Origin of the sequence: Streptomyces resistomycificus (genome assembly GCF_001514265.1) — a bacterium.
GTDB classification, from domain to species: Bacteria; Actinomycetota; Actinomycetes; order Streptomycetales; family Streptomycetaceae; genus Streptomyces; species Streptomyces resistomycificus.
In genome coordinates, this window is record NZ_KQ949005.1 from 133,368 (window position 1) to 179,053 (window position 45,686).

Sequence of the window (45,686 nt, forward strand, 5' to 3'; positions counted from 1 at the left end):
GAAGTGAACCCCGTCAACTACCTCTATCTCGCGGCCCTGTTGTTCACGATCGGCGCCACCGGCGTGCTGATCAGGCGCAACGCGATCGTGGTCTTCATGTGTGTCGAGCTGATGCTCAACGCCTGCAACCTCGCCTTCGTCGCCTTCTCCCGGATGCACGGCAACCTCGACGGCCAGATCATCGCCTTCTTCACGATGGTCGTCGCCGCCGCGGAGGTCGTGGTCGGGCTCGCGATCATCGTGTCGCTGTTCCGTTCCCGCCACTCGGCCTCGGTCGACGACGCCAGCCTGATGAAGCTGTAAGGGGTCGCTGAACCGTGACTAACGCTGAGAACCTGATTGCGCTGCTGGTGGCGGCGCCTCTGCTCGGAGCGGTCGTACTGCTGTGCGGCGGCCGGCGGCTCGACGCCGTCGGCCACTGGATCGGCACCGCCCTCGCCGCCGTCTCCTTCGTGGTCGGCGTCGTCCTCTTCGCCGACCTGCTCGGCATGGACGCCGAGCACCGGACGCTGACCCAGCACCTGTTCAGCTGGGTGCCGGTGGAGGGCTTCCAGGCCGACGTGGCCTTCCGCGTCGACCAGCTGTCGATGACGTTCGTGCTGCTCATCACCGGCGTCGGCTCGCTGATCCACCTGTACTCCGTCGGGTACATGGAGCACGACGAGCGCCGCCGCCGCTTCTTCGGCTACCTGAACCTGTTCCTCGCGGCGATGCTGCTGCTCGTCCTCGCCGACAACTACCTCCTGCTGTACGTCGGCTGGGAGGGCGTCGGTCTCGCCTCGTACCTGCTGATCGGCTTCTGGCAGCACAAGCCCAGCGCCGCCACCGCCGCGAAGAAGGCCTTCCTGGTCAACCGCGTCGGCGACGTCGGCCTGTCGATCGCGATCATGCTGATGTTCACGACGTTCGGGACCTTCGCCTTCGGCCCGGTGCTCGGCACCCTGGAGGAGCCCGGGCTCGTCGGAGGGGCCAGTGAGGCCACGCTCACCGGCATCGCCCTGATGCTGCTGCTCGCCGCCTGCGGCAAGTCCGCCCAGGTGCCGCTGCAGTCCTGGCTCGGGGACGCGATGGAGGGCCCGACCCCGGTCTCCGCCCTCATCCACGCCGCGACGATGGTGACGGCGGGCGTGTACCTGATCGTCCGCTCCGGGGCCATCTTCAACGCCGCGCCGGACGCGCAGCTGGTCGTCACCATCGTCGGCGCCGTCACGCTCCTGTTCGGTGCGATCGTCGGTTGCGCGAAGGACGACATCAAGAAGGCGCTGGCCGGATCGACCATGTCGCAGATCGGCTACATGGTCCTCGCCGCGGGCCTGGGCCCCATCGGCTACGTCTTCGCGATCATGCACCTGGTGACGCACGGCTTCTTCAAGGCCGGGCTGTTCCTCGGCGCCGGTTCGGTCATGCACGGCATGAACGACGAGGTCGACATGCGCAAGTACGGCGGCCTTCGCACGTACATGCCGGTCACCTTCGTCACCTTCGGCCTCGGCTACCTCGCCATCATCGGCTTCCCGGGCCTGTCCGGCTTCTTCTCCAAGGACAAGATCATCGAGGCGGCGTTCGCCAAGGGCGGCACCGAGGGCTGGATCCTGGGCGGCTGCGCCCTGCTCGGCGCGGCCATCACCGCGTTCTACATGACGCGCGTGATGCTGATGACGTTCTTCGGCGAGAAGCGCTGGCAGCCGGACGCCGAAGGCCACGAGCCGCACCCGCACGAGTCGCCCAGGTCCATGACGATCCCGATGATCGTGCTGGCCTTCGGATCGGTCTTCGGCGGCGCGTTCTTCAGCATCGGCGACCGCTTCCTGCACTGGCTTGAGCCCGTCACCGGCCACGACCACGGGCACGCCCCGGTCAGCGCGCTGACGGTCACCCTCGCCACGATGGTCGTGCTCGTGATCGGCGTCGCCGTGGCGTACCTCCAGTACGGGCGCCGTCCGGTCCCGGTCGTCGCCCCGCGCGGGTCGCTGCTCACCCGGGCAGCCCGGCGCGACCTGCTCCAGGACGACTTCAACCACGTCGTCCTGGTCCGCGGCGGAGAGCACCTCACGCGCTCCCTGGTCTACGTCGACCACACCCTGGTCGACGGTGTCGTCAACGGCACGGCGGCCTCGGTCGGCGGCCTCTCCGGGCGGATGCGCAAGCTGCAGAACGGCTTCGCGCGGTCGTACGCGGTCTCGATGTTCGGCGGTGCGGCGATCCTCGTCGCCGCGACCCTGCTGATGAGGGCGGTCTGATACCGATGTCCTTTCCCCTGCTGACAGCGACGGCGGTGCTCCCGGCCCTCGGGGCCATCGCCACGGCCGCCGTACCGGCCGCGCGTCGCACCGCCGCCAAGTGGCTGGCGCTGCTCGTCTCGCTCGCCACGCTCGTCCTCGCGCTCGTCGTCCTGTTCCGCTTCGACCCGGACGGCGACCGCTACCAGCTCACCGAATCCCACGCCTGGATCGCGGAGTTCGGGGTGCGGTACGAACTGGGCGTGGACGGCATCGGGGTGGCGCTCGTCGCGCTGACCGCGCTGCTGATCCCGTTCATCATCCTGGCGGGCTGGCACGACGCCGACCCGCAGGAGACCGGCGCCGCATCCCTCAGCAGTTTCGCTGCGGGGAGGTGGCGGCCGACACAGGGCTTCTTCGCCCTGATCCTGGCCGTCGAGGCGATGGTGATCATCTCCTTCGAGGCCACCGACGTCTTCCTCTTCTACATCTTCTTCGAAGCCATGCTGATCCCGATGTACTTCCTCATCGGCGGCTTCGGGGACCGGGCCCACGCCGGCTCCGACGAGAACGCTGCGGCCCAACGCTCCTACGCGGCCGTGAAGTTCCTCCTCTACAACCTGGTCGGCGGGCTCATCATGCTGGCCGCGGTGATCGGCCTCTACGTGGTCGCCGGGAACTTCAGCCTCCAGGAGATCGCCGAGGCGCGCGCCAACGGCTCGCTGGACATGGCGACCAACACCGAACGCTGGCTGTTCCTCGGGTTCTTCTTCGCCTTCGCGGTGAAGGCGCCCCTGTGGCCGCTGCACACCTGGCTGCCCAACGCGATGGGGGAGGCCACCGCCCCGGTCGCCGTCCTCATCACGGCGGTCGTCGACAAGGTGGGCACCTTCGCGATGCTCCGCTTCTGCCTCCAGCTGTTCCCGGAGGCGTCGAAGTGGGCGACGCCCGCCATCCTCGTACTGGCGCTGATCAGCATCATCTACGGGGCGCTGCTCGCCGTCGGCCAGCGCGACATCAAGCGGCTGGTGGCGTACGCGTCGATCTCGCACTTCGGGTTCATCATCCTGGGCATCTTCGCGATGACCAGCCAGGGTCAGTCGGGCGCGACGCTGTACATGGTCAACCACGGCATCTCGACGGCCGCCCTGATGCTGGTGGCCGGCTTCCTGATCTCGCGGCGCGGCTCGCGGCTCATCGCCGACTACGGCGGGGTGCAGAAGGTCGCCCCGGTGCTCGCCGGCACGTTCCTGATCGGCGGTCTGGCGACCCTGTCGCTGCCGGGGCTCGCGCCGTTCGTGAGTGAGTTCCTGGTCCTGGTCGGCACGTTCGCGCGCTATCCGGTGATCGGGATCATCGCCACCTTCGGCATCGTGCTCGCCGCGCTGTACGTCCTCGTCCTCTACCAGCGGACGATGACCGGGCCGGTGAAGCCCGAGGTCGCGACGATGCCCGACCTCAGGGTGCGGGAGCTCGTGGTCGTCGCCCCGCTCGTCGTCCTGCTGGTCTTCCTGGGCGTCTACCCGAAGCCCCTCACCGACATCGTGAACCCGGCGGTCAAGCAGACCATGTCCGACGTGGACAAGAAGGACCCCCAGCCCGAGGTGGAGGCGGCCAAGTGAGCGCAGTAGCCGTCCACAGCCTGTGGACAACCGCGACCGATCCGATCGCGAAGATCGACGCGCCGAAGTTCGAGTACGGACAATTGTCGCCCACCTTGATCGTCGTCGGCGCGGCGATCCTCGGGGTGCTGGTCGAGGCGTTCGTCCCGCGCAAGTCCCGGTACTACGCACAGATGTTCGTGTCCGTCGTCGCGCTCGCGGCCGCCTTCGCCGCGGTCGTCGCGCTCGCCGCCGACGGGTACGGCACGACCAAGGCACGGATCGCGGCGATGGGCGCCATCGCCGTCGACGGGCCGGCCCTGTTCCTGCAGGGCACGATCCTGCTGGTGGCCCTGGTCGGCCTGTTCACGTTCGCCGAGCGGCGGCTCGACCCCGAGGCGCACGGCAACCGCGTCGACTCCTTCGCCGCGCAGGCCGCCTCGGTACCGGGCAGCGACAGCGAGAAGGCCGCGGTGAAGGCCGGGTTCACCACCACCGAGGTGTTCCCGCTGCTGCTGTTCGCCGTGGCAGGCATGCTGATCTTCCCGTCGGCCAACGACCTGCTGACGCTGTTCGTGGCCCTGGAGGTCTTCTCGCTCCCGCTGTACCTGCTGTGCGCGCTGGCCCGCCGCAAGCGGCTCATGTCACAGGAGGCAGCGGTCAAGTACTTCCTGCTGGGAGCCTTCGCCTCCGCCTTCACCCTGTTCGGCATCGCGCTGCTGTACGGCTACGCGGGCTCGATGTCGTACGGCACCATCGCGCAGGTCGTCGACGGCCAGGTCCAGACCGTCAACCCGGCGCTCGCGGACACCATGGGCAACGACGCACTGCTGCTCGTCGGCGCCGCGATGCTGGTGATGGGCCTGCTGTTCAAGGTCGGCGCGGTCCCCTTCCACATGTGGACGCCCGACGTCTACCAGGGCGCGCCCACCCCGGTGACCGGCTTCATGGCGGCGGCGACCAAGGTGGCGGCCTTCGGCGCGCTGCTGCGGGTGCTGTACGTCGTCCTGCCCGGGCTGCGCTGGGACTGGCGGCCGGTCATGTGGGGCGTCGCGATCGTCACCATGCTCGGCGGTGCGATCGTCGCGATCACCCAGACCGACATCAAGCGGCTGCTGGCGTACTCGTCCATCGCGCACGCCGGATTCATCCTCGCGGGTGTCATCGCGACCACGCCCGACGGCGTGTCCTCGGTCCTCTTCTACCTGGCCGCGTACTCGTTCGTGACCATCGGGGCGTTCGCGGTGGTGACCCTGGTGCGGGACGCGGGCGGCGAGGCGACCCACCTGTCCAAGTGGGCGGGCCTCGGCAGGCGTTCACCGCTGGTGGCGGCCGTGTTCGCGGTGTTCCTGCTCGCCTTCGCGGGCATCCCGCTCACCTCCGGGTTCACCGGGAAGTTCGCGGTCTTCAAGGCGGCGGCGGAAGGCGGCGCGGCCCCTCTGGTCGTGGTCGGTGTGATCTCGTCCGCGATCGCGGCGTTCTTCTACATCCGCGTCATCGTGCTGATGTTCTTCAGTGAGCCGCGGCCCGAAGGACCGACCGTGGCCGTGCCGTCGCTGCTGACGACGACCGCGATCGGGGTCGGCGTGGCGGTGACGCTGGTGCTCGGTGTGGCGCCCCAGTACTTCCTTGACCTGGCCAACCAGGCGGGAGTCTTCGTGCGCTGAGTACGCCGGCCCGCGGCGTCCGTGCGGGCACTGGGCCCCGGTTTCCCTGGTGGGAGCCGGGGCCCTGGCGTGTGCGGGCGGTGCGGTCGGCCGGCCGAGTGCGGAGCGTCGCGGAAGCGGCCTGTGGATAACTCCGGCGGTGTCAGTCGGGACCCCTATCGTGGAGGCAGTGGTCGAAGGACGACGCACGGGGGGCACGGCAATGGGTGGGACGGGCGGGATCAGCGAGATGCCAGGGACGATCGACAGTGAGGCACTGGCCACACTGCACCGCGTGTTCGGGTACGAGGCCTTCCGCGGCGAGCAGGAAGCGGTCATCGACCACGTGGTGGCCGGCGGTGACGCCGTCGTCCTCATGCCGACCGGCGGCGGCAAGTCGCTGTGCTACCAGATCCCCTCCCTGGTCAGACCCGGCACGGGCATCGTGGTCTCGCCGCTCATCGCCCTCATGCAGGACCAGGTGGACGCGCTCAGGGCGCTCGGCGTGCGTGCCGGGTTCATGAACTCCACCCAGGACTTCGACGAGCGTCGGGTGGTGGAGGCCGAGTACCTGTCGGGCGAGCTGGACCTGCTCTATCTGGCGCCGGAGCGACTGCGGCTCGACTCGACGCTGGACCTCCTCTCGCGGGGGAAGATCTCCGTTTTCGCCATCGACGAGGCGCACTGCGTGTCCCAGTGGGGCCACGACTTCCGCCCCGACTACCTCACCCTGTCGCTGCTGGGCGAGCGCTGGCCGGACGTCCCGAGGATCGCGCTCACCGCGACGGCCACGCACGCGACGCACCAGGAGATCACCCAGCGGCTCAACATGCCGACGGCCCGGCACTTCGTGGCGAGCTTCGACCGGCCCAACATCCAGTACCGGATCGTGCCCAAGGCCGACCCCAAGAAGCAGTTGCTCTCCTTCCTGCGCGAGGAACACGCGGGCGACGCGGGCATCGTGTACTGCCTGTCGCGCAAGTCCGTGGAGGCGACCGCGGAGTTCCTGTCCCGCAACGGCATCGAGGCGGTGCCGTACCACGCGGGTCTGGACGCGGGCACCCGCGCCGCCCACCAGTCCCGCTTCCTGCGGGAGGACGGCCTGATCGTGGTCGCGACCATCGCCTTCGGCATGGGCATCGACAAGCCGGACGTCCGTTTCGTCGCCCACCTCGACCTGCCCAAGTCGGTCGAGGGCTACTACCAGGAGACGGGCCGCGCCGGCCGCGACGGACTGCCGTCCACGGCATGGATGGCCTACGGGCTGAACGACGTCATTCAGCAGCGCAAGATGATCCAGTCGAGCGAGGGCGACGAGGCGTTCCGGCGCCGGGCCGCCGCCCACCTGGACTCGATGCTGGCGCTGTGCGAGACGGCCCAGTGCCGACGCGGTCAGCTCCTGGCCTACTTCGGCCAGGACCCCGACCCGGTGGGCTGCGGCAACTGCGACTCCTGCCTCACGCCGCCGGAGACCTGGGACGGCACGGTCGCGGCCCAGAAGGTGCTGTCGACGGTGGTGCGGCTGCAGAGGGAGCGAGGGCAGAAGTTCGGCGCGGTGCAGATCGTCGACATCCTCTTGGGCAAGCGCACGGCCAAGGTCATCCAGTTCGACCACGACCAGCTGTCCGTGTTCGGAATCGGGGACGACCTCTCCGAGGGCGAATGGCGGGGCGTGGTCCGGCAGTTGCTGGCGCAAGGGCTGCTCGCGGTCGAGGGCGACTACGGCACGCTGGTGCTGACCGAGGCGAGCGGGGCGGTGCTGCGGCAGGAGCGTGAGGTGCCGCTGCGCAAGGAGCCGAAGAAGGCGGCGGCCGCGCGGTCGGCATCCGGTTCCGGGCGGGGCGAGCGCAAGGCCAAGGCCGCGGCGGCCGAGCTGCCCGAGGCCCTGGTGCCGGCCTTCGAGGCGCTGCGGGCCTGGCGTGCCGAACAGGCTCGTGAGCAGGGCGTTCCGGCGTACGTCATCTTCCACGACGCCACGCTCCGGGAGATCGTCACGGTGTGGCCCACCTCCGTGGCGCAGCTCGGCGGGGTCGGCGGGGTCGGCGAGAAGAAGCTGGTGACCTACGGGGAGGGCGTGATCGAGGTGCTCGCCGGTCTGGACGGGGCGCCCGCGGGTGAGGCGCCGAGCCCGGAGCGGGGCGCCGGCCGTGGCGCGGACCGTGCGACGGACCCGGGCGCCGACGACTGGCCCGAGATGCACGCGGAGCCGGAGCCGGAGGACTGGATATAGCGCGGGACAGGGGCCGGAGGATCTGACAGACCGCGGGTCCGGGGCCGACGCTCCGAGAAGCGCTCCGTCGGAGGGTCGCTCATCGGGGCGTCGGCACGCTGATCCGCCGGGGGAGCCGACCGCCCGGAGTCGGGGGGCGGGGGCTCCGGTGGGTCACAGGGCCCTGATCGCGTACGCCCTGACGTCCGCGTCGGAGTCGGTGGTGGCCGTGGCCAGGGCCGCCCGGGCCTCCTCGGTGCCGGTGTGCCGGGTCAGTGCCAGGACCGCCGCCTTGCGGACGTCGGCGTTGGGGTCGGCCAAGGCCTTGGCGAGTGCGGGGACGGCCGTGTCCGCGTCCGCGGCCGACAGAGCGGTGGCGGCGCCGGCCCGGACCTGCCAGACGGGGTCCGCCAGGGCGGCCACGGCATGGGCGGTGAGGAGCGGCGGGCAGCCGGTCGTCCCCAGCGCCCCGTAGGCGGCGGCGCGGACCAGGGCGTCGGGGTCGTCGACGAGGTCGGTGAGGGCCGCGAGGACGGGGCCGGGTGCGGTCTCCGCCGAGGCCGGATCCACCGGCGCGGGCCGTGCTGCCGGGGCCGGGCGGGCCGCCCACACCGTCGCCAGGCCCCTGGCGACGGTGACGCGGACCTCGCGGGAGGGATCGGTGGTCGCCGCGCGGGCGAGTTCCTCCGCCGCGTCCACCGACACCAGCGCACGGACGGCCTCGATGCGGACGGTGATGTCGGAGTCCGTCAGCAAGCCCGCGAACAGCGGGGCGTCTCCCAGCAGCAGGGCGCGCAGGACGTCCAGCGCGGCGGCGCGGACGACCGGGTCGGACACGCCCAGGGCTGCGACCAGGCCGTCGCGCAGGGCCGGCTCGGGCGGCAGCGTCTCGACGAGTTCCCGCAGGGAGGCGGCCGCGGCGGAACGCACGCCGGCGTCGGCGTCGGAGAGCGCGGCGGCCAGCGCGGGACCGGTGCCCGGCGGCACCGTCTCCGTCAGGACGGTGACGGCGGTTCGGCGGACGGCGGGTTCCGGGTCGGCCAAGTAGGGGCCCAGGACCGAGAGTTCGGGTTCCTCGTCGGCCAGGGCGAGGAGTTCCAGCAGGCGGGGCGAGGTCGGGGCGTCCGCCTCCGCAGCGGTGGGGACCTCGGCGGCGTCGGGGAAGCCGGGGGCCTCGGCCGGTGCCGGCACCCGTGCCACCGGCGCCACCTCCCGTGCTCCGGCGGTGGCCACCTGCTCCGGGTGGACCTCGCCGAGGTGGCGGGAGGGGCCGCCGGTCGGGGTGAACTCCTCGACCGGCACCAGATAGGGAGCCACGGGACGAGCCGTGAACTCCATCGCACCAGAGGGGGACTTGTGCAGATCGAGGTGGTGGAACCAGGACGCGTCGTCGCGCCGAGGGTGGTCGAGACGGTCGTGGTAGAGGCCCCAGCGGGACTCCGTGCGGGCCAGGGAGGCACGAGCGGCCATCTCCGCGCAGTCGCGGATGAAGGTGACCTCCGCGCAGCGCATCAGCTCGTGCGCGGTCTGGGCACCCATCTCGGCGATGTCGACGCGCATCCGTTCGAACGCCTCGAGGGCCAGGGAGAGCCGGGCGCCGGACTTCGGCGGGGCCACGTAGTCGTTCACGAAGCGGCGCAGCTTGTACTCGACCTGGGTCTGCGGGGGGCCGTCCGGGTTGCGCAGCGGGCGGTAGATCAGCTCGTGGGCGTCGCGCAGCTGGTCGGCGGGCAGCTCGCCCTCGTAGGGCCGGTACTGCGCCGCGTCCGCTCCCGCGAGGTCGCCGAAGACGAACGCGCCGATCATGTAGTTGTGCGGGACGCAGGCCAGGTCGCCGGCGGCGTACAGGCGGGGGAGGGTCGTGCGGGCGTGGTCGTCGACGCGCACGCCGGAGGCCGAGTGGCCGCCGCACAGGCCGATCTCGGAGATGTGCATCTCGATGTCGTGGGTGCGGTAGTCGTGGCCGCGGCCGGAGTGGAAGGTGCCGCGGGTGGGACGCTCGGTGGTGTGCAGGATCGACTCCAGGGCCGAGACCGACTCCTCCGGGAGGTGGCTCAGCTTCAGGTACACCGGGCCCCGGTCGGAGGCGACCTCGGCCGCGAACTCGGCCATCATCTGGCCCGACCAGTAGTCGGAGTCGACGAACCGTTCGCCGTGCCGGTTGACCTGGTAGCCGCCGAACGGGTTGGCGACGTAGGCGCAGGCCGGGCCGTTGTAGTCCTTGATCAGCGGGTTGATCTGGAAGCACTCGATGCCGGTGAGCTCGGCGCCCGCGTGGTAGGCCATGGCGTAGCCGTCGCCCGCGTTGGTCGGGTTCTCGTAGGTGCCGTAGAGGTAGCCGGAGGCGGGCAGGCCGAGCCGGCCGCAGGGGCCGGTGGCGAGGATGACCGCGCCGGCGCGGACGGTGACGAACTGTCCCGTGCGGGTGTTGAAGCCCACCGCCCCGACGGCCCGCCGGTCCTCGCCCTCGCCGGCCGTCAGCACGCGCACCGGCATCACCCGGTTCTCGATGCGGATCCTCTCCCGCATCTCGCGTCGCCGCAGCTGCCGGTAGAGGACCTTCTTGACGTCCTTGCCCTCCGGCATCGGCAGCACGTAGGAGCCGGAGCGGTGCACCTGACGGACCGCGTACTCGTTGTGCTCGTCCTTCTCGAACTTCACGCCGTACGACTCCAGGCGCTGCACCATGGCGAAGCCACGGGTGGCGGTCTGGCGGACGGTGGACTGGTCGACGATGCCGTCGTTGGCGCGGGTGATCTCGGCGACGTAGTCGTCGGGCTCGGCGCGGCCGGGGACGACCGCGTTGTTGACGCCGTCCATGCCCATCGCGAGGGCGCCGGAGTGGCGGACGTGGGCCTTCTCCAAAAGGATCACGTCGGCGCCGTTCTCGGCGGCGGTCAGGGCCGCCATGGTGCCGGCGGTGCCGCCACCGATGACGAGGACATCGCAGGTCAGCTCTTCGGCGTCGTCGATGGCGGGGATCTCGAGGGGCGTGTTCGCGGGGGTGGTCACCGGAGGGCCTTTCAGGTACCGAGCGAGGTGAGGACTTCGCGCCGCAACGCCACGCGGGCCGGGTCGTCGTGGGCCGAGCGGTCGCGGGGGTGCGGCACGTCGCGTACGGCGGTCAGCCGGCCGGAGCCGAGGAGGGCCACGCGGTCACCGAGGAAGAGGGCCTCGTCCACGTCGTGGGTGACGAAGACGACGGTGGCGCCCGTGCCGTGCAGCACGTCGACCAGCAGGTCCTGCATGCCGGCGCGGGTCTGGGCGTCGAGGGCGCCGAAGGGTTCGTCCATCAGGACCGCGCGCGGGCGGGCGGCGAGGGCGCGGGCCAGCTGTGCGCGCTGGCGCTGGCCGCCGGAGACGCGGTGCGGCAACTGCTGCATCCGGTCGGCGAGTCCGACGTGGTCCAGCCAGGTCTCGGCCTGTGCCCTGCGCTGGGAGCGCGGCAACCCCTGGATGGCGAGCGGGAGTTCGACGTTGGCGCGCAGGGTCCGCCAGGGGAGGAGAGCGTCCTCCTGGAAGACCAGGGCACGGTCGGCGCTCGGGCCGGTCAGGGGGCGCCCGTCCTGGGTCACCTCGCCGGACAGCGGCGGCAGGAGGCCGGCGAGGGTGCGCAGCAGCGTCGACTTGCCGCAGCCGGATGAGCCGACGACGGTGAGGATCTCACCGGGCGCGACATCCAGGTCCACGCCGGACACGACGGGCGAGCTGGGGCGGCCGAGCTCGGCGCCGGCGAGGGTGAGCCGGGTGCCGCGTACCGTCGGCGGCGCCGGTGCCGCACCGGCATTCTCAGTGGGAGGGGCGGTCCGGGTCTCAGACGAGGTGCTCATCGCGTGCCTCCTCGGCCTTGGACGCGGGTGCTTCGCTGACGTGGGCGGGTGGTGCCGGGACCGGAGGCCGGGGGGCGCTGGGGCGTCCCGCGGGGACGTACGAGGTACGCGGCAGCCAGCGGGTCAGACGGCGGCCCAGCAGCTCCACGGCGGTGGAGGTGAGCCAGCCGAGCACGCCGATGGTGACCATGCCGACGAACACGCCCGGGTAGTTGACGACCGTGTAGTCCTGCCAGGTGCGGTAACCGACGCCGTACTGTCCGGAGATCATCTCGGCGGAGATGACACAGATCCACGAGACGCCGATGCCGACGGACAGGCCGCCGAAGATGCCGGGCAGCGCGCCCGGCAGCACGACCGAGCCGAGGATCCGCCACCTGCCGCCGCCCATCGTGAGCACGGCCTCCTCCCACACGGGGGTCAGCGCGCGGACCGCGTGCCGGGTGGAGACCAGGACCGGGAAGTACGCGGCGGTGAAGGTGATGAAGACGATGCCCTGCTCGTTCGAGGGGAAGAGGAGGATCGCGACCGGGACGAGGGCGATGGCCGGGATCGGGCGGATCACTTCCAGTACCGGGCCGAGCAGGTCCTCGGCGAGCCGCGAGCGTGCCACGAGCACGCCCGTCGCCACACCCAGGACCGCGGCGAGCAGGAAGCCGGTGATGATGCGGGTGAGGCTGTCGGTGAGGTCGGTCCAGTAGTCGGGGCCGGACAGCCGGTCGGTGAAGGCGTGGGCCACGTCGGTGACCGTGGGGAACTGCGAGAAACGCAGCCACAGGTCGATGTCCTGGCTGGTCAGCAGCTGCCAGAGACCGAGGGCGGCGGCCAGCGAGATGGCCCTTACGGCGAACCGGCCGGCCCGGCGTGGATACCGGGGCGCTTTCCGCGGATCCCGGGTCACGATGCCCGCTCCAGCGCCTGGGCGTACGTGATGACGCGGGCGCCGCCGTGGTCGGCGAGGTACGCCTGTGCGGTCGCCGGGGCGACGAAGGGGAGGAGCTGGTCGCCGTCGGCCACCCAGACCGCCTTGTCGGCGAACCAGAGGGTGCCGGTGGTGGCGTCGGGGACGTAGGCGGCGCGGAGGTCGCCCTGGTGCCGGGCGGCGTAGTCGAGCAGCCGGGAGGGGGACTTGAAGGAGAGGGTCTTCGTCGCCCCCTTGGGCCAGGCCTCGCTCGCGGCCGGGGCCGGGGTCGAGGCGAGGTGCTTCGCGTAGTCCGCGCCGAGCGCCTTCTTCACGTACCGGTCGTCGACGAAGGAGTCCACGTCCACGTCGCCGGTCAGCTTGGCCGACTTCAGCACCGACACGTCCTCCTTCAGCGCGGAGACGAGCTGGGGCTTGATCGCCGGGTCGAAGGTGGAGATGCCGTGGGCGCCGTTGTACAGGTAGACGACCTCGGCGGGCAGGCCGGTGGCCTTCGCGACCTTCTCGGCGGCGGCCACGGGGTGCTCGTCCAGGTAGTCGGTCGCCTCCGCCTGGGCCTTGAGGAAGGCATCCAGCACAGCCGGACGCTCCTTGGCGAAGTCCTCGCGGGCGGTGACGCCGTGGAAGGTGGGGAGGTTCAGCTGGGCGCCGTCGTACAGGGCCTTGGCCTTGCCCTGGAAGGTGAGCAGACCGGGCCAGGCGACGAACTGCGAGAGGGCGTCCGCGCTGCCCGCGACGAGGGCCGAAGCGCCGACCGCCGGCTGTTGGTTGAGCTTCTCGATGCCCCGGTCGGGGTCGATGCCGGCCCGCTGCAGGGCGCGGACGAGGGTGCCGTCGGCGGCCGAACCGACGCTGGTGGAGACCTTCTTGCCGCTGAGGTCTTCGAGGGAGGTGAGTTTCGAGCCGGGGGAGGTGACGATGGTGTTGAGGCCGCCGCGGAGGTTGTAGCCGGTGACGGAGACCAGGCGGGTGGGCTGGTTGAGCTGCTTGCCGCGGGCCGCGTTGATGAGGAGCGGGAAGTCGCCCATCGAGCCGATGTCGATCTTCCCGGCGGTCATCTGGGCGGTGATCGGGGCGCCGGTGGCGTAGTCCTGCCAGTCCACCTTGTAGGTCTTGCCGTCGCCGAGGGCGTTCAGCTGCTTCTCGAAGTAGCCGAGGGAGCGCAGGAGGGTGCCCGCGGTGACCGTGTTGATCGTCTTCGACTGGTAGCCGACGGTGACGGTGACCGTGGAGCCGTCGCCGGCCGCCGCGTTGCCGCCGCAGGCCGTCAGGGGCAGGAGGAGCAGGGCCGCCGCGGCGAACGCTTTGTGTCTCATGGTAGTTCGGGGCCTCTCACCGGAGCAGATAGGGCATGTTGACCGTGACGGCTCCGGTGGGACAGCGGGCCGCGCACGGGCCGCAGTACCAGCACTCGTCGACGTGCATGTATGCCTTGCCGTTGCTCTCGTCGATGGCGAGGGAGTCCAGCGGGCACATGTCCACGCAGAGGGTGCAGCCGTCGATGCACTTCGACTCGTCGATGGTCACGGGCACGTCGGCCCGCTGGGGCGCCAAGGGCATGGCTGTCTCCGGAAAGGTGCGCGGGAGGGTTTCTTACAGGGACCGGTGCAGCAGGCCGCTCATGGTGATGCGGTCGCCGCGGAAGCGGATGAACTCCAGGTCGACCGGGCGGCCGTCCGCGAGGTGGGTGAGCCGTTCCAGCATGAGGACGGCGGCACCGCGCGGGGCCTCGAGCACGGTGGCGGAGTGGGCGTCCGCGTTCACCGCCTCCAGGGTGATCTCGGCGTGGCCGAGACGCCGGCCGGTGATCGTCTCCAGCAGGCGGAAGACGTCGGTGTTCTCCAGGTCGGCGCCGAGCAGGGCGGTGCCGATGTCGAGGGGGATGTAGGTGAGGTCCAGGGACAGGGGGAGGCCGTTGAGGCGGCGCAGACGTTCGATGTAGAGGACGTCGGTGCCGGGTGGGATCCGGAGGCGTTCCGCCACCGGTACGGGGGCGGGGGCGGGGCCCATGGTGCGGACCTCGTTGGTGACCCGGCCGTGTTCGTGCAGGGTCTCCGCGAGCCCCATCAGGCGGTCGAGGCCGTGGGGGTACTTCTGGCCGACCACGACCGTGCCGACGCCGGGCAGGCGCTCCACCAGGCCTTCGGCGCGCAGCAGGTCCAGGGCTTGGCGGACCGTGTTGCGGGAGGCGCGGTAGTCGGCGGCGAGGGCGGACTCGTGGGGGAGGGTGCCGTCCGGGAAGCCGTCGGTGAGCAGCTGGTGGCGGAGGAGGTCGGCCAGCTGCCTGGCCTGGTCCGCGCGCAGCCGGCGCCGCGCACGGTGGGCGGCGACTGTGGTCGCGCCCTGGCCGGCGTGGTCTCGGATGCGGTCGGAGGCGGGCATGTTTTGAACCATACCGAGCCGGTAGGGAAAGTCGTGTTGCGGAATTGTTGCGCCACTATGAGCTGCGTCGCTTCCGCCGTTGACCTGCGGTTTCCGGAGGGGGTGCGGGAGATCTGCCACTCGGCGGGGCCCACAGGGCCCGCAGGGCGCCCGGCTCGTGCCCGCCTCGCGCTCGGGCGGGGGCGGGGGTAGGGGCGGGGTGAGGCCACTTGAGGCCTGGTCAGGAGAGGACCGCCCGGGACAGGAGAGGACCGCTCGGACAGGAGCCGGGTCAGGAGAGTGCCGCTCGGACAGGAGCCGGGTGCCGGGTCAGGAGAGTGCCGTCAGGCCCGGGGCGAACGTGATCAGCAGGGGGAGCAGTGGCACCAGGGCCGCCACCGTCGTCGTCAGGGCCCGGTGCCGCGGGTGGAGGCGCGGCTGGGGTTCCAGGAGACGGTCCACGCGTTCGCCGAGCAGCCGGTGGGTGGAGGCGCAGGAGAGGACGCCCCGGTGCTGGTTGAGCTCGATCAGGGCGAGGGCCGTGGTCAGGTGGCCGCAGCGCCGGGAGGCGGTGTCGTCGGCGGAGAGCTCGACCAGGCGGTGGGTCTGGTCGCAGAAGTGCGCGAAGAGCGGGACCCGGGGGAAGCCGGTGGCCAGGGCGGTGGAGAGGTGGAGCAGCCAGTCGTGGCGGGCGCGGGCGTGGCCGCGCTCGTGGGTGAGGACCGCGTCCAGTTGGTGGTCGGTGAGCCGGTGCAGGGCGCCGGTCGTGACGATCAGCTGGGGCGGGCTGCCCGGCATCCACCAGGCGTCCGGGTACTCGTCCTCCAGGACGAGCAGCGGACCGCGTGAGGCGGGCAGTCCGGCCGGCAGGTCGGGGGCGCGTTCGCGCAGATGGGCGCGGGCCTGGCCGCGGCGTCGGCGGGCCTCGAAGAGCTCACGGGCGAGCATCGCGGTCGTCCAGCCCGCCCCGCACGCCAGCAGCAGCGTGAGTCCGGCGGCCCAGGGCGACGCGGCGGAGAGGTCGTACGCAGCGGTCACGGCGGGCGGCGCGGGCGCGAAGACGCGGTCGCGGACGGTGTGGAAGACCGCCGCCGTGCCCAGCACCAGGGCCGCCAGACAGCACAGCAGGACGGTCGCGACCAGGCACTGCCACACCCACAGCGCGACCACCGGGTCGCGGTCGGGCCACGCGGCCCGGGTCAGCACGCGGGGAACCGGCACTGCGGCCGCCAGGGCGACGGCGCTCAGCAGGAGCAGGCAGACAGTCATGCCATGGGCTCCGGATCCTGGTCGGGGGACTCGGGTGAGTCGGGACAGTCGGGACAGTCGGGAGAGACGGAAGAACTGCTGGTCCGGGTGTCGTGTCGGTGCGGGACTTGCTACCGGCGTGACGTGCGTGCGGCGCGCCGCACGCGACAGGGCGAGCGGTGCACGGGGCCGGGCGGTGCCGGTGTCGTCCTCACACACCGGCCGCCTGTCGCCAGTATGACGGCGACAGGCGGCCTGCGGCAGGTGTCGGAAGTCGTTCAGTGGGATGCGGGGTGGGCCTGGGACGGCACCACCCGGCCGGTGACGTCTCCCAGACCCACCCGGGTCCCGTCCGGGCCGGGAGCCCAGGCCGACAGGGTCACCACGTCGCCGTCCTCCAGGAACGTCCGCTTGCCGTCGGGGAGTTCGAGGGGATCGCGGCCGTTCCAGGTCAGCTCCAGCAGGGAGCCGCGTTCGCGCTCGGAGGGCCCGCTCACCGTGCCGGAGCCGTAGAGGTCGCCGGTGCGCAGGGACGCGCCGTTGACGGTCATGTGGGCCAGCTGCTGGGCGGCCGTCCAGTACATGGAGGAGAAGGGGGGCTCGGAGACGACGTGGCCGTTGACGGAGACGGAGATACGCAGGTCGTAGCCGCCGGGTTCGTCGTCCGAGTCGTCCAGGTACGGCAGCAGCGGGTGGGTGCGCTCCGGGGGCGCGACCCGGGCCGGCTCCAGGGCGTCGAGCGGGGTGATCCACGCCGACACCGAGGTGGCGAAGGACTTGCCGAGGAACGGGCCGAGCGGGACGTACTCCCAGGCCTGGACGTCACGGGCGGACCAGTCGTTCAGCAGGCACAGTCCGAAGACGTGCTCGCGGAAGTCCCCGAGTGCGACCGGTGAGCCCTGCCGCGAGGGTGTCCCGACCACGAAGCCGACCTCGGCCTCGATGTCCAGGCGGACGGACGGGCCGAAGACGGGGGCGGGGTCGGAGGGGGCCTTGCGCTGTCCCGACGGGCGTACGACGTCCGTGCCCGACACCACCACCGTGCCGGAGCGGCCGTGGTAACCGATGGGCAGGTGCTTCCAGTTGGGGGTGAGGGAGTCCTCGGCGTCCGGGCGGAAGATCCGGCCGACGTTCCGGGCGTGGTTCTCGGAGGCGTAGAAGTCGACGTAGTCCGCCACCTCGAACGGGAGGTGCAGGGTGACCTCGGACAGGGGGTGGAACAGCGACTCGATGGTCTCGCGGTGCGAGGGCACCGTCACCCACGCGGTCAGCGCGCGCCGTACGTCCGACCACGCGGTGCGGCCCGCGGCGAGCAGCGGGTTGAGGGAGGGGCGCGCCAGCAGGGAGACGTACGGGGAGCCGAGGGCCGCGGCCGCCGCGCCCGCGTCGAGGACGTGGTCGCCGAGACGGACACCGACCCGACGGTCGGCGGCACCGGCGGAACCCTCGGCACCGGCGGACCCTTCGGCACCGGCGGACCCTTCGGTGCCGGGGAGCGAGAACACGCCGTACGGGAGGTTGTGCGGGCCGAAGGGGTCGCCCTCGGGGACGTCGAAGGGGGGCATGGGGTGCTGCCTCACTCTCGTGCGAACCGTGCGTTCGATGTGGTCGCGCCACACGTTGTCGGGCCACACGTTACGGCCGAGACACCTGTCCTGGCAGACCTCCACGCGTCCTCGGCCCTCCGCCGCCGGACCTCACCCCCGGCCCCGGCACCGAGGGGCAGCTCCGGCCCCGGCACCGCCACCCGCCCCGCCACCACCACTACGCCCGATACCGCCCCAGGGTCCGCAACCCCGGAAGCGCACGGTCCTCGAAGTCGAACAGCGCCAGGTTCTCCCAGGCGTTGCCCGACATCGGGTCCTGCGGGTTCCAGCCGCTGCCGGAGCGGTAGGTCCAGGCACCTTCCCAGTAGCAGTGCCCGAGGCCCTGCCCGTCCGGCACGGCGGCGGCGAGGTCGGCCACCGCGCGCAACCAGGCCGCCTGGCCCTCGGGCGTGGCGGGGTAGCCCGGCGTGAGCTGCGAGGGGTCGTTCATGATGTCGTTGACGTCGTCCTCGCTCTCCAGCGTGAACGGGTAGGCCGTCTCGGCGATCACGCACGGCTTGCCGTAGCGGGCCGTGATGTCGGCCATGTTGGCCGCGGCCTGTTCCACCGGCCCGTGCCAGAAGGGGTAGTAGGAGAGCCCGATGATGTCGAAGTCGACGCCGAGAGCGACCGCGTTGTCGAACCACCAGCGGTACAGCCCGTTGTCGCCGCCGTTGGCCAGGTGGAGGATCGTGCGGATGCGCGGGGTGGTGTCGCGGGCGGCGCTGAGACCGGCCTTGAGGAAGGCGGCGAGGTTGTCCCAGTGCTCCCAGTCGCCGTCCGGCCAGAGCATGCCGCCGTTGAGCTCGTTGCCCACCTGCACCAGGTCGGCGGGGGTGCCCTGGCGGCGCAGCGCACCGAGGACGTCGGCCGTGTGGTCGTAGACCGCACGCGTCAGGCCGGCCACGTCCAGGTCGGCCCAGGCGGCCGGCTTGGACTGGTGCGCCGGGTCCGCCCAGGTGTCGGAGTAGTGGAAGTCGACCCAGATGCCTATGCCGGCCCGCTTCAGGCGACGGGCCAGCGGAAGGAGGCGGGCCTTGTTGTTGTAGCCGTCGGCCGGGTTGACCCATACCTTCAGGCGGGCGTGGGTGATGCCCGCCTCGGCGAGGATGCGGACCGGGTCCTGGCGGCGGCCGTCGGCGCGCCGGTAGACGGCCCCCTTGTCCTCGTTCTTCGGCAGCGAGGAGATGTCGATGCCCCGGATCTCCAGGCGGCCACGGTGCTTGGCGGGGCTCGCGACGGCCGGGGCCGCGCCCAGTACCGGCACAGCCAGCGCGGCGGCTCCGGCAGCGGCGAGAACACTGCGTCTGCGCATGTCAGGGTCCCTTCACGATGAAATTCACAGAGGAAGAACAAACAACGGAGGACGAGCAACGGAGGACGAGCAATGGAGGACGAGCAGGAGAGGACGAGCAGGAGAGGACGAGTAACGGAGGACGAGCAACGGGCAGCAAACAACGGAGAAAGAACAGGAGGGGGTCCCCCCGAGCAGCTCTCAGCGGGCCGCGCGCACCACCTCGACCGCTCCCGCCCCCACGGCGACCCGGCTGCCGTCCGGCAGCGTGACCTTCACCTCGGCGTCGGTGTGGTTCACGGCGAACCAGTACTCGTCCGACTCGCCTTCCCGGACGACGAGTTCGACATCCCGGGGCAGGTCGACCCCACGCACTCCCGCGTCCGCGAGCACGAGGTCCACGACCGCCCCCAGGTCGGCCCCGGTCAGCCGGGTGGCCAGATACCAGGCGGCCCCGTCCCCGAGCGCCCGCCGGGTGAGCGCGGGGCGTGAGGCGGTGCGGCCCTCGGTGAAGACGGCCAGTGTTTCGCAGCCGTCGCCGGGGACGACGTACTCGGACCACACGTCGGCCCGAAGCACCTCGCCTTCGGTGGTGCGCACGGTGACGGCCTCGCCCGGCAGCAGCGGGTCGAACTCCTCGACGGTCAGCCCGAGCACGTCCCGCAGCGCCCCCGGATACGCCCCGGGATGCACGGCGTCGTGCTCGTCGACGATGCCGGAGAAGAAGGAGACCAGCAGGGTCCCGCCGCGTGAGACGTACCGCTCCAGGCCGGCGGCGACGGAGGCGGGCGCCGAGTACAGCTGGGGCACCACGAGCAGCGGATACCGGGCCGGGTCCAGGTCCGCCAGCCCGTCCGGCGGGAAGAAGTCCACCGTCAGGTGCCGGTCGTACAGGGCCTCGTAGAAGGAGTCCAGTCGCTCGCGCGCGTCGAGGTCCCGGCTCGGCCGCCAGTCCAGGTTCTGCGCCCACCAGGACTCCCAGGACCAGACCATGGCCACGTCGGCCCGGGTGCGGGTGCCGCGCAGGCCGGACAGTTCGCCCACCCGGCGGCCCAGCTCCACCACCTCCCGCCACACCCGCGTCCCCGTCCCCCCGTGCGGCAGCATCGACGAGTGGAACTTCTCGGCGCCGCTGCGGGACTGCCGCCACTGGAAGAACATCGCGCCCTCGGAGCCGCGGGCGACATGGCCGAGGGAGTCGCGGGCCATCCGGCCGGGCTCCTTGGCGGGGTTGTGCGGCTGCCAGTTGACGCCCGACGTGGCGTGTTCGAGCAGCAGCCAGGGCGCCCCGCCCGCGACCGAGCGGGTGAGGTCGGCGGCGAGGGCCAGGTTGACGTGGGCGCGGCGGCCGTCGGTGATCAGGTAGTGGTCGTTGGTGACCAGGTCGACCTCGCGGGCCCACGCCCAGTAGTCGATCGAGGAACACTGGCTGGGGGCGACCATGAAGTTGGTGGTCACCGGCACGCCGGGGGACAGGCGGTGCAGGATGTCCCGCTCGGCGACGAAGTTGGCGCGGGCCTGGCCGTCCGCGAACCGCTGGAAGTCCAGCTCCTGGGCCGGGTTGCCCACGGTCGGCGTGGTGCGGGGCACCCCGATCTCCTCCCAGTCGCCGTAGAGCTGGCCCCAGAAGGCGGTGCCCCAGGCCTGGTTGAGGGCGTCGAGGGTGCCGTATCGGTCCTGCAGCCAGACCCGGAAGGCCGCGGCGCAGGTGTCGCAGTAGCAGGCCAGGACGGGGGCGCCGTACTCGTTGTGGACGTGCCACAGGACGACGGCCGGGTGCGTTCCGTATCTCGACGCGAGGTGTGAGGTGATCTCCGCGGCCGCCGCCCGGTAGTCGGGGTCGGAGTGGCAGATCGCCCCCCGGGAGCCGAACGCCAGCCGGACGCCTTCCCGCGTCACCGGCAGCGCCCGCGGGTGTGCCCGGTAGAACCAGGCGGGCGGTACGACGGTCGGGGTCGCCAGGTCCACCCCGATCCCGGCCTCGTGCAGCATGCCGATGATCCGGTCGAGCCACTCGAAGTCGTACGCGCCGGGCCGGGGTTCGATCCGGGACCACGCGAAGATGCCGAGCGAGACCATCGTGACGCCGGCCTCGCGCATCAGCCGTACGTCCTCCTCCCACACCTCCTGCGGCCACTGCTCGGGGTTGTAGTCGCCCCCGAAGGCGAGTGGCAGGCGGTCGTGCGGGGCGGCGGAGGGCATGCGGTGGCTCCCAGGTATCGGCCGAGCTGACGTCAGCTTTCTGTGATCGTGCACAGTAACGGCTCCGGCTGACATCCAGGGGCAACAAGTAGGTAACCCCAGGCACCCGCCATTGACAAGGGGACGAAACAATTCTCTACTGTGCACGATCACAGAGCCGCGCGGCCCTCGCGCACAGCCCTTCGGTCACGTGTCCGCAGCCCTCCCCCCACGGCGGTTGCCGCGAACGCGGGACGTTTCCGAGACCGGCTGACTCAAGTCAGGGGAGATGAAGATGTCGATCCACCGCCGCCAGATCAGCAGGCGCACCATGCTCGCCGGGGCGGCAGCCCTCGGCCTCACCGGCACCTCCGCCGCCTGCGGCGGTTCCGACGACGACTCCGGCGAGAGTGGCGGCCCGGTCAAGCTGACCTACTGGTCGTGGGCGCCGAACATGGAGAAGGTCGCCGCGATCTGGAACAAGAAGAACCCGGACATCACGGTCACCGTGTCGAAGCAGGGCAGCGGCGCCGAGATCCTCACCAAGGTGATCACGGCGAAGAAGGCCGGCAACGCGCCCGACCTGATCCAGGCCGAGTACCAGTCGCTGCCGACGCTGGTCTCCAACGACGTCCTCGCCGACATCTCGAAGTACGTCGGTGACGCCAAGAGCGACTTCGCCGAGAACCTGTGGGACATGGTCACCCTCGGCACCGACGCGGTCTACGGCGTCCCCCAGGACTCCGGACCGCTGATGTTCTACTACCGCGAGGACCTCTTCAAGAAGCACGGCCTCACCGTGCCGAAGACCTGGACCGAGTTCGCCGAGACCGCGCGCGCCGCCAGGAAGGCCCTCCCGGACGCCTACCTGACGACCTTCTCCTCCAGCGACCCCGGTCTGTTCGCCGGCCTCACCCAGCAGGCCGGCGCCAAGTGGTGGACGGTCGACAGTGGTGGCAAGTGGACGGTCGGCATAGACGACGCCGCCAGCCGGAAGGTCGCCGAGTTCTGGGGCGGCCTGGTCCAGGAGGGCGTCCTCGACAACCAGCCGATGTACACCCCGGCCTGGAACAACGCCCTGAACAAGGGCACCCACATCGCCTGGGTCTCCGCCGTGTGGGCGCCCGGCGTGCTGGTCTCCTCGGCCCCCGACACCGAGGGCAAGTGGCGTATGGCCCCGCTGCCGCAGTGGAAGGCCGGCGAGAACGTCACCGGCAGCTGGGGCGGTTCCTCCACCGGTGTCTCCACCGACTCCGATCACGCCGAGGCAGCGGCGAAGTTCGCGCACTGGATCAACACCGACCCGGAGGCGCTGGCCGCCCTGGTCAAGGAGGTCGGCATCTACCCGGCGGCCACCAAGGGCCAGTCCGGCGACGTGCTCACCACGCCCGCCTTCTTCCCGAACCAGAAGGACTTCTACACGACGGCCGCGGAGATCGCCGCCACGACGGCCACCGCCGCCTGGGGCCCGAACGTCCAGACCGCCTACACCGCCTTCAACGACGGCTTCGGCAAGGCCGCCAAGGCGAAGAAGGAAGCCCAGTTCACCTCCGCCCTGAGCACCATGCAGTCGAAGACCTTCGACGACATGAAGAAGCAGGGCTTCGAGGTGACCGAGGCATGACCAGCGCTCCGCTCAAGGGCTCCGACCGCGTCTCGGTCGGGCCCTTGGCGGACGGCACCGGCACCGCCAAGTCCGTCCGCCCCAGCCGCCCCCGCCGCAGTGGCCGCAGCGCACCGTACTGGTTCCTGGTGCCGACCCTGGTCCTGTTCGCCGCCTTCACCGTGATCCCCGTCGGGTACGCGGTCTGGCTGAGCCTCCACAAGGTCCAGGTCAAGGGCATCGGACTCGGCAAGGGCGCCCGCGAACAGGTCTGGAACGGCTTCGGCAACTACGCCGACGTCCTCCAGGACTCGGAGTTCGGCCACAGCGTCCTGCGCGCGTTCGGCTACGGCCTCATCGTCATCCCCACCATGCTGGGCCTGGCGCTGGTCTTCGCGCTGATGCTGGACACTCCCAAGGCGCGCAGCGCCCCCTTCGCACGGCTCGCGATCTTCCTGCCGTACGCGGTGCCGGGCATCATCGCCGCCCTGATGTGGGGTTTCCTCTACCTGCCGGACGTCAGCCCGTTCTACTACCTGCTGCGCATGTTCGACCTGCCGCAGCCGGACCTGTTCGACGGCGGCAACCTGTACCTCTCCTTCGCGAACATCGCGGTCTGGGGCGGCACCGGCTTCAACATGATCGTCATCTACACCGCGCTCAGGGCCATTCCGCCGGACATCTACGAGGCGGCCAGGATCGACGGCGCGTCCAGCCTGAACATCGCCCTGAAGATCAAGATCCCGATCGTGATGCCCTCGCTGGTGCTCACCTTCTTCTTCTCGGTGATCGCCACCCTCCAGGTCTTCACCGAGCCGATGGCCCTGAAGCCGCTGACCAACGGCCTTTCCACGACGTGGAGTCCGCTGATGGCCATCTACGACAGCGCCTTCCTCAAATCGGATGTCTACGGCGCCTCCGCCACCGCGGTCGTGCTGGCCCTGGCCACGTTCGTCCTCTCCTTCACCCTGCTGCGCATCTCCGACCGCTACACCCGGGAGGACCGGGCATGACCCCCCTCACCCTCACCGCCGACGCCACCGGAAAGCCCGCCCGAGCGCGGCGCACCGCGTGGGTGCCCACCCTCGTGCTGATCATCGGGTCGCTGTACTGCCTGGTCCCCGTCGCCTGGGTGGTCATCGCGGCGACCAAGAACCGGTCGGAGCTGTTCTCCACCTTCACCTTCGCCCCCGGCACCGGCCTCTTCGACAACCTGAGCGAGCTGACCGCCTACCGGGACGGCATCTACTGGCAGTGGATGGCCAACTCCGTGTTCTACGCGGGCTTCGGCGCCCTGCTGTCCGCCGCGGTCTCCGCCGCCGGCGGCTACGCGCTGGGCCGGTTCGCCTTCCGCGGGCGGGAGTTCATCTTCAAGGTGCTCCTGGCCGGCGTCCTGGTGCCGAGCGTCGTGCTGGCCGTACCGCAGTACCTGCTGCTGTCGAAGACGGGCATGGCCGACTCGTACTGGTCGATGCTGCTGCCGTCGATCCTCTCCCCGTACGGCGTCTACCTGGTCCGCATCTACGCGGCCGCCTCGGTGCCCGCCGAACTCATGGAGGCGGCCCGCATGGACGGCGCGAGCGAGTGGCGGATCTTCTCGCGGATCGCCGTACCCATGATGATGCCGGGCCTGATCACGGTGTTCCTCTTCCAGTTCGTCGGCATCTGGAACAACTTCCTGCTGCCGTACGTGATGCTGGCCGACGACGAGAAGTTCCCGATCACCCTCGGCCTCTACACGCTGCTCGCGCAGGGCGCCTCGCAGCCCGCCCTCTACACCCTGGTCATCACCGGATGTCTGCTGGCGATCCTCCCGCTGATCGCGCTCTTCCTGGTGATCCAGCGGTTCTGGTCCCTGGACCTGCTGAGCGGCTCGATCAAGGCCTGAAGCGCTCAACGCCCGTACGCACACACGAACGAGGAACATGACCACCAGCGCGAACGGACGCCGCCGACCTCCCACGATCCACGACGTGGCGCGGGAGGCCGGTGTGTCGCGAGGCACCGTCTCCCGCTTCCTGAACGGCGGCCACTACGTCTCCCCGGCCGCGCGCCGGGCCGTGGAGGCCGCCATCAGGAAGACCGGTTACGTGGTCAACCGGCATGCGCGCAGCCTCAGCACGGGACGTTCGGACTCGGTGGCCTTCCTGCTGACCGAACCGCAGGAGAAGTTCTTCGAGGACCCCAACTTCAACGTGCTGCTGCGCGGATGCACCGAGCACCTGGCCCGGCACGACATCCCGTTGCTGCTGATGCTCGCCGCCACCGACGACGACCGGCGCCGCCTCACCCGGTACATCACCACCGGCCACGTCGACGGGGTGCTGCTGGTCTCCAGCCACAGCGGGGACCCGGTCGCCGCCGAACTGCGGGACGCGGGCATCCCGTTGGTGGCCTGCGGCAAGCCGATGGGCCTGGGCGCCAAGGTGAGTTACGTGGCGGCCGACGACCGTGACGGCGCCCGCGACATGGTCCGCCATCTCCTCGCCGCCGGCCGCCGCCGCGTCGGCATGATCACCGGTCCGCTGGACCTTCCCGGCGGCACCGACCGCCTGGCCGGCTACCGCGAGGTGCTCGACGAGGCGGGGCTGCCCCAGGACCCGGCACTGGTGGCCGAGGGCGACTACACCCGCAGCGGCGGCGAGCAGGCCGCCCGCCGCCTGCTGTCCCGGGCGCCCGACATGGACGCGGTGTTCGTCGCCTCCGACCTCATGGCCCAGGGTGTCGTCAACGCACTGCAGCAGTCCGGCCGTTCGGTTCCCGATGACATCGCTGTCGGCGGTTTCGACGACTCCCCGGCGGCCACCTCCGTCACCCCCGCCCTCACCACCGTCCGCCAGCCCTTCGACCGCATCAGCGCCGAGATGGTCCGTATGCTGCTCGCCCAGATCGCCGGCGAGGACACGGCCGGGGTGATCCTGCCCACGGAACTGGTGGTGCGGGACTCCGCATGAGCGCTCAACCGGAGTGCGGGTCAACGGATGTGAAGGCTGGGGCCGTCCGGTTCGCGTCGAGTCGGCGGGGCGTTCCATCCGTATTCTCTGATCATGGCCGCTCCCACCGCATATTCACTCATCGCCACCGACCTGGACGGAACGCTGCTCCGAGGCGACGACACCCTTTCCGACCGGTCCCTCGCCGCGCTCGCTCGGGTGGCGGCGGCCGGAGCCCGGCATCTGGTGGTGACCGGCCGCCCGGCGCCCAGAGTGCGGCCGCTCCTCGACGACCTGGGAAGCCGGGGGCTCGCGGTGTGCGGGCAGGGCGCGCAGGTGTACGACGCCGGCGCGGACCGACTGCTGTGGTCGGTCACCCTGGACCGGGAGTTGGCCGAGACCGCGCTCGGCAAGATCGAGGCTGAGGTCGGCGAGGTGTACGCGGCCGTCGACCAGGACGGTGTCGACGGGCTGACGCTCATCGAGCCGGGCTACCTGATGCCGCACCCGACCCTGCCCGCCGTGCGGGTCGGGCGGCGCGACGACCTGTGGCGCGAGCCCATCAGCAAGGTGCTGCTGCGCCATCCCGACCTGTCCGACGACGAGTTGGCGGCGACGGCACGCGCGGCGATCGGTTCCCTGGCGACGGTCACCATGTCGGGTCCCGGGACCGTCGAACTCCAGCCATGCGGCATCACCAAGGCGACCGGCCTGGCGCTGGCCGCCGACCATCTGGGGCTCGGGCCCGAACACACCGTGGCCTTCGGGGACATGCCCAACGACATCCCCATGTTCGACTGGGCCGCTCACGGTGTGGCCATGGCCAACGCCCACCCCGAACTCCAGTCCGTGGCCGACGAGATCACCCTGTCGAACGAGGACGACGGCGTGGCCGCCGTCCTCGAGCGACTGTTCGGGTGCGGGTAGGGCTCAGTACGCCCCGAAGACGTTGTCGATCGAGCCGTACCGGGCGGCCGCGTAGTTGCAGGCCGCGGTGATGTTCGCGACCGGGTCGTACGGGTCCCACGAGGTGCCGTCCACGTGGTACGCCTGGAAGGTCGGGTCGATGGTCTGCAGCAGGCCCTTGGACGGGGTGCCCGCGGCCGCGTTGGAGTCCCAGTTGTTGATGGCCTGGGGGTTGCCGGACGACTCGCGCATCACGTTGCGGTAGATGCCGTCGTACGAGCCGGGAATCCCCTTCTGCGCCATGATGTCCAGCGCTTCGCGGATCCAGCCGTCGAGGTTGTTCGCGTACGTCTTGACCGACGCCTGGGTGACCGTGGTCGCGGACTGGGTGGACTTCTTGGCGGGCATGGCCGCCTTCTTCGCCGTCCTGACCGTCAGCTCGACGCCCGTCTGGAGCAGTCTGGGGTTGTCGCCGACGGCCTTGCGGTTGTCCTTGTAGAGCTGCTGCCAGCCGCCCGGAGTGTCGTACTTGTCCGCTATGCCGTAAAGCGTGTCGCCCTTGACCGTGGTGTGCGTGACGGACTTGGTCTGCACCGCGGCCGGCGCGGTGGCGGGGGCCTTGGCCGGCTGTGCGGCGCTCGCGGCGGTCGCGCCCAGGAGCGGGAGGGCGAGGGCGGCGATGCCGGTGCCGGCTGTGACGACGCCTCGGGTGAGCGGGCTGGTTCGGGGACGACGGTGGTTGCCTCGTACGGCCATGGCGATGTTCCTCTCCGGCGCCTACGAGGTGAGCTGTCGGGTTCGGGCGGGAGCTGCCCGGCCGTACCGCGGTGAGGCGGCGCGACTTAACCCCAGCCGTACCGGCGTGATCTCCGGTCCGGCGACTTACCTGGGTCCCCCGCTCCTGCCGTGCGGTGATGGTCGATGGGTGTCCTGCGGGGCGGCGGCAGGATTAGGCGTCCGCCCGACAGGCCCGGAACGTATGCGAGAGCACATGTCCGTTACAAGTGGCGGAATCACACATCGCCCCTGTTGACCTTGGTCTGAGGCATATGAGGCGCTTGATCCTTTGCGGTTGCCAAGACTCAACTGGCGCACCGGGCAAGGGGAAGGGCCGGTCGGCGGCGAGGGGGCCGGAAAGGGGCGCGAGTGACCCAACTCACGGGCAGGCGCAAGAGTGGCAAAACGGGCAATGAGCCCAACTCGTAGTCAACCGGCCGTGCGTGGGATCCGCTTCTCCCAGGTCCGGTGGAAGACCACCTCGCCGCCGTCCGTGCAGACCACCTCGTTGGAGGTGAGGAAGTCCTTCCCGTCACAGGTGAGCTCCGACCGCGCACGGACCGTCGCCTCCCAGGCCGGTTCCGGACGGTGCAGCCCGATGGACCAGTCCGAGCGGGCGCGCGCCGACAGCGGGTCCGACTCGTTGATCGTGTACGTCTCCAGGGCGTCCTCGGTGACTTCCAGGCCGTCGGGATACACCCGGGTGCCGCCGTAGCGCGGATCGACCTCCAGCCGCCACTCACCCTTGGCCACGTCCCGCACGACCAGCCGTGCCGGGCGCGGTTCGTCCAGCGTGGCGGGGAAGTTGACGCCGAGCGGCTCGGACTGTTCCGGCTCCTCGAAGACGACCGGCGCGCCCGTCTCCCGGTTGTGCACCGGGAGTTCGAGGAGGCTGCCCTCGGGGTGGAGGGTGAAGCCCGCGGCCGACTCCGGCTGCGGCCAGATCCACGGCCAGTAGGCGGAGGAGACCGCGAGCCGGACGCGGTGCCCGGCGGGGAAGGCGTGTCCGATGCCGTTCAGCTCGAACTCGACGTCCTCGGTGGCGCCCGGCGGCCACGGCACTCTCCGGTCCCGCCCCTGCCGCGCCGACAGGTTCAGCACGCCCCGGGTGACCAGGGTCGAGGCGCCGTCCGGGGCGACGTCGCACAGGCGGGCGATCACCTGCCCGCGCGGCACCTCACAGGAAAGCCTGAGCCGTACCCTGGGCCGCCCCAGCACCCAGGTCTCCTCCTCGGCCTCGAACTCGAAGCACACCGACCGCGCGTCCTCCTCCCGCTGGTCCGGCGGCAGGTCGGCGTCGTTCCCGAAGGGGAGGAAACGGCCGGCGTCCACACCGGTGTGCTGCGGGGAGCGGACGAGGAGAGGGGGGCCCAGGAGGGCGTGCGAGACCGGCGAGACGTTGGGGGAGGGCCAGGCCGGCTCGCCGACCCAGCGGCCGGGCAGGGTCTGGTGGACGGTGGCCGGGGGGTGGGAGTCGGTGACGTGGGCGCGCAGGAGGGGCTCGCGCATCACACCGGAGTCCGTGCCCTTCAGCCAGTGGTCCCACCAGCGCAGGGTCTCCTGGAGGAAGCCGATCGCGGGGCCGGGCGGCAGGCCGCGGTCGGGGTACTGGTGGGACCAGGGGCCGATCAGGCCGCGTACCCGGTCGGCCGGGAGGTTCTCGACGAGGCGCAGCACGGTGTCGCGGTACGGGTCGTGCCAGCCGCCCACCGCGAGGACGGCGGCGTCGATCGCGCCGTAGTCCTCGCGGACGCTGCCGCGTTGCCAGTAGCGGTCCCGGGTCTGGTGGTCCAGCCAGGTGTGGACGAAGGGGTCGACCTCCTCCAGGCGTTTGAGCCACATGTCCCGCCAGGCCTCGCCGACGTACCGCGGGTCCGGCGGCCGGCAGGCGAAGGCCAGCATGGTGGCCGCCCAGGCGTGCATGTCCACCGCGAGGACGGAACCTCCCATGTAGTGCACGTCGTTGTCATAGCGGTCGTCGGTGGAGCAGACCGTGACGACCGCCTTGAGCGGCTCGGGTGCGAGAGCCGCGATCCGGAGGGAGTTGACGCCGCCCCAGGAGATGCCGAACATGCCGACCCCGCCGTCGCACCAGGGCTGTGCGGCCAGCCAGTTCACCACCTCGACCCCGTCCGCCAGTTCGGTCGCCGAGTACTCGTCGGTGGGCATGCCCTGGCTGTTGCCGTGCCCGCGCACGTCCACTCGTACGGAGGCGTAACCGTGGCCCGCGTACCAGGGATGGCGTTGCCAGTCGCGGGGCGCCGTCCAGTCGGTGAGGCGGTACGGCAGGTATTCGAGGATCGCGGGTACTGGTTCGTCCGTGAGGGGGCGCCACACGCGCGCGTAGAGGAGGGTCCCGTCCGACAGCGGGATGCGGAGGTCCTCGTGGGCCGTCTCGTAGGGGAAGGACGTACGGATGTGCATGAGCGTGACCCCGTGAGTTCAGTGGACCGGGTGCATGGTGCGGCGCAGCCGGGGCGCGGCTGCCGTCCGGGCCGGACCCGCGGCCACCGCGGTCGCGCCGTTGACGCCGAGGTGGGCGGGCTGGGAGACGGTGTGCCCGCTCGTCGGCAGGACCGTCGCGATCACGGCCCCTGCCACGGCTCTCGCCACGGCCCCCGCGACGATCAGGCGGATCATGCGGCCCATGGCCTCCGGCGCGCGGGCGAACCCGGCCGCGTACCTGCGCCCGGCCAGGTGACGGCGTCCCACGGCGGACCGCACCAGGCCGAGGGGCATGCCGATCGCGGCCGCCGAGAAGCTCCCGTGCCGGCCCCGGTGGCCGTCGAGCCAGGCGGTGATCAGCGGGCCCGCGGTGGTCCCGGCCGGCGCTCCCGTGCCGCCGTGCGCCACCGTGTCGGCGAGGGAGAGGATCAGGGTGGCCTGCATGGTGTCGTCCCCGGGACGGGGCCGGATGCCGGGCGCGGTATCGACGCTGGTTCGGGACACACTGCCCTACTTCCATGTAAATCGATAGATATCCGTTCTTTTCAAGTGATCAAAAACATACCCGTCGTGATCCGATACCGCCCGGGCTGGACGGACGGGCCCTATCGGTGATCGAAACGTGACCGGATACGCTGACTCGAGTGATGGCAGCGACCTATCGACAAACCGTGTAATCGCCAGTAGACACCAGCAGACAGGAGATCCCTCGTGACCGTCGTCGGGCCGTTCGGGCTGAGCGTGCGGGACCAGGCTCTGGAAGCCGATGTCCAGGCCGGATTGGCGGCTGTCGAGGAGGGACTGCTCGAAGCCACCAAGAGTGAGGTCCCCTTCATCACGGAGGCCGCCCAGCATCTGGTGCGGGCAGGCGGGAAGCGGTTCCGGCCGCTGCTCGTGATGCTTGCCGCCCAGTTCGGGGACCGCCACGCGCCGGGCATCGTGCCGTCGGCGGTGGTCGTGGAGCTGACCCACCTGGCGACGCTCTACCACGACGACGTGATGGACGAGGCCGAGGTGCGCCGCGGGGTGCCCAGCGCCAACGCCCGCTGGGACAACTCGGTGGCCGTCCTCACCGGCGACTTCCTGTTCGCGCGCGCCTCGCACATCCTCGCCGACCTCGGGCCGGAGGCCGTCCGGGTCCAGGCGGAGGCGTTCGAGCGCCTCGTGACCGGTCAGATCCTGGAGACGGCCGGTCCGACCGACGGCCGCGACCCGGTCGAGCACTACCTCGACGTGCTCGGCGGCAAGACGGGCTCGCTGGTGGCGGTGTCCTGCCGCTTCGGGGCGATGATGTCCGGCGCCGACGAGACGGTGATCGACGTGCTGACGCAGTACGGCGAGCGGCTGGGCGTCGCCTTCCAGCTGGCCGACGACGTCCTGGACATCGCCTCCGACTCCCACGAGTCGGGCAAGACGCCGGGCACCGATCTGCGCGAGGGCATCCCGACCCTCCCGGTGCTGCGGCTGCGCGAGCGGGCGCAGCGGCTCGGGCTGGCCGAGGACATCGCGCTGTGCGAGCTGCTGGACTCCGACCTGAGCGACGACGCACGGCACGCGGAGGCTCTCCAGGCGCTGCGGGCACACCCCGCGCTGGAGCAGGCACGCAGGGACACCGTTCGGTACGCCGAGGAGGCCAGGGCCGCCCTCGCCCCGCTGCGGGACTGCGACGCCAGGGCCGCGCTGATGGAGCTCTGCGACGCGGTGGTCCACCGGGCCGGCTGAGCCCGGGCCGCCGCTCCGCACGCACCCGTCGTGATCCCGACTCCGTGGCTAACCCCTACGGGTCGGGGGAGGTGACGCCTCCGTGTGTCATACCCCAGGTGTACGTGGAGTTGAGCCCCCGGTCTGACGAATCCTCCTGGCGGATTTGGTCAGATGGACACCACGGAAAACACCACTCCTCACCGATTCGGGTGAGAATGGCGGCTACGGGGTGGACGCACGGGAGTTGGACCGGCCGCCGCCGACGACGGAGGTAAGGCACACATGGCACCGTTCGAAACCGACGACAGCACGACCGGCGCGGAGGCCGACGACCGGCACGCGGTGCGACGCAGGGCCGCGCGGTACGTCGTCCCGGTCGCGGTGGTGGGGGTGGCCGCGGCGACCATCGGGCTCGTCCCGGCGCTCGCCGACTCCGGCGACCCCGACCTGCCGAAGATCAGCGCCCAGGAACTCATCGAGAAGATCGCCGCGTCGGACGTACAACAGCTGTCCGGCACAGTGAAGATCAGCACCGACCTCGGGCTGCCCGACCTCGGCGGTCTGGAGAGCAGCCTGGCCTCCGGCGCGATGGACTCGGGAGAGGGCGGCTCCTCCGCCGACCCGTCCGCCAAGCTCACCGAGCTGGCGTCCGGCACGCACACCCTGCGGGTCGCGGCCGACGGCCCGGACCGTCAGAAGCTGTCGCTGCTGGAGAGCGGCTCCGAGTACAGCGTCATCCACAACGGCAAGGACGTCTGGGGCTACGACAGCAAGTCCAACGAGGTCTACCACTCCACCGCCTCCGACAGCGCGGCGGCCGAGAAGGAGCGGGACGTCCCGGCCACGCCGAAGGACATGGCCGAGCAGGCCCTGAAGGCGGTCGACGACACCACGTCCGTGACCGTCGACGGCACCGCGCAGGTCGCGGGCCGGGACGCCTACCGGCTCGTCGTCAAGCCCAAGGACCCCGGCTCCACGGTCGGCCAGATCACCGTGGCCGTGGACTCGAAGACCGGGCTGCCGCTGAAGTTCACGCTGACCCCGTCGAGCGGCGGCGCCGCCGTGATCGACGCCGGCTTCACCCAGGTCCGCTTCGCCGAACCGCCCGCGTCCACCTTCGACTTCACCCCGCCGAAGGGTGCGAAGGTGACCGAGGGCGAGGACGTCGAGCACGGAGCCCCCGGCAAGGCGGAGCGGAAGTCCGAGGAGCACCTCGGCAAGGCGGAGCGGAAGTCCGAGGAGGACCTCGGCAAGGGCCTTGACGGCCTCAAGGTCATCGGCAAGGGCTGGACCTCCGTCGCCACCTTCGACACCGGCGGCGAGGGCCTGCCCTCCGGCTCCGAGGCCGGCGGCGACTTCGGCGGCTTCCTCGACTCCCTCGGCGACAAGGCGACCGGCAAGTTCGGCTCGGGCACGGTCTTCTCGACCCGCCTGGTCAACGCGCTGATCACCGACGACGGCAAGGTCTACGTCGGTGCCGTCAGCAAGGACACCCTGGTGAAGGCCGCCGACGCGGCGAAGTAGCACTCCGGGCGCACGACGAATCGAGGGAGCCGATGGGCGAGCCGTCCGCCGCGGAACCGGAGGCCGTGCCGGATCCGCGGCCGGATGCGCGGGGCGTGGGTGACAGCGTCATCCACACCCGCGCGCTCACCAAGCGCTACCGCGGCGGACAGCTCGCCGTCGACGGTCTCGACCTGACCGTCCCGACGGGCAGCGTCTTCGGCTTCCTCGGCCCGAACGGCTCCGGCAAGACCACCACCATCCGCATGCTGATGGGCCTCATCGAACCCACCTCGGGGTCGGCCCGGGTCCTGGGCCGGCCCATGCCCCGCTCGGCGCGCGCCGTGCTCCCGCACGTGGGCGCGCTCATCGAGGGCCCGGCCCTGTACGGCTTCCTCTCGGGCCGCGACAACCTGCTGCGCTACGACGCCGCCGACCCGACCGCCGACCCGCGCACCCGGCACACCCGCGTCGCGGCCGCGCTGGACCGGGTCGGCCTCGCGGCGGCGGCCGGCAAGAAGGCGAAGGCGTACTCGCTGGGCATGAAGCAGCGGCTGGGGCTGGCCGCGGCACTGCTCCAGCCCCGCGAGCTGCTCGTCCTGGACGAGCCCACCAACGGCCTCGACCCCCAGGGCATGCGGGAGATCCGCGCTCTCATCAGGGAGTTGGCCTCCGACGGCACGACCGTCTTCCTCTCCTCCCACCTCCTCGACGAGATCGAGCAGGTGTGCAGCCACGCGGCCGTGATGGCCCAGGGGCGCCTGATCACCCAGGGCCCGGTGGCCGACCTGGCGGCCGGCACGCGCGGCCGGCTGGTCGTGACGACCCCGGACCCGGCGGACGCGGCCCGGGTCCTGAAGGAGCAGGGAGCGGCCGACGTGGTCATCGCCGACGACCGGGTGAGCGCGGAGCCACCCCAGGACCGGGACCTCGCGGACGTGAACTCCGCGCTGGTGACGGCCGGCGTCCGCGTCCGCGGCTTCGGCGTCGAACGGGCCTCGCTGGAGGACGCGTTCGTGGCGCTGACGGGGGAGGGCTTCGATGTCGCGGGCTGAAGCGGTACGTACGCCGCGCGTGCTGTGGACCTTCGGGTTCCTCCGCAACGAGCTGTGGACCACCTTCCGGCGCTGGCGCACCCTCGCCCTGCTGGGCGTGCTGGCCGCCGTACCGATCCTGGTCGGGATCGCCGTGAAGATCGAGACCGGCGACGGATCGGGGCCCGGCGGCGGAGGCGGGGGCCCGGCGTTCATCTCGCAGATCACCAACAACGGCCTGTTCCTGGTCTTCACCGCGCTCGCCGCGACGCTCCCCTTCTTCCTGCCGATGGCCATCGGGGTCATCGCGGGTGACGCGATCGCCGGCGAGGCCAACGCGGGCACCCTGCGCTATCTCCTGGTCGCCCCCGCCGGCCGCACCCGCCTGCTGCTCACCAAGTACGCGACCGTGCTGTCCTTCTGTCTGGTGGCCACCCTGGTCGTCGCGGTCTCGGCTCTCGCGGTCGGCGCACTGCTCTTCCCGCTCGGTGACCTGACCACGATCTCCGGCACCCGGATCAGCTTCGCCGAGGGCCTGGGCAGGGCTCTGCTGATCGCCCTCGCCGTCGCCGCGTCCCTGGTGGGCATGGCGGCCCTGGGCCTGTTCGTGTCGACCCTCACCCACAGCGGCATCGCGGCGATGGCGACCACGGTGGGCCTGCTGATCACGGTCCAGATCCTCGACCAGATCCCCCAACTGCACGCGATCCAGCCGTACTTCTTCTCCCACCACTGGCTGTCCTTCGCCGACCTGATGCGCGACCCGGTCTACTGGGACGACCTGGTGAAGAACCTCGGCCTGCAGGCCCTGTACGCGGCGGTGTTCGGCTCGGCGGCCTGGGCGCGGTTCACGACGAAGGACGTCGCGTCCTAGACGTGCGGGGCGGTACGGATCATTCGCTCTCGTACGGGAAACGGGCGAGCGGCGCGTCCTGAGGGGCCTCCGAGGCTCGCGCGAAGAACGTCTTGGCGCGGGCCAGCGCCTCGGCGTCCTCGAGTACGTCGCCCGGCTTGCTGCCGTTGCCGAGCAGCACCCCGCCGAAGCGCATGCCCATGTAGGCCGCCGAGTTGTTGAGCGTCCCGACCAGCGGGTCGGCGACCTCCTGCTCCTGGTGCGCGAGCACGGTGACGCCCCACAGGGTGCGGCCGGCGAGCGTGGCCTTGAAGTCCGCGCCCGGGGTGCGCAGCCAGCCCGACCAGTGGTCCAGGTAGCGCTTGACGGGGGCGGAGACGGAGTACCAGTAGAGCGGGGACACGATCACGATGTCGGTCGCCGCGAGGGTCGCGTCCAGCAGCCGGGCCACGGTGCCCTCCGTCGGGCGGACGTGGTCGCTGTCGTGGCGCAGGTCCACGAAGTCGGGCAGGGGATGCTCGGTGAGGCTGAGCCACTCCTGCTCGACCTCCGGGGGAAGCTGTTCGGCTGCCCTGCGGGCCAGCATCTCGGTGTTGCTCTCGGCGCGGCTGCTGCCCAGGACGAACAGGAAGCGACGGGTCATGGGATCCCCCAGATGATCGGCGTACAGCAAAAGAATGCGTCTGCATTATATGCGCGCGCAATGAAAGCCCGCAATCGAAGCCCGCAATCGAAGCCCGCAACCGAAAGCCGCAACCGAAGCCGCAACCGAAGCCGCAACCGAAAGCCGCGATCAGAAGGCGCGATCAGCCATCACGCCGGCGATGGTCCGTAGCAGCAGGTCCTCGCGCCCGTGCGGTGCCACGATCTGGAGCCCGACCGGACACCCGTCGTCCCCGAACCCCGCCGGGATACTGACCGCCGGATGCCCGCTCAGGTTGAACGCCCAGGTCAGGGCGGTGGAATAGCGCTCGCCCGGGCCTTCGTGACCGTGCGGCGGACCGGGGGTCGTCGGGGTCAGCAGCAGCTCGGGGCCGGCGAAGAGCTCGGCCAGGCGGCGGTCGTTGTCCGCGCGGACGCGGCGGGCGGGGGCGAGAGCCGCTTCGGCGGCAGGGGTCGAGGGGTCGACGCCGGGTGACCGGAGGGCGAGCCAGGCGGGGGCGGGGTCCTCGAGGCGCAGGGGCGTGACCGGTCGTACCAGCCGTACGGCACCGGCTTCCGCGAGCCGTACGGCCGCCCCGCGGGCGATCGCCACGGTGGGCGGGTCGGGCTCCGCGAAACCGAGGTCGGGGGACCAGGCGGCGGTGGGGGCGGGCGGGATGCCGGGGGAGGGGTTCGCGGGGAGGGTCCGGCCCGGGGCGAGGGTGCTGTCCGGGGCGACGGTGCTGCCCGGGGCGGGCGCGCTGTCCGGGGGCGGCGAGTGGCCCTCCGGTGCCCCCGCGGCCCCCGACACCGCCCGCCAGTACGCCGCCGCGTCCGACGCGCCGCGGGTGAGGACGCCGGGCGCCGTGAGCCCCGTACGGTCGGCCGTCGGCAGCCGGCCGTTCGTGGCCTTCAGGCCGACCGTCCCGCACCACGCCGCCGGGATCCGCACCGACCCCGCCCCGTCGCTCCCGGTCGCGAGCGGTACCAGACCGGCGGCCACCGCGGCGGCGGACCCGGCCGAGGAGCCGCCCGGCGTACGGTCGGCCCGCCAGGGGTTGACGGTGCGGCCCTGGGCGCCGAGTCCCCAGGTCTGCCAGGCCGTTCCCGGTCCGGGCACGGCCGTCGCGCCCACCGCCACACACCCGGCCGCGAGCAACGGAGCCGCCGCACGCGCCCCGTGCCGCCCCTTCACCCCGATCGGCACCCCGGCCAGCGGCAACTCCGCACCCGCGGCCACCCGCGCGTCCACCTCGCCCGCCCGCCGCAGCGCCGCCTCGCCCCACACCTCGACGAAGGCGCACAGCCGCGGATCCACCCGCCCGATCCGCTCCAGCGCGGCCGCGACCACGTCGACCGCCCGCAGCGCACGCGACCGTACGGCGTCGGCGGTCTGCACGGCGGAGAGGGCGGCGAAATCGACCGGGAACGAACGGCCTGCGGGCGCGGCGGCTGTCATACGGCGATTCTCGTTCAGCGTGGGTGTGCCGCCCCTCCCGTGAGACCGGCCAGTGCCGCGGTCTCGCGAGGCGGCGCCCCGGCCAGGTCGCCCAGCCGCCAGGCCGGGACCCAGGGCACGCGGTGCACCTCGATCGCCGACTCGATCGCCTTGATCCGCTCGGCGAGCGGACGCGGCAGCCTGCCGGGCGCGTCCGCGACCAGGACGACCGCGTCGAGGCGGAGACCGAGGGTGGGGTCGGGAGCGCGGCCCAGCGGGGCCTCACCGCGCCGGAAGGCGTCCAAGGCGCGCAGGGCGGCGCCCAGTCCGGCGGCGTGTGTCCGGGCGACGAGCAGCACCGACCGAGGATCCGCGGGGCCCGGCCAGTCGCGTCCGCAGTCCCGGCCGCCGTAGACCTCGGCGAGCGTGGAGGTGCCGGCCCCGCCGTGCGCGCCGACGAAGGAGCGGCGCAGCGGTGGGGTGGGGGCGTGGTCCGGCTTCGGAGGCGCGTCTCCCCGCGCGGCGACCGGTCCCCGGAGCCAGATCTCCGGTCCTCGCCGCCTCTCCGTCCGTACGTCCGACCGCACGTCCGTCCGCATTCCGCGCCCCTCTCCGGTCATCCCGTTCAGCACCCTGCCACCCGGCGACACGCCCACCATGGGAACGGTGTCTGACGGGGCGTGAGTTCCTGGAACGAGCCTGTGACGTCGCGGTGACGTGAGAATCGCCGGTGAGCGGAGAGACTCGACAGTACGTGTACGGCCGATCTTGACGCTGAGGGTGCGGTAGCCCGACGGCGGGAGGGAGCACCATGGAACCCGAACGCGTTGTCAGGCGACGTTCCGACGCATCCGAATGAGGCAACCGATGGCTCGACTCAGCCGCGACAAGAAGCGGGACCAGCAGCGCGGCGCGCACCCGGCCGTCCCCGCGGCGGCGCCGATCGACATCCACGTCCCGGCGTCAGGACCGGGCGCCGGTGCCGCGTGGGCCGGTGGCGTACGGATCGCTCCCGCGCCCGGCGAGGAGGTCCAGCAGGCCGTCCTCACCCACCTCCACGACCTCGCCCGCGCCGGCGGCCACCCCGTCGTCGCCACGGTCCACGACGAGCGCATCGGCTACGTCGTCCCCCTCGAGGTGGCCCCGGACGGTGCCAGCCGCTTCACGGCGGACCCGGTGCCGATGGCCCCCCAGGCAGAGCAGGCGCCCGCCGCGGGAGCATCGCCACCTCCGGTGGGCGAACCCGTTCGGCCCGCCCCGTCCGACAGGCCCGCGCCTTCCGCCTTCCCGGATGCTCCCGCGGACACGGCAGAGCCCCAGCAGCCCCCTCGCGACCTGCCCACGCACCTCCTGCGGCCCGTCGACGAGCAGCCGGTGCGGGACGCGATCCCCACCTTCCGGATGCGGACCGTGCCGGAGCCGGCGCCGACGGGGGAGACCACCCCCACGTCCGCGCAACCGGCCGACGAGACCCCGCGGACCTTCACCCTCCGTGCGCTCCCGGACCCGGCCCCCGGCCACGCCCCGGGAACGGTCGCCCCGCCGACCGGCGCGTTCGGCCCGCCGCCGGTGATGGACGCCCCGCCGGAGCGCGTACAGCCGACGCCCCCCGCAGCCCCCGGACGACCCGCGGCCCCAGAACGACCCGCGGCCGCCGAGCGGCCCGTGTCCCCCCTGCTCCCCGACCGCTCGCTGCTGGCCGAGCCCGAGCCCGAACCCAAGCCGACCCCGCCGCGCGGCTTCGACGCCGTGGCCGAGGCCGTGCTCGGGGACGACCCGCTGACCGTGGTGTCCGGTGCCGGCGACGCGCCCCCGCTGCTGGCGGAGCCGTTGGCGCGGATCAACGAGGCCGTGAAGGCGGGGCGCACGGACACGGCGTCGGAGCTGGCCGACCGGACCCTGTCGCAGGCGTCCACGGCACTGGGGCCGGAGCACCCCGAGGTGCTCCACCTGCGTGAACTGGCCGCGTACATCGCCTACTTGGCGGGCGACCCGGACCGCGCCTTCCGGCTGTCCCTGGACCTCGCGCACGCCCGCCACCGGATGCGCGACGAGGAGGCCGCGTACGGCAACGTCCAGAGCGCGTTCACCGCCTGGCGTGCCGTGCGCGACCCCCTGCTGGGCCTGGAGCTGGGTCAGGCGCTGATCGGCCTGTGGAGCGAGATGGCGGCCGAGGAGGGGCCCGCCGCCGACGACATCGAGCAGCTGGACAAGGCCCGTGCCCGCATGGGTCGTCTCACCGAGCGTGCCCAGAACGCCCGTTGAGAGGTACTACTCGCGTCTGCTCCGCATCACACGGGACTACTCCGACAGCTCCCACACCGCGTGGGCGAGCGCGTCGCTGTTCCGGTTGAGAGCCGTGTCGTTGATGTTGGCGGTGGTGTCGCAGGACGAGTGGTAGCAGCGGTCGAAGGCCTGGCCCGCCGTACCGCCCCACTTGGCCGCCTGGGCCGCCGACTTGGTGCGGCTGGCGCCGGTGAAGAGTCCGCCCACGGGGACGCCCGCGCTCTTGAAGGGCGCGTGGTCGGAGCGGCCGTCGCCCTCGGTCTCGATCTCCGTCGGGACACCGAGGCCGGTGAAGTAGTCCTTGAAGGTCTTCTCGATGGCCGGGTCGTCGTCGTAGACGAAGTAGCCGGGGTTCGGGGATCCGATCATGTCGAAGTTCAGGTAGCCGCTGATCCGGGCGCGGTTGGCGGAGGAGAGGTTGTTCACGTAGTAGCGGGAGCCGACCAGGCCCAGCTCCTCCGCTCCCCACCAGGCGAACCGCAGGTGCTTGGCGGGCTGGTGACCGGCCCGGGCCACGGCGAGCGCGGTCTCCAGCACGGCCGCCGAACCGGACCCGTTGTCGTTGATGCCCGCGCCGGAGGAGACGCTGTCGAGGTGCGAGCCCGCCATCAGGACCCGGCTGGTGTCGCCGCCGGGCCAGTCGGCGATCAGGTTGTAGCCGACGCGGCCCGACGAGGTGAACTGCTGGATGGTCGTGGTGTATCCGGCGGCGTCCAGCTTGGCCTTCACGTAGTCGAGCGAGGCCTTGTATCCGGCGCGCCCGTGGGCCCGGTTGCCCCCGTTGGCGGTGGCGATGGACTGCAACTGGGTCAGGTGCGCCTTCACGTTGGCCACCGGGATGTCGGGCGCGGCGGCCAACGCGGGTTCGGCGGCGGACCCGGCGGGTCCGGCGGCTGGGGCCGCCCCGGCTATGGATCCGCCGGTCAGGAGCGAGACGGCCGCGACGACGGCGGTGGCCGTGGCGCGTCCGGGAACCGAGAGCTTCATGTGGGGGGCTCCGAATTCCTCAGGGAATGGGTGCCCGATGGTGAAGCTGAGGCTGAAGTTCCGTCAAGAGCGCAATCCGGTCACCGCTGTTCGCATAGCGGAGCCCTCGTTCTCGGTGCCCGAGGGACACTGTTCTCAGTGCCCGGAGCATCCGGTTCTCAGTGCCCGCGGGACCCTGCTCCCGGAGCATCCGGTACTCCGTGCCCGAAGAACCCGGTTCTCAGTGCACGCAGAACTCGTTCCCCTCCGGATCCGCCATCACCACCCACTCGCCCGACGGCTCCTTCACCTCCGACAGCACGCTCGCCCCGAGCGCGGCCAGCCGTTCCACCTCCGCAGCACGCAGCCCCTCGCCGGGATGCAGGTCGAGATGGAGCCGGTTCTTGACCGTCTTCGCCTCCGGCACCCGCTGGAACAGCAGCCGGCGCCCGAGCCCGGTCCCGCTCTCCTCCTGGTGGGGGTCCTCGGGATGCCGTACGGCGGCCAGGTCCCGCCAGGCGCGGCGGCCGTGCGACGCCATGGTCAGGTCGGCCGGCACGGCCCCGAAGCCCAGCAGCTTCTCGATGAGCGCGCTGTGGTCCTCGAGCTCGTAGTGCAGCGCGGCAGCCCAGAAGTCGGCCTGCGCGTGCGGGTCGCGGGCGTCGACGACGATTTTCCAGTGGACGGGCGCGGGTGTGGTCCGAGTCATATAACCACTTATAGTGGTTACGTGAGCGAGCGTCCACGGAAATCGCCGGAGCGACCCCCCGGCCTGACTCTGACCTCACGCGAAGGAACGCCCTACCGCTTCGACCCCGGCGCCCTGTGTCTGGAGCTGCTGCCCACGGGCGGCCCCGGCGCCTTCGCGCGGTTCGAGGTGCTGCACGAGCCCGCGGACCTGGTTGCCTGGGCCCACCGCAGCCGTCTGCAGCGCGGGCTCGAACTCGCCGTCAGTGAAAGGGAGTTGGCTCGGGCGAGGGAGCTGCGCGACGCACTCTTCCTGCTCACCGCGGACCGCGCCCACGGCCGTCGGCTCCAGCCGCCCCACCTCGGCGCCGTCAACGAGGCCGCCGCCGAGCCCCCGCTCGTCGCCCGCATCGCACCCGACGGCACCCGCACCTGGGCCCCGGGCGCCACCGGCACCCAGCTCCTGTCCACCCTCGCCCGCGACGCCGTCGACCTCTTCACCGGCCCGTACGCCGCCCGGGTCCGCGAGTGCGGTGCCCACGACTGCCGTCTGCTCTTCGTCGACACCTCCCGTCCGGGCCGGCGGCGCTGGTGTGCCATGGAGCACTGCGGAAACCGCGAGAAGGCGCGGGCGCACCGGGCGCGCCGGACGGCCGACTAGGCCCACCCGGCCGCCGCCTCGCGGGACTCGCGCACGTCCTACGCGGCCCGGGCCACCGCGATCTCCTCCTGGTGGGCGGCAGGCGCGGGCGCGACAATGTGCGGGCCTCGGTCCACGTCACCAGGGACCGGATCGTGGCGTGCGGGGGTTCCGCACAGCGGCGTCACCGTAGGCCACCCGCGGCACCACCACCGGGACGCACGGTCCGCTTCACCAGCCGGTTCCGCTCCCGCGAGTGCCGCACACCGCCACGCGGTTCGGCTCGGCGGTCGGGATCTCGGCGGTGACGGCCCGGCTACGGCTTGGCGTCCACCGGATCGGGACAGGAGGCGACGCTCTCCGCCTTCCGCACGGCGCTGCCGGTGCCCGTCGGCACGGTGGCGCCGGTCCTGATCGTCTCGGCCCTGAGCGTGCGGGCGGTCCGGCGCGCGGTGCGCAGGGCGTCCCAGGTGAGCAGCGTCAGCGCCAGCCAGACCAGCGCGAACCCGGCCCAGCGCTCGGGCGGCATGGCCTCGTGGAAGTAGAGGATGCCGAGCGTGAACTGGAAGACCGGTGCCAGGTACTGCAGCAGCCCCAGCGTGGACAGCGGCACCCGGATTGCGGCCGCCCCGAAGCAGACGAGGGGCAGCGCGGTGACGACGCCGGTGGCGGCGAGCAGGGTCGAGTGCCCCAGGCCCTCGGTGCCGAAGGTGGACTCGCCTCGCGTGCTCAGCCACAGCAGGTAGCCGAGCGCGGGCAGGAACTGGATCGCGGTCTCGGCGGCCAGCGACTCGACACCGCCGAGGTTGACCTTCTTCTTCACCAGCCCGTACGTGGCGAACGAGAAGGCGAGGGTGAGGGAGATCCACGGCGGGTGGCCGTAGCCGACGGTGAGGACGACCACGGCGGTGAACCCGATCCCGACGGCCGCCCACTGCACGGGCCGCAGCCGTTCCTTCAGTAGCAGCACGCCCATGGCGATGGTGACCAGGGGGTTGATGAAGTAGCCGAGCGAGGCCTCGACGACGTGACCGGCGTTCACCGACCAGATGTAGACGCCCCAGTTCACGGTGATGACGGCCGCGGCCACCGCGATCAGCGCCAGCCTGCGCGGCTGGCGCAGCAGCTGTCCGGCCCAGGCCCAGCGCCGGATCACGACGAGCGCGACGGCCACGAAAGCGAGGGACCACACCATGCGGTGCGCGAGGATCTCGATCGCTCCGGCGGGCTTCAGCAGAGGCCAGAACAGGGGAACGAGCCCCCACATCCCATACGCCGCGAAGCCGTTCAACAGCCCTATTCGCTGCTCGCCCTTAGACGTCCCGGCCACGGGCCCCTCCTTCGCACGTCGTGCTCGCCTGCACGAAGGTAACGCCGGGCACCCCCGCCTGTCATGCCCGTATCGGCATACGGTCATGACAGGCGGGGGTGCCCGGTCCCAGGGCCCTGTCGGGGGAGTCCGGCCCTGGGCGCACGCTGCTCGGATCGCGCCGCCGTGCTCGGCGGTGCGGATCGGTCAGTTCTTGACCGCGGCCGCTATGGCCTCGGCGAACGGGGTGGTCGGACGGCCGGCCAGGCGGGACAGGTCACCGCTGGAGACGACGAGCTCGCCCTTCTCGATGGAGGCGTCGACGCCGGCGAAGATCGCCGCGAGCGGCTCGGGCACCCCCGCGCCGGTGAGGATGCCGACGTAGGCGTCCACGGAGACCGGGGCGTACACGATCTCCCGGCCCGTCTGACGGCTCAGCTCGGCCGCGTACTCGGCGAAGCTCCACGCCTCGTCGCCGCCCAGCTCGTACGTCTTGTTCTCGTGCCCCTCGCCGGTCAGTACGGCGACCGCGGCGGCCGCGTAGTCGGCGCGCGAGGCGGAGGAGACCCGGCCCTCGCCGGCCGCGCCCACGACCGCGCCGTGCTCCAGCACCGGGGCGAGCTGCTCGGTGTAGTTCTCGTGGTACCAGCCGTTGCGCAGCAGCACGTACGGCAGGCCGGAGCCGGTCACGGCCTGCTCGGTGCCCCGGTGGTCGTCGGCCAGCGCGGCGCTCAGCGAGCCGGGGGCGCTGGTGTAGGCGAGCAGGGCCACACCGGCCGCCTTGGCGGCGTCGATGACGACCTGGTGCTGCTGGACGCGGCCCTTGTCGAACTCGTTGCCCGAGACGAGCAGCACCTTGTCACCGGCCGAGAACAGCCCGTCGAAGGACGCCGGGTCGTTGTAGTCGGCGAGCGCGATCTTCACGCCGCGGGCCGCGAAGTCGGCGGCCTTCTCCTCGTTGCGGACGACGGCGGTGATCTGCCCGGCCGGAACCTTCTCCAGCAACTGCTCCACGACGTGACGGCCGAGGTTTCCGGTGGCTCCGGTGACAACGATGCTCATGGTCTGCGATCTCCTTGCGGGTGGCGGCTAGGCCACTAACCCTAGGAGGTGCGCTAACTGAAGGAAAGTACCCACTTTGAGGTAAGTGGCTTACGTTGAAGTAAGTGATGGCGCGGGACGAGGTGGGCGGCCCGCGCCGACCGGCGTGGCGGTGCAGGAGGCGCGTGAGGTGTGCGACGCGCAGAAAAGCCCATCTGAGCAGGAATGATGCCCGTGCTCCGGTGGGCTGAACGAATGCGGACGGCGCGCGCTGGGCACACACACATCAGGGCGTCGATTGACATGAGCGGTTCGTCCTTCCATGCGCCCCCTCTCCGCCTCCCGCACCGGCTTGAGCCGCCCGGCATGCTGGGGGCGGGGCGCTGTGCCCACCCGCGCACCGGTCCTCGTGCCGCCCACGAGATCCTCGACCGGTAGCCGGACGCCTGACTCGGGGGTTCGCCTTGGCCACACAGAATCCGGATGCGCGAAGGAACGGTTCTGCGGCGCGAACCCGGGCGGGGCGGGTGCGGAGATCCTTTCCCCGCCCGTCCCGGCGTCAACGTCAGGAGGAGTTGCTGCTCGATGTTCTGCGCCAACTCACGTACTTGACCGAGGAGATCAGGAACGCCAACCTCATCCAGCTCCATCGCATCGCGGCGGAGCAGGTGGACCGCGCGATGTCGGACCCCGCACTGGCGGAAGCCATGAGCACCCTGCGGGACCTATCCGACCGCAAACGCCGACAGGCGCTGTTCGTCAACCGGGAGTACAGCGCGATCCTTCTGGGGCACCGCATCGGCGCCTACGGATGGGGCGAACTGATCGGCCACCTAAGGGTGTTGGCGCGCAACCCGGTCTTCGCCGAGTACTGGGAAACGACCCGCGAGCATCGACGCAGCCTGCCGCGGCAGTCGTTGGAGGCGCGGGTGGGGGAGGCGGTCGACGTGATCGTCGAGGACCTCGCCGACGATCCGGACATCTGGTGGGTGGTGGGGCCGACGGGGTCTGGGGAGCCACTGCCCTGACGAGATGTCATCCGGTCATCGACGTAACGGTGTTACATCGATCGCGTGAGATGGATCACTGTTTGGGAGTGTTTGAGTTTGAGTCATGTGGGAAGGGTCGTAGTTTAGGCCAGTCAAAGCGTCCGGTCCCGGTTGGTTGGGGGGCCGGACCTCGTTCGTGTGGCCATAGAAAAGGGCTCCCGCGTGCACAGCGAACTCCCTGCCTGCAGCATCGTCCGACGGATCGGCGACTCGCCCCGGCAACGTGGATCAATGACCGGGGAGACGTGTCCTGACGTCTTCGAGCTGAGCGACGGAAACTTCGCTGTGATCGGCACGGACCGGACCGACGAACTGGACGCCCTGCTCCCCGACGACGCCGCCCGCGCCGACTACGAGCGCATCGTCGTCATCACCCGTGACACCCTGCTGCGCGCCAAGCGGGACATCCCTGACGAGTGACGTTCCGTCACACCGAGGGCCCGGGTGCGATGCCGCACCCGGGCCCTCGATCGTCGGCAGCGGATCAGCCGACGACGGTCCAGGTGTCGCCGCCGGCCAGCAGCGCGGCCAGGTCGCCCTTGCCGTGCTGTTCGACGGCGGTGTCGAGCTGGTCGGCCATCTGAGTGTCATAGACGGGGCGTTCGACACTGCGCAGGACACCGATGGGGGTGTGGTGCAGGGTGTCGGGGTCGGCGAGGCGGGAGAGCGCGAAGGCGGTGGTGGGTGACGCGGCGTGGGCGTCGTGGACCAGGACGTCCGCCGCGCTCTCATCTGTCACCGTGACCACCTTCAGGTCACCGGTGGCCCGGTCG

Annotated in this window: 39 protein-coding genes, 1 pseudogene and 1 riboswitch (1 of these 41 only partly in view); of the genes and pseudogenes, 19 read left to right on the top strand and 21 right to left on the bottom strand. The window is 71.4% G+C overall.

The features are described from left to right. The 6 genes from AQJ84_RS37295 to recQ all read left to right on the top strand — a co-directional run. A protein-coding gene (locus tag AQJ84_RS37295; RefSeq protein WP_030038782.1) for an NADH-quinone oxidoreductase subunit J crosses the window boundary here: on the top strand, positions 1 to 7 show its final stretch. 836 nt of this gene lie to the left of the window's left edge; 7 of the gene's 843 nt are visible here — the last part of the coding sequence; its start codon lies off the left edge, out of view; the stop codon is at positions 5 to 7. Then, positions 4 to 303, top strand: coding sequence for an NADH-quinone oxidoreductase subunit NuoK (gene nuoK / locus AQJ84_RS37300; RefSeq protein ID WP_004927567.1), 300 nt, complete (start codon positions 4 to 6; stop codon positions 301 to 303). The genes AQJ84_RS37295 and nuoK overlap by 4 nt, the downstream gene beginning before the upstream one ends. 14 nt (positions 304 to 317) lie before the next feature. Then, positions 318 to 2,240, top strand: coding sequence for an NADH-quinone oxidoreductase subunit L (nuoL, locus tag AQJ84_RS37305; protein WP_030038783.1), 1,923 nt, complete (start codon positions 318 to 320; stop codon positions 2,238 to 2,240). A gap of 5 nt (positions 2,241 to 2,245) precedes the next feature. After that, positions 2,246 to 3,841: an NADH-quinone oxidoreductase subunit M gene (locus tag AQJ84_RS37310; protein WP_053193685.1), complete on the top strand. Its 1,596-nt coding sequence runs from the start codon at positions 2,246 to 2,248 to the stop codon at positions 3,839 to 3,841. Next, positions 3,838 to 5,487, top strand: a complete 1,650-nt coding sequence (nuoN, locus tag AQJ84_RS37315; RefSeq protein ID WP_030038784.1) for an NADH-quinone oxidoreductase subunit NuoN — start codon at positions 3,838 to 3,840, stop codon at positions 5,485 to 5,487. The genes AQJ84_RS37310 and nuoN overlap by 4 nt, the downstream gene beginning before the upstream one ends. Positions 5,488 to 5,689: 202 nt before the next feature. After that, positions 5,690 to 7,696 (top strand): DNA helicase RecQ, encoded by a 2,007-nt coding sequence (gene recQ, locus AQJ84_RS37320; RefSeq protein WP_030038785.1) that lies wholly within the window; start codon positions 5,690 to 5,692, stop codon positions 7,694 to 7,696. Positions 7,697 to 7,849: 153 nt separating this feature from the next. Here the strand turns inward: recQ and AQJ84_RS37325 are convergent, their stop codons facing one another. The 10 genes from AQJ84_RS37325 to AQJ84_RS37370 form a co-directional block, all read right to left on the bottom strand. After that, positions 7,850 to 10,687 (bottom strand): fumarate reductase/succinate dehydrogenase flavoprotein subunit, encoded by a 2,838-nt coding sequence (locus AQJ84_RS37325; protein WP_053193683.1) that lies wholly within the window; start codon positions 10,685 to 10,687, stop codon positions 7,850 to 7,852. An 11-nt stretch (positions 10,688 to 10,698) separates the two neighbouring features. Next, positions 10,699 to 11,505, bottom strand: coding sequence for an ABC transporter ATP-binding protein (locus tag AQJ84_RS37330; RefSeq protein ID WP_030038789.1), 807 nt, complete (start codon positions 11,503 to 11,505; stop codon positions 10,699 to 10,701). Continuing rightward, positions 11,489 to 12,406: an ABC transporter permease gene (locus tag AQJ84_RS37335; RefSeq protein WP_030038790.1), complete on the bottom strand. Its 918-nt coding sequence runs from the start codon at positions 12,404 to 12,406 to the stop codon at positions 11,489 to 11,491. The genes AQJ84_RS37330 and AQJ84_RS37335 overlap by 17 nt, the downstream gene beginning before the upstream one ends. Beyond that, positions 12,403 to 13,743: an ABC transporter substrate-binding protein gene (locus AQJ84_RS37340; RefSeq protein WP_030038791.1), complete on the bottom strand. Its 1,341-nt coding sequence runs from the start codon at positions 13,741 to 13,743 to the stop codon at positions 12,403 to 12,405. Before AQJ84_RS37340 ends, AQJ84_RS37335 begins: the two co-directional genes overlap by 4 nt. A 16-nt stretch (positions 13,744 to 13,759) precedes the next feature. Further along, complete coding sequence (locus tag AQJ84_RS37345) at positions 13,760 to 13,987, bottom strand: 4Fe-4S dicluster domain-containing protein (protein ID WP_010986276.1); 228 nt, start codon at positions 13,985 to 13,987, stop codon at positions 13,760 to 13,762. 33 nt (positions 13,988 to 14,020) lie between these two features. After that, a complete protein-coding gene (locus tag AQJ84_RS37350) occupies positions 14,021 to 14,809 on the bottom strand; it encodes a GntR family transcriptional regulator (RefSeq protein WP_030038792.1) in 789 nt (262 codons plus the stop codon). A gap of 309 nt (positions 14,810 to 15,118) precedes the next feature. Then, positions 15,119 to 16,057, bottom strand: a complete 939-nt coding sequence (locus AQJ84_RS37355) for a M56 family metallopeptidase (RefSeq protein ID WP_053193680.1) — start codon at positions 16,055 to 16,057, stop codon at positions 15,119 to 15,121. Positions 16,058 to 16,314: 257 nt separating this feature from the next. After that, entirely contained in the window at positions 16,315 to 17,601 is a 1,287-nt protein-coding gene (gene fahA, locus AQJ84_RS37360) for a fumarylacetoacetase (protein ID WP_030038795.1), read from the bottom strand. Positions 17,602 to 17,800: 199 nt separating this feature from the next. Further along, complete coding sequence (locus AQJ84_RS37365) at positions 17,801 to 18,937, bottom strand: glycoside hydrolase family 53 protein (protein WP_030038796.1); 1,137 nt, start codon at positions 18,935 to 18,937, stop codon at positions 17,801 to 17,803. Positions 18,938 to 19,117: 180 nt separating this feature from the next. Then, positions 19,118 to 21,118, bottom strand: a complete 2,001-nt coding sequence (locus tag AQJ84_RS37370) for a beta-galactosidase (protein ID WP_030038797.1) — start codon at positions 21,116 to 21,118, stop codon at positions 19,118 to 19,120. Positions 21,119 to 21,386: 268 nt separating this feature from the next. On the opposite strand from AQJ84_RS37370, the gene AQJ84_RS37375 reads away from it, so the two are divergent. The 5 genes from AQJ84_RS37375 to AQJ84_RS37395 all read left to right on the top strand — a co-directional run bounded on the left by AQJ84_RS37375 (position 21,387) and on the right by AQJ84_RS37395 (position 26,560). Then, complete coding sequence (locus AQJ84_RS37375) at positions 21,387 to 22,721, top strand: ABC transporter substrate-binding protein (protein WP_030038798.1); 1,335 nt, start codon at positions 21,387 to 21,389, stop codon at positions 22,719 to 22,721. Further along, positions 22,718 to 23,713: a carbohydrate ABC transporter permease gene (locus AQJ84_RS37380; protein WP_030038799.1), complete on the top strand. Its 996-nt coding sequence runs from the start codon at positions 22,718 to 22,720 to the stop codon at positions 23,711 to 23,713. Before AQJ84_RS37375 ends, AQJ84_RS37380 begins: the two co-directional genes overlap by 4 nt. Then, positions 23,710 to 24,588, top strand: a complete 879-nt coding sequence (locus AQJ84_RS37385; protein WP_030038800.1) for a carbohydrate ABC transporter permease — start codon at positions 23,710 to 23,712, stop codon at positions 24,586 to 24,588. The genes AQJ84_RS37380 and AQJ84_RS37385 overlap by 4 nt, the downstream gene beginning before the upstream one ends. Before the next feature lie 37 nt (positions 24,589 to 24,625). Continuing rightward, positions 24,626 to 25,654: a LacI family DNA-binding transcriptional regulator gene (locus AQJ84_RS37390; RefSeq protein WP_030038801.1), complete on the top strand. Its 1,029-nt coding sequence runs from the start codon at positions 24,626 to 24,628 to the stop codon at positions 25,652 to 25,654. Between the two features lie 93 nt (positions 25,655 to 25,747). Then, entirely contained in the window at positions 25,748 to 26,560 is an 813-nt protein-coding gene (locus tag AQJ84_RS37395; protein WP_030038802.1) for a Cof-type HAD-IIB family hydrolase, read from the top strand. Between the two features lie 3 nt (positions 26,561 to 26,563). Here AQJ84_RS37395 and AQJ84_RS37400 read toward each other — a convergent pair whose 3' ends face one another. The 3 genes from AQJ84_RS37400 to AQJ84_RS37410 all read right to left on the bottom strand — a co-directional run bounded on the left by AQJ84_RS37400 (position 26,564) and on the right by AQJ84_RS37410 (position 30,265). Next, entirely contained in the window at positions 26,564 to 27,295 is a 732-nt protein-coding gene (locus tag AQJ84_RS37400; protein ID WP_030038803.1) for a LysM peptidoglycan-binding domain-containing protein, read from the bottom strand. A 3-nt stretch (positions 27,296 to 27,298) separates the two neighbouring features. Then, positions 27,299 to 27,463, bottom strand: a riboswitch (cyclic di-AMP (ydaO/yuaA leader). A gap of 282 nt (positions 27,464 to 27,745) precedes the next feature. Further along, positions 27,746 to 29,740, bottom strand: coding sequence for a CocE/NonD family hydrolase (locus AQJ84_RS37405; protein ID WP_030038804.1), 1,995 nt, complete (start codon positions 29,738 to 29,740; stop codon positions 27,746 to 27,748). An 18-nt stretch (positions 29,741 to 29,758) separates the two neighbouring features. Beyond that, the gene (locus tag AQJ84_RS37410; protein ID WP_030038805.1) at positions 29,759 to 30,265 is read right to left on the bottom strand and encodes a hypothetical protein; all 507 of its coding nucleotides are present in this window, start codon (positions 30,263 to 30,265) and stop codon (positions 29,759 to 29,761) included. A 207-nt stretch (positions 30,266 to 30,472) separates the two neighbouring features. On the opposite strand from AQJ84_RS37410, the gene AQJ84_RS37415 reads away from it, so the two are divergent. From AQJ84_RS37415 to AQJ84_RS37430, 4 genes are all read left to right on the top strand, one after another. Further along, a complete protein-coding gene (locus AQJ84_RS37415) occupies positions 30,473 to 31,483 on the top strand; it encodes a polyprenyl synthetase family protein (protein ID WP_030038806.1) in 1,011 nt (336 codons plus the stop codon). 264 nt (positions 31,484 to 31,747) lie between these two features. Further along, positions 31,748 to 32,989: a LolA family protein gene (locus AQJ84_RS37420; protein WP_030038807.1), complete on the top strand. Its 1,242-nt coding sequence runs from the start codon at positions 31,748 to 31,750 to the stop codon at positions 32,987 to 32,989. Positions 32,990 to 33,021: 32 nt separating this feature from the next. After that, positions 33,022 to 34,023 (top strand): ABC transporter ATP-binding protein, encoded by a 1,002-nt coding sequence (locus AQJ84_RS37425; protein WP_030038808.1) that lies wholly within the window; start codon positions 33,022 to 33,024, stop codon positions 34,021 to 34,023. Next, entirely contained in the window at positions 34,010 to 34,876 is an 867-nt protein-coding gene (locus tag AQJ84_RS37430) for an ABC transporter permease (RefSeq protein ID WP_030038809.1), read from the top strand. Before AQJ84_RS37425 ends, AQJ84_RS37430 begins: the two co-directional genes overlap by 14 nt. 19 nt (positions 34,877 to 34,895) lie before the next feature. Here AQJ84_RS37430 and AQJ84_RS37435 read toward each other — a convergent pair whose 3' ends face one another. From AQJ84_RS37435 to AQJ84_RS37445, 3 genes are all read right to left on the bottom strand, one after another. Beyond that, the gene (locus tag AQJ84_RS37435) at positions 34,896 to 35,498 is read right to left on the bottom strand and encodes a flavodoxin family protein (protein WP_030038810.1); all 603 of its coding nucleotides are present in this window, start codon (positions 35,496 to 35,498) and stop codon (positions 34,896 to 34,898) included. A 150-nt stretch (positions 35,499 to 35,648) separates the two neighbouring features. After that, entirely contained in the window at positions 35,649 to 36,956 is a 1,308-nt protein-coding gene (locus AQJ84_RS37440; RefSeq protein WP_079076146.1) for an amidase, read from the bottom strand. 14 nt (positions 36,957 to 36,970) lie between these two features. Then, a complete protein-coding gene (locus AQJ84_RS37445) occupies positions 36,971 to 37,534 on the bottom strand; it encodes a DUF6668 family protein (RefSeq protein ID WP_030038813.1) in 564 nt (187 codons plus the stop codon). Positions 37,535 to 37,802: 268 nt separating this feature from the next. Here AQJ84_RS37445 and AQJ84_RS37450 point away from each other — a divergent pair, with 268 nt between their 5' ends. After that, on the top strand, positions 37,803 to 39,200 hold the full coding sequence (locus AQJ84_RS37450) for a tetratricopeptide repeat protein (RefSeq protein WP_030038814.1): 1,398 nt from the start codon (positions 37,803 to 37,805) through the stop codon (positions 39,198 to 39,200). 36 nt (positions 39,201 to 39,236) lie between these two features. Here the strand turns inward: AQJ84_RS37450 and AQJ84_RS37455 are convergent, their stop codons facing one another. Both AQJ84_RS37455 and AQJ84_RS37460 read right to left on the bottom strand, forming a co-directional pair. Then, positions 39,237 to 40,208: a M28 family metallopeptidase gene (locus AQJ84_RS37455; protein ID WP_030038815.1), complete on the bottom strand. Its 972-nt coding sequence runs from the start codon at positions 40,206 to 40,208 to the stop codon at positions 39,237 to 39,239. Between the two features lie 220 nt (positions 40,209 to 40,428). Next, positions 40,429 to 40,896: a VOC family protein gene (locus tag AQJ84_RS37460; RefSeq protein WP_030038816.1), complete on the bottom strand. Its 468-nt coding sequence runs from the start codon at positions 40,894 to 40,896 to the stop codon at positions 40,429 to 40,431. A 21-nt stretch (positions 40,897 to 40,917) separates the two neighbouring features. On the opposite strand from AQJ84_RS37460, the gene AQJ84_RS37465 reads away from it, so the two are divergent. Continuing rightward, the gene (locus AQJ84_RS37465) at positions 40,918 to 41,535 is read left to right on the top strand and encodes a CGNR zinc finger domain-containing protein (RefSeq protein ID WP_225877147.1); all 618 of its coding nucleotides are present in this window, start codon (positions 40,918 to 40,920) and stop codon (positions 41,533 to 41,535) included. A 295-nt stretch (positions 41,536 to 41,830) separates the two neighbouring features. Here AQJ84_RS37465 and rarD read toward each other — a convergent pair whose 3' ends face one another. Further along, the gene (gene rarD / locus AQJ84_RS37470) at positions 41,831 to 42,844 is read right to left on the bottom strand and encodes an EamA family transporter RarD (protein ID WP_053190428.1); all 1,014 of its coding nucleotides are present in this window, start codon (positions 42,842 to 42,844) and stop codon (positions 41,831 to 41,833) included. Between the two features lie 186 nt (positions 42,845 to 43,030). Further along, positions 43,031 to 43,885, bottom strand: coding sequence for an SDR family oxidoreductase (locus AQJ84_RS37475; protein ID WP_053190427.1), 855 nt, complete (start codon positions 43,883 to 43,885; stop codon positions 43,031 to 43,033). Between the two features lie 587 nt (positions 43,886 to 44,472). Here AQJ84_RS37475 and AQJ84_RS42725 point away from each other — a divergent pair. Together AQJ84_RS42725 and AQJ84_RS37485 are read left to right on the top strand one after the other, a co-directional pair. Next, positions 44,473 to 44,892 carry a DUF6082 family protein gene (locus tag AQJ84_RS42725; RefSeq protein ID WP_310591752.1) on the top strand — a complete coding sequence of 140 codons (420 nt, stop codon included), beginning with the start codon at positions 44,473 to 44,475 and terminating at the stop codon, positions 44,890 to 44,892. A gap of 252 nt (positions 44,893 to 45,144) precedes the next feature. Next, positions 45,145 to 45,333, top strand: a complete 189-nt coding sequence (locus tag AQJ84_RS37485) for a hypothetical protein (RefSeq protein WP_051869628.1) — start codon at positions 45,145 to 45,147, stop codon at positions 45,331 to 45,333. 64 nt (positions 45,334 to 45,397) lie between these two features. Here the strand turns inward: AQJ84_RS37485 and AQJ84_RS37490 are convergent. Beyond that, positions 45,398 to 45,686, bottom strand: a pseudogene (locus tag AQJ84_RS37490) (2-oxoacid:ferredoxin oxidoreductase subunit beta); the annotation flags it as partial.

Coding starts and splice junctions, on each gene's coding strand:
- AQJ84_RS37475 (WP_053190427.1), bottom strand. CDS start 43,885: ATGAGCATCGTTGTCACCGGAGCCACCGGAAACCTCGGCCGTCACGTC.
- AQJ84_RS37350 (WP_030038792.1), bottom strand. CDS start 14,809: ATGCCCGCCTCCGACCGCATCCGAGACCACGCCGGCCAGGGCGCGACC.
- AQJ84_RS37310 (WP_053193685.1), top strand. CDS start 2,246: ATGTCCTTTCCCCTGCTGACAGCGACGGCGGTGCTCCCGGCCCTCGGG.
- AQJ84_RS37485 (WP_051869628.1), top strand. CDS start 45,145: ATGACCGGGGAGACGTGTCCTGACGTCTTCGAGCTGAGCGACGGAAAC.
- AQJ84_RS37375 (WP_030038798.1), top strand. CDS start 21,387: ATGAAGATGTCGATCCACCGCCGCCAGATCAGCAGGCGCACCATGCTC.
- recQ (WP_030038785.1), top strand. CDS start 5,690: ATGGGTGGGACGGGCGGGATCAGCGAGATGCCAGGGACGATCGACAGT.
- AQJ84_RS37420 (WP_030038807.1), top strand. CDS start 31,748: ATGGCACCGTTCGAAACCGACGACAGCACGACCGGCGCGGAGGCCGAC.
- AQJ84_RS37385 (WP_030038800.1), top strand. CDS start 23,710: ATGACCCCCCTCACCCTCACCGCCGACGCCACCGGAAAGCCCGCCCGA.
- AQJ84_RS37345 (WP_010986276.1), bottom strand. CDS start 13,987: ATGCCCTTGGCGCCCCAGCGGGCCGACGTGCCCGTGACCATCGACGAG.
- AQJ84_RS37435 (WP_030038810.1), bottom strand. CDS start 35,498: ATGACCCGTCGCTTCCTGTTCGTCCTGGGCAGCAGCCGCGCCGAGAGC.
- fahA (WP_030038795.1), bottom strand. CDS start 17,601: ATGCCCCCCTTCGACGTCCCCGAGGGCGACCCCTTCGGCCCGCACAAC.
- AQJ84_RS37365 (WP_030038796.1), bottom strand. CDS start 18,937: ATGCGCAGACGCAGTGTTCTCGCCGCTGCCGGAGCCGCCGCGCTGGCT.
- AQJ84_RS37355 (WP_053193680.1), bottom strand. CDS start 16,057: ATGACTGTCTGCCTGCTCCTGCTGAGCGCCGTCGCCCTGGCGGCCGCA.
- AQJ84_RS37340 (WP_030038791.1), bottom strand. CDS start 13,743: ATGAGACACAAAGCGTTCGCCGCGGCGGCCCTGCTCCTCCTGCCCCTG.
- AQJ84_RS37400 (WP_030038803.1), bottom strand. CDS start 27,295: ATGGCCGTACGAGGCAACCACCGTCGTCCCCGAACCAGCCCGCTCACC.
- AQJ84_RS37460 (WP_030038816.1), bottom strand. CDS start 40,896: ATGACTCGGACCACACCCGCGCCCGTCCACTGGAAAATCGTCGTCGAC.
- AQJ84_RS37380 (WP_030038799.1), top strand. CDS start 22,718: ATGACCAGCGCTCCGCTCAAGGGCTCCGACCGCGTCTCGGTCGGGCCC.
- AQJ84_RS37395 (WP_030038802.1), top strand. CDS start 25,748: ATGGCCGCTCCCACCGCATATTCACTCATCGCCACCGACCTGGACGGA.
- AQJ84_RS37425 (WP_030038808.1), top strand. CDS start 33,022: ATGGGCGAGCCGTCCGCCGCGGAACCGGAGGCCGTGCCGGATCCGCGG.
- AQJ84_RS37450 (WP_030038814.1), top strand. CDS start 37,803: ATGGCTCGACTCAGCCGCGACAAGAAGCGGGACCAGCAGCGCGGCGCG.
- AQJ84_RS37330 (WP_030038789.1), bottom strand. CDS start 11,505: ATGAGCACCTCGTCTGAGACCCGGACCGCCCCTCCCACTGAGAATGCC.
- AQJ84_RS37390 (WP_030038801.1), top strand. CDS start 24,626: ATGACCACCAGCGCGAACGGACGCCGCCGACCTCCCACGATCCACGAC.
- AQJ84_RS37430 (WP_030038809.1), top strand. CDS start 34,010: ATGTCGCGGGCTGAAGCGGTACGTACGCCGCGCGTGCTGTGGACCTTC.
- AQJ84_RS37440 (WP_079076146.1), bottom strand. CDS start 36,956: ATGACAGCCGCCGCGCCCGCAGGCCGTTCGTTCCCGGTCGATTTCGCC.
- AQJ84_RS37405 (WP_030038804.1), bottom strand. CDS start 29,740: ATGCACATCCGTACGTCCTTCCCCTACGAGACGGCCCACGAGGACCTC.
- AQJ84_RS37445 (WP_030038813.1), bottom strand. CDS start 37,534: ATGCGGACGGACGTGCGGTCGGACGTACGGACGGAGAGGCGGCGAGGA.
- AQJ84_RS37370 (WP_030038797.1), bottom strand. CDS start 21,118: ATGCCCTCCGCCGCCCCGCACGACCGCCTGCCACTCGCCTTCGGGGGC.
- AQJ84_RS37455 (WP_030038815.1), bottom strand. CDS start 40,208: ATGAAGCTCTCGGTTCCCGGACGCGCCACGGCCACCGCCGTCGTCGCG.